52 protein-coding genes and 2 tRNA genes (2 of these 54 only partly in view) are annotated in these 55,490 nt (G+C 69.8%); 30 read left to right on the forward strand and 24 right to left on the reverse strand.

The annotated features are described in order from the left end of the window. Positions 1-1,474, forward strand: the 3' portion of a protein-coding gene (locus tag MFF01_RS14205; protein ID WP_373319762.1) for a TonB-dependent siderophore receptor. It extends 608 nt beyond the left edge of the window; 1,474 of the gene's 2,082 nt are visible here — the last part of the coding sequence; the start codon falls outside the window, past its left edge; it ends in the stop codon at positions 1,472-1,474. Between the two features lie 54 nt (positions 1,475-1,528). Here MFF01_RS14205 and ubiB read toward each other — a convergent pair whose 3' ends face one another. Continuing rightward, a complete protein-coding gene (ubiB, locus tag MFF01_RS14210) occupies positions 1,529-3,076 on the reverse strand; it encodes a 2-polyprenylphenol 6-hydroxylase (RefSeq protein WP_238226402.1) in 1,548 nt (515 codons plus the stop codon). A gap of 16 nt (positions 3,077-3,092) precedes the next feature. Next, positions 3,093-3,866, reverse strand: a complete 774-nt coding sequence (ubiE, locus tag MFF01_RS14215; protein ID WP_238226404.1) for a bifunctional demethylmenaquinone methyltransferase/2-methoxy-6-polyprenyl-1,4-benzoquinol methylase UbiE — start codon at positions 3,864-3,866, stop codon at positions 3,093-3,095. 103 nt (positions 3,867-3,969) lie between these two features. On the opposite strand from ubiE, the gene mutM reads away from it, so the two are divergent. Together mutM and MFF01_RS14225 are read left to right on the forward strand one after the other, a co-directional pair. Beyond that, positions 3,970-4,878: a bifunctional DNA-formamidopyrimidine glycosylase/DNA-(apurinic or apyrimidinic site) lyase gene (gene mutM / locus MFF01_RS14220; RefSeq protein ID WP_238226406.1), complete on the forward strand. Its 909-nt coding sequence runs from the start codon at positions 3,970-3,972 to the stop codon at positions 4,876-4,878. Between the two features lie 200 nt (positions 4,879-5,078). After that, positions 5,079-6,500 carry a sensor domain-containing diguanylate cyclase gene (locus MFF01_RS14225; protein ID WP_238226408.1) on the forward strand — a complete coding sequence of 474 codons (1,422 nt, stop codon included), beginning with the start codon at positions 5,079-5,081 and terminating at the stop codon, positions 6,498-6,500. Between the two features lie 34 nt (positions 6,501-6,534). On the opposite strand, the gene MFF01_RS14230 is transcribed toward MFF01_RS14225, so the two are convergent. The 3 genes from MFF01_RS14230 to uvrB all read right to left on the reverse strand — a co-directional run bounded on the left by MFF01_RS14230 (position 6,535) and on the right by uvrB (position 10,469). Further along, the gene (locus MFF01_RS14230) at positions 6,535-7,212 is read right to left on the reverse strand and encodes a YidB family protein (RefSeq protein ID WP_238226410.1); all 678 of its coding nucleotides are present in this window, start codon (positions 7,210-7,212) and stop codon (positions 6,535-6,537) included. A gap of 54 nt (positions 7,213-7,266) precedes the next feature. Further along, on the reverse strand, positions 7,267-7,623 hold the full coding sequence (locus MFF01_RS14235; RefSeq protein ID WP_238226412.1) for a hypothetical protein: 357 nt from the start codon (positions 7,621-7,623) through the stop codon (positions 7,267-7,269). Positions 7,624-7,712: 89 nt separating this feature from the next. Further along, positions 7,713-10,469: an excinuclease ABC subunit UvrB gene (gene uvrB, locus MFF01_RS14240; RefSeq protein ID WP_238226413.1), complete on the reverse strand. Its 2,757-nt coding sequence runs from the start codon at positions 10,467-10,469 to the stop codon at positions 7,713-7,715. A 189-nt stretch (positions 10,470-10,658) separates the two neighbouring features. Between uvrB and MFF01_RS14245 the strand changes: the two genes are divergently transcribed. From MFF01_RS14245 to MFF01_RS14260, 4 genes are all read left to right on the forward strand, one after another. Then, positions 10,659-11,717 carry an SDR family oxidoreductase gene (locus MFF01_RS14245; RefSeq protein WP_238226415.1) on the forward strand — a complete coding sequence of 353 codons (1,059 nt, stop codon included), beginning with the start codon at positions 10,659-10,661 and terminating at the stop codon, positions 11,715-11,717. A gap of 82 nt (positions 11,718-11,799) precedes the next feature. Next, positions 11,800-12,333 carry an ankyrin repeat domain-containing protein gene (locus MFF01_RS14250; RefSeq protein WP_238226416.1) on the forward strand — a complete coding sequence of 178 codons (534 nt, stop codon included), beginning with the start codon at positions 11,800-11,802 and terminating at the stop codon, positions 12,331-12,333. Positions 12,334-12,410: 77 nt separating this feature from the next. Beyond that, entirely contained in the window at positions 12,411-13,673 is a 1,263-nt protein-coding gene (coaBC, locus tag MFF01_RS14255; RefSeq protein WP_238226418.1) for a bifunctional phosphopantothenoylcysteine decarboxylase/phosphopantothenate--cysteine ligase CoaBC, read from the forward strand. Positions 13,674-13,937: 264 nt separating this feature from the next. Further along, positions 13,938-14,252: a hypothetical protein gene (locus tag MFF01_RS14260; RefSeq protein ID WP_238226419.1), complete on the forward strand. Its 315-nt coding sequence runs from the start codon at positions 13,938-13,940 to the stop codon at positions 14,250-14,252. A gap of 23 nt (positions 14,253-14,275) precedes the next feature. Here the strand turns inward: MFF01_RS14260 and MFF01_RS14265 are convergent, their stop codons facing one another. Then, positions 14,276-14,932 carry a glutathione S-transferase family protein gene (locus tag MFF01_RS14265; RefSeq protein WP_238226421.1) on the reverse strand — a complete coding sequence of 219 codons (657 nt, stop codon included), beginning with the start codon at positions 14,930-14,932 and terminating at the stop codon, positions 14,276-14,278. Then, complete coding sequence (gene speB, locus MFF01_RS14270; RefSeq protein ID WP_238226422.1) at positions 14,929-15,975, reverse strand: agmatinase; 1,047 nt, start codon at positions 15,973-15,975, stop codon at positions 14,929-14,931. The genes MFF01_RS14265 and speB overlap by 4 nt, the downstream gene beginning before the upstream one ends. A gap of 259 nt (positions 15,976-16,234) precedes the next feature. Between speB and rpsT the strand changes: the two genes are divergently transcribed. The 5 genes from rpsT (at position 16,235) to MFF01_RS14295 (ending at position 21,699) form a co-directional block, all read left to right on the forward strand. Continuing rightward, on the forward strand, positions 16,235-16,501 hold the full coding sequence (gene rpsT / locus MFF01_RS14275) for a 30S ribosomal protein S20 (protein WP_238226424.1): 267 nt from the start codon (positions 16,235-16,237) through the stop codon (positions 16,499-16,501). Positions 16,502-17,063: 562 nt separating this feature from the next. After that, positions 17,064-18,575: a chromosomal replication initiator protein DnaA gene (gene dnaA / locus MFF01_RS14280; protein ID WP_238226501.1), complete on the forward strand. Its 1,512-nt coding sequence runs from the start codon at positions 17,064-17,066 to the stop codon at positions 18,573-18,575. Positions 18,576-18,759: 184 nt separating this feature from the next. Next, positions 18,760-19,881, forward strand: coding sequence for a DNA polymerase III subunit beta (gene dnaN / locus MFF01_RS14285; RefSeq protein ID WP_238226426.1), 1,122 nt, complete (start codon positions 18,760-18,762; stop codon positions 19,879-19,881). A 29-nt stretch (positions 19,882-19,910) separates the two neighbouring features. Then, complete coding sequence (gene recF, locus MFF01_RS14290; RefSeq protein ID WP_238226503.1) at positions 19,911-21,071, forward strand: DNA replication/repair protein RecF; 1,161 nt, start codon at positions 19,911-19,913, stop codon at positions 21,069-21,071. A gap of 16 nt (positions 21,072-21,087) precedes the next feature. Continuing rightward, positions 21,088-21,699, forward strand: coding sequence for a LysE family translocator (locus MFF01_RS14295; RefSeq protein WP_238226428.1), 612 nt, complete (start codon positions 21,088-21,090; stop codon positions 21,697-21,699). 3 nt (positions 21,700-21,702) lie between these two features. Here the strand turns inward: MFF01_RS14295 and MFF01_RS14300 are convergent, their stop codons facing one another. After that, a complete protein-coding gene (locus MFF01_RS14300) occupies positions 21,703-22,107 on the reverse strand; it encodes a type II toxin-antitoxin system VapC family toxin (RefSeq protein ID WP_238226430.1) in 405 nt (134 codons plus the stop codon). After that, positions 22,107-22,346: a type II toxin-antitoxin system VapB family antitoxin gene (locus MFF01_RS14305; RefSeq protein ID WP_238226432.1), complete on the reverse strand. Its 240-nt coding sequence runs from the start codon at positions 22,344-22,346 to the stop codon at positions 22,107-22,109. Before MFF01_RS14305 ends, MFF01_RS14300 begins: the two co-directional genes overlap by 1 nt. Before the next feature lie 105 nt (positions 22,347-22,451). On the opposite strand from MFF01_RS14305, the gene recQ reads away from it, so the two are divergent. The 8 genes from recQ (at position 22,452) to MFF01_RS14345 (ending at position 30,811) form a co-directional block, all read left to right on the forward strand. Beyond that, positions 22,452-24,305 carry a DNA helicase RecQ gene (gene recQ, locus MFF01_RS14310; RefSeq protein ID WP_238226434.1) on the forward strand — a complete coding sequence of 618 codons (1,854 nt, stop codon included), beginning with the start codon at positions 22,452-22,454 and terminating at the stop codon, positions 24,303-24,305. A gap of 158 nt (positions 24,306-24,463) precedes the next feature. After that, on the forward strand, positions 24,464-25,639 hold the full coding sequence (locus tag MFF01_RS14315) for a hydrolase (protein WP_238226436.1): 1,176 nt from the start codon (positions 24,464-24,466) through the stop codon (positions 25,637-25,639). A gap of 126 nt (positions 25,640-25,765) precedes the next feature. Next, positions 25,766-27,991, forward strand: a complete 2,226-nt coding sequence (gene purL, locus MFF01_RS14320; protein WP_238226438.1) for a phosphoribosylformylglycinamidine synthase subunit PurL — start codon at positions 25,766-25,768, stop codon at positions 27,989-27,991. A 42-nt stretch (positions 27,992-28,033) separates the two neighbouring features. Next, on the forward strand, positions 28,034-28,270 hold the full coding sequence (locus MFF01_RS14325) for a BolA family protein (protein WP_056095688.1): 237 nt from the start codon (positions 28,034-28,036) through the stop codon (positions 28,268-28,270). Positions 28,271-28,292: 22 nt separating this feature from the next. Beyond that, positions 28,293-28,799: a DUF29 domain-containing protein gene (locus tag MFF01_RS14330; protein WP_238226440.1), complete on the forward strand. Its 507-nt coding sequence runs from the start codon at positions 28,293-28,295 to the stop codon at positions 28,797-28,799. A 30-nt stretch (positions 28,800-28,829) separates the two neighbouring features. Further along, on the forward strand, positions 28,830-29,174 hold the full coding sequence (gene grxD, locus MFF01_RS14335) for a Grx4 family monothiol glutaredoxin (protein WP_238226442.1): 345 nt from the start codon (positions 28,830-28,832) through the stop codon (positions 29,172-29,174). A gap of 114 nt (positions 29,175-29,288) precedes the next feature. Further along, positions 29,289-30,188: an NAD(P)/FAD-dependent oxidoreductase gene (locus tag MFF01_RS14340; protein WP_238226444.1), complete on the forward strand. Its 900-nt coding sequence runs from the start codon at positions 29,289-29,291 to the stop codon at positions 30,186-30,188. A gap of 326 nt (positions 30,189-30,514) precedes the next feature. Then, positions 30,515-30,811 (forward strand): hypothetical protein, encoded by a 297-nt coding sequence (locus tag MFF01_RS14345; RefSeq protein ID WP_238226446.1) that lies wholly within the window; start codon positions 30,515-30,517, stop codon positions 30,809-30,811. A gap of 39 nt (positions 30,812-30,850) precedes the next feature. Here the strand turns inward: MFF01_RS14345 and MFF01_RS14350 are convergent, their stop codons facing one another. Beyond that, a complete protein-coding gene (locus MFF01_RS14350) occupies positions 30,851-31,666 on the reverse strand; it encodes a hypothetical protein (protein ID WP_238226447.1) in 816 nt (271 codons plus the stop codon). A gap of 69 nt (positions 31,667-31,735) precedes the next feature. After that, complete coding sequence (locus MFF01_RS14355; protein WP_238226449.1) at positions 31,736-33,805, reverse strand: M3 family metallopeptidase; 2,070 nt, start codon at positions 33,803-33,805, stop codon at positions 31,736-31,738. 188 nt (positions 33,806-33,993) lie between these two features. Between MFF01_RS14355 and MFF01_RS14360 the strand changes: the two genes are divergently transcribed. Together MFF01_RS14360 and MFF01_RS14365 are read left to right on the forward strand one after the other, a co-directional pair. After that, on the forward strand, positions 33,994-34,950 hold the full coding sequence (locus MFF01_RS14360; protein ID WP_238226450.1) for an extensin-like domain-containing protein: 957 nt from the start codon (positions 33,994-33,996) through the stop codon (positions 34,948-34,950). 88 nt (positions 34,951-35,038) lie between these two features. Then, positions 35,039-36,208 carry a L,D-transpeptidase family protein gene (locus tag MFF01_RS14365; protein WP_238226452.1) on the forward strand — a complete coding sequence of 390 codons (1,170 nt, stop codon included), beginning with the start codon at positions 35,039-35,041 and terminating at the stop codon, positions 36,206-36,208. On the opposite strand, the gene MFF01_RS14370 is transcribed toward MFF01_RS14365, so the two are convergent. The 3 genes from MFF01_RS14370 to MFF01_RS14380 all read right to left on the reverse strand — a co-directional run bounded on the left by MFF01_RS14370 (position 36,195) and on the right by MFF01_RS14380 (position 39,030). Continuing rightward, positions 36,195-36,923 carry an ABC transporter permease gene (locus MFF01_RS14370; protein ID WP_238226454.1) on the reverse strand — a complete coding sequence of 243 codons (729 nt, stop codon included), beginning with the start codon at positions 36,921-36,923 and terminating at the stop codon, positions 36,195-36,197. The genes MFF01_RS14365 and MFF01_RS14370 overlap by 14 nt on opposite strands. Beyond that, on the reverse strand, positions 36,920-38,056 hold the full coding sequence (locus MFF01_RS14375) for an ABC transporter permease subunit (RefSeq protein ID WP_238226456.1): 1,137 nt from the start codon (positions 38,054-38,056) through the stop codon (positions 36,920-36,922). Before MFF01_RS14375 ends, MFF01_RS14370 begins: the two co-directional genes overlap by 4 nt. 62 nt (positions 38,057-38,118) lie before the next feature. Next, positions 38,119-39,030 carry a glycine betaine ABC transporter substrate-binding protein gene (locus MFF01_RS14380; RefSeq protein WP_238226458.1) on the reverse strand — a complete coding sequence of 304 codons (912 nt, stop codon included), beginning with the start codon at positions 39,028-39,030 and terminating at the stop codon, positions 38,119-38,121. Positions 39,031-39,460: 430 nt separating this feature from the next. Here MFF01_RS14380 and MFF01_RS14385 point away from each other — a divergent pair, with 430 nt between their 5' ends. Next, the gene (locus MFF01_RS14385; protein WP_091971228.1) at positions 39,461-39,850 is read left to right on the forward strand and encodes a response regulator; all 390 of its coding nucleotides are present in this window, start codon (positions 39,461-39,463) and stop codon (positions 39,848-39,850) included. A gap of 4 nt (positions 39,851-39,854) precedes the next feature. On the opposite strand, the gene MFF01_RS14390 is transcribed toward MFF01_RS14385, so the two are convergent. Together MFF01_RS14390 and rsmI are read right to left on the reverse strand one after the other, a co-directional pair. After that, positions 39,855-40,250 carry a YraN family protein gene (locus MFF01_RS14390; protein ID WP_238226460.1) on the reverse strand — a complete coding sequence of 132 codons (396 nt, stop codon included), beginning with the start codon at positions 40,248-40,250 and terminating at the stop codon, positions 39,855-39,857. After that, on the reverse strand, positions 40,237-41,202 hold the full coding sequence (gene rsmI, locus MFF01_RS14395) for a 16S rRNA (cytidine(1402)-2'-O)-methyltransferase (protein WP_238226462.1): 966 nt from the start codon (positions 41,200-41,202) through the stop codon (positions 40,237-40,239). The genes MFF01_RS14390 and rsmI overlap by 14 nt, the downstream gene beginning before the upstream one ends. Positions 41,203-41,321: 119 nt before the next feature. On the opposite strand from rsmI, the gene MFF01_RS14400 reads away from it, so the two are divergent. After that, on the forward strand, positions 41,322-42,569 hold the full coding sequence (locus tag MFF01_RS14400) for a penicillin-binding protein activator (RefSeq protein ID WP_238226464.1): 1,248 nt from the start codon (positions 41,322-41,324) through the stop codon (positions 42,567-42,569). A 3-nt stretch (positions 42,570-42,572) separates the two neighbouring features. Here the strand turns inward: MFF01_RS14400 and hemW are convergent, their stop codons facing one another. Next, positions 42,573-43,751 carry a radical SAM family heme chaperone HemW gene (gene hemW / locus MFF01_RS14405; protein ID WP_238226465.1) on the reverse strand — a complete coding sequence of 393 codons (1,179 nt, stop codon included), beginning with the start codon at positions 43,749-43,751 and terminating at the stop codon, positions 42,573-42,575. A 295-nt stretch (positions 43,752-44,046) separates the two neighbouring features. Between hemW and MFF01_RS14410 the strand changes: the two genes are divergently transcribed. After that, complete coding sequence (locus MFF01_RS14410) at positions 44,047-45,147, forward strand: DUF2778 domain-containing protein (protein WP_238226467.1); 1,101 nt, start codon at positions 44,047-44,049, stop codon at positions 45,145-45,147. A 1-nt stretch (position 45,148) separates the two neighbouring features. Here the strand turns inward: MFF01_RS14410 and rdgB are convergent, their stop codons facing one another. From rdgB to MFF01_RS14425, 3 genes are all read right to left on the reverse strand, one after another. Continuing rightward, on the reverse strand, positions 45,149-45,784 hold the full coding sequence (rdgB, locus tag MFF01_RS14415) for an RdgB/HAM1 family non-canonical purine NTP pyrophosphatase (RefSeq protein WP_238226469.1): 636 nt from the start codon (positions 45,782-45,784) through the stop codon (positions 45,149-45,151). Then, positions 45,781-46,524: a ribonuclease PH gene (gene rph / locus MFF01_RS14420; RefSeq protein ID WP_238226471.1), complete on the reverse strand. Its 744-nt coding sequence runs from the start codon at positions 46,522-46,524 to the stop codon at positions 45,781-45,783. Before rph ends, rdgB begins: the two co-directional genes overlap by 4 nt. Positions 46,525-46,629: 105 nt before the next feature. Then, entirely contained in the window at positions 46,630-46,953 is a 324-nt protein-coding gene (locus MFF01_RS14425; RefSeq protein ID WP_238226473.1) for a hypothetical protein, read from the reverse strand. 267 nt (positions 46,954-47,220) lie between these two features. On the opposite strand from MFF01_RS14425, the gene hrcA reads away from it, so the two are divergent. After that, complete coding sequence (hrcA, locus tag MFF01_RS14430) at positions 47,221-48,279, forward strand: heat-inducible transcriptional repressor HrcA (RefSeq protein WP_238226505.1); 1,059 nt, start codon at positions 47,221-47,223, stop codon at positions 48,277-48,279. A gap of 49 nt (positions 48,280-48,328) precedes the next feature. On the opposite strand, the gene MFF01_RS14435 is transcribed toward hrcA, so the two are convergent. Then, the gene (locus MFF01_RS14435) at positions 48,329-49,213 is read right to left on the reverse strand and encodes a DUF1236 domain-containing protein (protein ID WP_238226475.1); all 885 of its coding nucleotides are present in this window, start codon (positions 49,211-49,213) and stop codon (positions 48,329-48,331) included. 340 nt (positions 49,214-49,553) lie between these two features. Between MFF01_RS14435 and MFF01_RS14440 the strand changes: the two genes are divergently transcribed. Next, positions 49,554-50,912, forward strand: a complete 1,359-nt coding sequence (locus MFF01_RS14440; RefSeq protein ID WP_238226477.1) for an MFS family transporter — start codon at positions 49,554-49,556, stop codon at positions 50,910-50,912. 17 nt (positions 50,913-50,929) lie between these two features. Here MFF01_RS14440 and MFF01_RS14445 read toward each other — a convergent pair whose 3' ends face one another. Continuing rightward, entirely contained in the window at positions 50,930-51,754 is an 825-nt protein-coding gene (locus MFF01_RS14445) for a 3-oxoadipate:acetyl-CoA acetyltransferase (protein ID WP_238226479.1), read from the reverse strand. A 93-nt stretch (positions 51,755-51,847) separates the two neighbouring features. Next, entirely contained in the window at positions 51,848-53,668 is a 1,821-nt protein-coding gene (locus MFF01_RS14450) for a chloride channel protein (RefSeq protein ID WP_238226481.1), read from the reverse strand. 141 nt (positions 53,669-53,809) lie between these two features. On the opposite strand from MFF01_RS14450, the gene MFF01_RS14455 reads away from it, so the two are divergent. Next, positions 53,810-53,886, forward strand: a tRNA-His gene (locus tag MFF01_RS14455). Between the two features lie 212 nt (positions 53,887-54,098). Continuing rightward, positions 54,099-54,482 carry a hypothetical protein gene (locus MFF01_RS14460; protein WP_238226483.1) on the forward strand — a complete coding sequence of 128 codons (384 nt, stop codon included), beginning with the start codon at positions 54,099-54,101 and terminating at the stop codon, positions 54,480-54,482. Between the two features lie 93 nt (positions 54,483-54,575). Here MFF01_RS14460 and MFF01_RS14465 read toward each other — a convergent pair. Continuing rightward, positions 54,576-54,650 (reverse strand) — tRNA-Val (locus tag MFF01_RS14465). Between the two features lie 241 nt (positions 54,651-54,891). Here MFF01_RS14465 and MFF01_RS14470 point away from each other — a divergent pair. Then, positions 54,892-55,490: the 5' portion of a hypothetical protein gene (locus MFF01_RS14470; RefSeq protein ID WP_238226485.1), read on the forward strand. Its footprint extends 448 nt past the window's final position; the window shows 599 of its 1,047 coding nt (coding positions 1-599); it begins with the start codon at positions 54,892-54,894; its stop codon lies off the right edge, out of view.

Genomic DNA, 55,490 nt, shown 5'->3' on the forward strand with positions numbered 1-55,490 from the left:
GGAGGACAACGGCAGTTTTCGCGATTTCGTGCGCAGCGACCGCTACTACCTCGCCCCGGTCATCGCCTGGAAGCCGAGCGCGGACACGACGATCACCCTGGAAGGCGAATTCATCAGCGCCGACCAGACCCTCGACCGCGGCATCGTGCCGGTTCGGGGCGACGTCCGCGCTGTATCGCGCACCCGCTTCATCGGCGAACCCGCCATCCCGCCGATGCGCAACGACAACGCCCTCGGGCAATTGCGCATCGAGCACCGGCTCGATCCCGATTGGGTGGTGACGGCGGGCGCACAGGTGCTCGGTGGCAATCTCGCGGGCAATGGCGTCGGGGCGCTGGGTGTCCTGGCGGATGGCCGCACCCTGCGGCGGACCTACGAGTTTCGTGATCTGAATTGGTCGGACCTCGACCTTCAGCTCAACCTCGCGGGCAAGTTCGACACCGGCCCGTTCCGCCACACCCTGCTGACGGGGCTCGAATATGACAGCTATCGCTACCGCGAGGTGTTCAGCCGCTCAAATGCCACGACTAACCCGTTCTTCCTCGATCTCCTGAGCCCGCGATACGGCCAGGCCCTGCCGCCGATCACCGCTTCCGTCACCAATTTCCTCCAGAACACGCAGAGCTACGCCGGCTACGTGCAGGATCAGATCGACCTGACGCCACGCCTCCATGCCCTGGTCGGAGTGCGGGTCGAGGATCTGGGGCTCGTCACGACGAACCATCTCAATGGCGCCACCACGAGCCTTCAGGGTACGGCGGCGACGCCCCGGTTCGGCCTCGTCTACGATCTCCTCGACACCGTGTCGGTCTACGGCAACTACGCCCGCTCGTTCCGTCCCAACACCGGCACGGGCCGGACGGGCCAGCCCTTCGCCTTCGAGGAGGGCGAGGGCTACGAGGTTGGCGCCAAGTTCAGCTTGCTCGACGACCGCCTGAGCGCCACCGCCGCCCTGTTCGACATCCGCCGCAGCAACGTCCTGACCGTCGATCCCGTCGATTCGAACTTCAACGTCGCGGCGGGCGAGGTGCGCAGCCGTGGCTTCGATCTCAGCGTCGCGGGGTATCTGGCCCCCGGCTGGCGGGCGATCGGCAGTTATGCCTATGTCGATGCGGCGGTAGTCCGGGACAACACGATTCCGGTGGGATCCCGGATCGCGAACATTCCGCGCAACAGCTTCGCGGTTCAGAGCGTCTACGAGTTCCAGGGCGGCGACCTGCGCGGTCTCGGCCTCGGGGCGGGCGTCACCTATGTCGATCAGCGCGTGGCCGGAACCGCCGTCTCGACCTTCAGGCTCCCCGAATATACGCTCTTCAACCTGATCTCGTACTACCAGATCACCCCGGAAGTGCGGATCTATCTCAACGTCGACAATGTGTTCGACACGACCTACTACGACCGTGCTTGGCAGAACCGCTACGCCACTCCGGGCCTGCCGCGTACGATCACAGGCGGCGTTGCGGCCCGGTTCTGAGCGTTTCCCGTGATCCTAGGATCACGGTAAGCCTACGGGCGGAACGGATCGGGCCTATCGGAACGCCATCACCAGGGCGCCGACGGCGATCGTCCACAGGGCCAGGGTTGACCATATGGCGCGCCGTCGGGTGGCGCGGGCGAAGGCATCGAGGCGGTCGGCATTGCCGGTGCCGGCCTCGTCGAGGCGGACGAGGATGCGGCGCAGGCGCTGCGCGAGGTCGGGGAGGTCCGAGACCACGTCGGTGATGGTCAGGGCCGCGCGGCCCACGCCCTCGATCCGGCCGAGGGGCCCGAGGTTGCGGGCGATCCAGCTGCGCACCACGGGCTCGGCCCCGGTCCACATGTCGAGCTGCGGGTCGAGGGACCGGGCGACGCCTTCCACCACCACCATGGTCTTCTGCAGCATCACCAGCTCCGTGCGCGTGCGCATGTCGAACAGGGCGGTGATGTCGAACAGCAGGGTCAGCACCTTGGCCATGGAGATCTCGTCGGCCTTGCGCTGGTGGATCGGCTCGCCGATGGCGCGGATGGCCTGGGCGAAATCGTCCACGGAATGGTGCGCGGGCACGTAGCCGGCCTCGAAATGCACCTGCGCCACGCGCTTGTAGTCGCGCAGGATGAAGCCGAGCAGGATCTCGGCGAGGAAGCGCCGTTCGTTGTGCCCGAGCCGGCCCATGATGCCGAAATCCACGGCCACGAGGGTGCCGGTCGGATCGACGAACAGGTTTCCGGGATGCATGTCGGCGTGGAAGAACCCGTCCCGGATGGCGTGGCGCAGGAACGACTGGATCACCGCGCGCCCGAGTGCCCGCGAATCGTGTCCGGCCGCCTCGATGGCGGCCCGGTCGTTGAGGGGGATGCCCTCGATCCACTCGCTCGACAGGACGTCGCGGGCGGTGTGCTCCCAATCGGGCCGGGGCACGCGGAAGTCGGTGTCGTCCTTCGTGTTCTGGGCGAGTTCCGACATGGCCGCCGCCTCGAGGCGGAAATCCATCTCCATGGTGACGGAGCGGGCGAGGATCTCCACCACCTCGCGTGGGCGCAGGCGTTCGGCCTCCGGCGACAGGGCGTGGACGATGCGGGCGATGAACCGCATGACCCGCAGGTCGCGCTGGAAACGCTCGCGCACCCCCGGCCGCATCACCTTCACGGCGAGCACCCGCTCGGTCCCGTCGGGATCGAGGATGTGGGCCTTGTGGACCTGGGCGATGGAGGCCGCCGCGATGGGCTGGCTGAACGAGACGAAGAGGCTCTGCACCGGCTTGCCGAGCGCCGCCTCGATCACCCGCAGGGCCACGTCCTGGGGGAAGGGCGGCACCCGGTCCTGAAGGGTCTCGAGATCGCGCGCCGCCTCGAGCCCGACGATGTCGGGCCGGGTCGCGAGGAACTGCCCGAACTTGACGTAGGACGGCCCGAGGCGGGTGAGCGCCCGCTGGAGGGGGCCGGCCCCGGTGCCGAGCCCCCGCCGTTCCAGCAGCCGTCCGGCCCTGAGGGCGAGGCGCAAGTGGGGCGGCAGGTCGCCGGCCTCGATGAGGGAGAGGCCGCCCTCGCGGGCGAGGACGAAGCCGACATGGGCGCCGCGGAGCAGGGAGGCGAGCATCAGGCGAAAGGCCCGCTCACGAGACCTTCCAGCCCGAATGGATCGCCACGATGCCGCCCGACAGGGGCCGGTGGCTCACGTGGCGGAAACCGGCAGCTTCGATCATCCCGGCGAACCGGCCCGGGCTCGGGAACTTGCGGATGGATTCCACGAGGTAGCGGTAGGATTCCGCGTCGCCCGCGACTTTCGAGCCGAGGCGCGGGATCACGTGGAACGAGTAGGCGTCGTAGATCCGATCGAGGACCGGCAGATCGACCTTCGAGAATTCGAGGCAGAGGAAGCGCCCGCCCGGCTTCAGCACGCGGTGCGCTTCGGCGAGCGCCCGGTCGATGCGCGGCACGTTCCGGATGCCGAACGCGATGGTGTAGGCGTCAAAGCTCTCGGAGGGCAGCGGCAGGGCCTCGGCGTTGGCCGTGACGAAGTCGATGCGTCCAGAAAAGCGGGTCCCGGCCCGTTCGGCGCCGACCCGCAGCATCGCCTCGTTGATGTCGAGGACGGTGACGTGCGTCGCCGGGCCGCCGGCCTCCAGGGACCGGAACGCGATGTCGGCAGTGCCGCCGGCGACGTCGAGGTGGCGGAACGGGCGGTTCTGCGGCGGCCGCAGCATGGAGATGAGTTGCTGCTTCCAGGCCCGGTGCAGGCCGCCCGACATGAGATCGTTCATGAGGTCGTAGCGCTTGGCGACCGAGCGGAACACGTCGTCGACGCGCGCCTGCTTCTCGGCCAGTGCCACCTGCTCGAAACCGAAATGCGTGCGCTCGTCCGGGGGGGACCGCTCGGGCTGATTCATGTACCTCACCTCTTCGGCTGAGCGTCATAGCGAAAGGCGGGGCGAACCGCCATGTTCGCCAGCACCGCATCCGATCGCGCCAGGCGACCTGCCCCGGAGAGCCATGCCCGAACTGCCCGAAGTCGAGACCGTCCGCCGGGGGCTCGAGCCCGCCATGGTCGGCGCCCGGATCGCCCGCGTCACCCTGCGCCGGCCCAACCTCCGGTTCCCGTTCCCCGAGGGCTTCGTCGAACGCCTTGAGGGCAGCACGGTCCTGGCCCTCGCCCGGCGGGCCAAATATCTTGTGGCGCCCCTGGATTCGGGCGAGGCGCTCATCATGCATCTCGGCATGAGCGGACGCTTCGACGTCGCCATGCCGGACGGCCGCAACCTCTCGCCGGGGGATTTCTATCTCGAAGGTGCGCTTGGCACCCCGAAGCACGACCATGTGGTGATGGCCCTCTCGAACGGCGCCACCGTGACCTACAACGACGCGCGCCGCTTCGGCTTCATGGACCTCGTGCCCACGGCCGACCTCGCGACGTGCCGACATTTCGCCGCCATGGGGATCGAGCCCCTGAGCGAGGCCCTCGACGGGGAGGCGATCGCGCGGCTGTTCCGCCACAAGATCACGCCCCTGAAGGCCGCCCTCCTCGACCAGCGCCTCATCGCCGGCCTCGGCAACATCTACGTCTGCGAAGCCCTGCATCGGGCGGGCCTCCATCCCGAGATGCGGGCCGGGCGCCTCGCCGCCCCGGACGGCGCCCCCACTCCGCAGGCCCGCCGCCTGGCAGAGGTGATTCCGCAGGTCCTGGCGGAGGCGGTAGCTGCGGGGGGCTCGACCCTGCGCGACTACGCTCATACGGATGGCAGCGCCGGAGCCTTCCAGCACGCGTTCCGGGTCTACGACCGTTCGGGCGAACCGTGCCGGACCCGGGGCTGCACCGGACACATCGCCCGCATCACCCAGGCTGGGCGTTCGACCTTCTACTGCGCGACCTGCCAGGTCGACCCGCCCGTATCATCCCGCTAAACCTCGCGTATCATTCGATAGATTTCACTTGCGGCCTGCGGTGGCCGACCCGGACGATCACAGATTTCGTCCCATCCGTCCGGGCGGTTCATGGCCGGGTCGCTGTCTTGCGTTAACACGGCCTTTGCTTTCGGGGCGGATAGATTGGCATTGCAGCACTCGCCGTCTCGTGTCCGTCGTCGGAGTTCTTCGAAGCGCACATGCCTGTCCTCCCCGCCAACGAAGCCGAGCGGCTCCACGCCCTGCGCGATCTTGCTGTTCTCGACACACCGTCGGACATGCAGTTCGACGCCCTGTGTCGCACGGCCTGCGCTCTCTTTCACGTGCCGATGGCGACCGTGACCCTGGTCGACGCGGACAGGCAGTGGTTCAAAGCCAAATGCGGTTTCGACGCAGCCGAGACTCCGCGCATGGGGTCGTTCTGCACCTATGCCATCCTGACCGACGACGTTCTCGTGGTGGAGGATGCGCGGCTCGATCCCCGCTTCGCGACGAGCCCCATCGTCACCGGGGAGCCATATATCCGGTTCTACGCCGGCGCGCCGATCGTCCTGGCCCCGGGGATTCGGATTGGGACCGTCTGTGTCCAGGGTACCGAACCCCGCGGATTCTCTGCCCTGGAGCGGGCACAGCTCGCCGATCTGGCGACCTTGGTGGCGGCGCAGCTCACCCTGCGCCGGACCGAAGCACGCCTCCGGGACAGCGAGGCGCATTACCGCCTGCTCGCCGACAACACCTCCGACATGATCGTTCGTTCGGGCCTCGACACTCGGCGCCAGTATGTTTCCCCGGCATCGCGGACGCTCCTCGGCTACGACCCCGAGGAGCTCGTCGGCTCGCTTCCCATGGACCATATCCACCCCGACGACAGGGACTCCTTCGCGCGCGTCCTCGCCGACCTCGGCGAGGGACGCATGGCCCAGGCGGTCACCCGGCAACGCTATCGCCGCAAGGACGGCTCCTGGGTCTGGGTCGAGGTGACGTTCAACCTCACCCGTGACCCTGTGGATGGGCGTCCGACGGGGTACGTCGCTGCCGTTCGCGACGTGTCGGAGCGCGAAGAGGCCGTTCGCCGCGTCAGCCACATGGCCCGGCACGATGCCCTCACGGATCTGGCCAACCGCACCCTGTTCCACGAGCGCCTGACGCAACGCCTGGCCGCGGCACGAAGAGGCGGCGAAGGCTTTTCCGTGTTGTGCCTCGACCTCGACCGGTTCAAGGCGGTCAACGATGGCCTGGGGCACCAGGCGGGCGACGCGCTCCTGTGTCGGGTCGCCAAACGTCTGAAGGCGCTCGTCGGGGATGCGGACACCGTGGCGCGGGTCGGTGGCGACGAGTTCATCATCATTCACGCGATCGACCGGACCGAGGCCGGAGAGTCCCTGGCGCGGCGTCTCATCGGGGCGATCCGCGAGCCGATTGATCTCGACGGCGAACCGGTGGTCATCGGCGTCAGCATCGGGATCGCCCGCGCACCGCACGACGCTGCGGATGCCGATTCCCTCTGCCGTTACGCGGACCTCGCCCTGCATCAGGCCAAGGGCGCTGGACGGAACACCTTCCGGTTCTACGAACCCGGCATGTCGTTCGGCCGCGCGGTGCGGTCACGCGTCGCCCTCTAGGGGCGATCCCGAACTCCGCGTGTGGGCTCCGGCCCTACCAGCCGCGTGTCTCCTCGCCCGTGGGGCGTCGTCCCTGCGGCGTCAGGCGGTCGATCACCTGCGGCAGGGCTTCGGCCAGCTGCGACAGGAGGTCTTCCCGCGGCAGCCCCGTGCGTTGCGCCAGGGCGTCCACGGTGTCGGAGCCGAGGGCGTCGGAGAGTTGGCGGGGCTGGACCGGACGGTTCTCCCCATGGCCGACCCACGATTCCATCAGATCGCCGAGGCCGCCGCGCTGAAACCGGTCGATGAGTCCGTCGAGGCCGCTCTGTCCGTCCCCTGCCTCGTGGTCGAGGCGGGCGTAGGGTCCCGCCCCCGGCCCGCGCCCGTCGTTGCGGTCGCCCGGCCCGTCGAGCATTCCGGCGAGGTCGCTGAAATCGCCCTCGCGGCGGTTGCGGGACCCGCCGCCCTCATCCTGGGCGAAGCCGCCCTCGTCGCCGTCGTACTCGCCCCCGGCCGGCGGTGCCTCGCGATGGGGCCTCGGTCCGCCTCCGCCCAGGAGGTCTCCGAGCCCGCCCGCCCCCTTCGACATGAGGAGCATGAGAAGCGCCTGGACGATGGGCGAGAGCTGTCCCATCCCCCCACCGGGTCCACCGCCCTCGCCGCTCCGTTCGTGGCGGCCGCCGCCCAGAACCTGCCCGAGTACGCCGCCGATGACCTGATCGAGGAGGCCCATGGTCGTCTCTCCCATCCTGCGTTGAAGACGCGGTCCGATGCCGTGCCGGATGTCCTACGGTTGCCGGCTGCCGCCGGTTGCGGCCCGGTCCTGCGGGGGAAGGTGATCGAGGGGATTGGTGGTGGACTGTCCGGTCGAACCGGTTACAGCCGTCGAATGACCGATGGCCTTGGGCGGCGAGACCTGACCCGTGGGTCGGTCGGCCGCGGCCCCCCGCGACGGCAGGGTGGCGGGCGTCGGCTGATCGTTGGGATTGGCCACCGACTGGGCCACGGCCGGTCGGGTTCCGAGAGGCGTGACGATCATGCCGAACGCGGCCGAGACGGCAAGACCGGCGACGAACAGGCCCGTGGCTGCGGTTCCGGCGCGGGGCCGCAGGGCATGGCGCCTGCGTGCGGAGGCGGTGGTCATGATCAAGGCGATCTCCGGCGAGGCATGGGGGTGGCACCCCTGGGGTACCCGATGCCGGATCAAGCGCGGGCGGGGGCGCCCGGTTCCCCTCAACCCTTCTTGCGTCCGCCCCCACCCTTGTATTTCGGCTTCTGGCCGCCGAGACCCTGCGTCGAACGCGCTTTCGGCCGTTCCGCCCAGGCGGGCGCGGCGTGCCCCACGGGCATTTCACGGTCGGTGCCCGGCCCCATATTGTCGAGGGTCGGCTTCGAGATGCGGCTCTGCTTCGCTCCGTAGCGCCCGGCCTCGCGCTCGATGTCGCCCTGGCGCGCCATGGGATCGTCTGAGACGAGGAGTTCCGTGGCCTGGAGGCGCTTGAGCTCGTCGCGCAAGCGCGCGGCCTCCTCGAAGTCGAGGTCGGCGGCGGCCGTGCGCATCCGCTTCTCGAGGTCGGCCATCACCGCCTTGAAGTTGTGGCCGATGGTGACGGCGTTCTTGGCGAGCCCCGTATCGACCTGGACGTGATCGCCCTCGAACACGCTCGACAGGATGTCGCCGATACCGCGCTTCACGCTCTGCGGAGTGATGCCGTGCTCGGCGTTGTAGGCGAGCTGCTTCGTGCGGCGGCGTTCGGTTTCCGCCATCGCCCGCTCCATGGAGCCGGTGATGTGGTCGGCGTACAGGATGCAGCGCGCGTCGGCGTTGCGGGCCGCGCGGCCGATGGTCTGAACCAGCGAGGTCTCGGAGCGCAGGAACCCCTCCTTGTCGGCGTCGAGGATCGCCACCAGGGCGCATTCCGGGATGTCCAAGCCTTCGCGAAGGAGATTGATCCCGATCAGGACGTCGAAGGCGCCCAGCCGCAGATCGCGGATGATCTCGATCCGCTCCAGGGTGTCGATGTCCGAGTGCATGTAGCGCACGCGCACGGAGTTCTCGTGCAGGTACTCGGTGAGGTCCTCAGCCATGCGCTTGGTCAGGGTGGTCACGAGGGTGCGGTAGCCGGCCTGGGCGACTTCGCGGACCTCGCCCAGCAGATCGTCCACCTGGGAGCGCGCGGGGCGGATCTCGATGACCGGATCGACGAGGCCGGTGGGGCGGATCACCTGCTCGGCGAAGACGCCGCCGGTCTGCTCCATCTCCCACTTGGCGGGCGTCGCCGAGACGTGGATCGATTGCGGCCGCATGGCGTCCCATTCCTCGAACCGGAGCGGCCGGTTGTCGAGGCAGGACGGCAGGCGGAAGCCGTATTCGGCGAGCGTCGCCTTGCGGCGGAAATCGCCCTTGTACATGCCGCCGATCTGCGGAACCGTGACGTGGCTCTCGTCGGTGAACACGAGGGCGTTGTCGGGCAGGTACTCGAACAGAGTCGGGGGCGGCTCGCCGGGCTTTCGCCCGGTCAGGTAGCGCGAATAGTTCTCGATGCCGTTGCAGGCGCCCGTGGCCTCGATCATCTCGATGTCGAAGGTGCAGCGCTGCTCGATGCGCTGCGCCTCGATCAGGCGGCCCATCTTCGTGAGTTCGTCCACCCGCAGCTTCAGCTCGGTCTTGATGCCCTTGACCGCCTGCTGGAGGGTGGGGCGCGGCGTGACGTAGTGCGAGTTGGCGTAGACCTTCACGAACTTCAGGTCGTTGATCTTCTTGCCCGTCAGCGGATCGAATTCGGTGATGGATTCGATCTCGTCGCCGAACAGGCCGATGCGCCAGCCGCGGTCGTCGAGGTGGGCGGGCCAGAGTTCGATGACGTCGCCGCGCACCCGGAAGGTGCCGCGGGCGAAATCCGACTGGATGCGCTTGTACTGCAGCGCCACGAGGTCGGCGATGAGTTGGCGCTGCTCGATCTTCTCCTCGAGCGACACCGTGAACGACATGGCGGTGTAGGTCTCCACCGAGCCGATGCCGTAGATGCACGAGACGGAGGCGACGAGGATCACGTCGTCGCGTTCGAGCAGGGCGCGGGTGGCGGCGTGGCGCATGCGGTCGATCTGCTCGTTGATCGAGCTCTCCTTCTCGATGAAGGTGTCCGAGCGCGGCACGTAGGCTTCGGGCTGGTAGTAATCGTAATACGAGACGAAATACTCTACCGCGTTGTCGGGAAAAAAGCTCTTGAACTCGCCGTAGAGCTGCGCCGCCAGGGTTTTGTTCGGTGCGAGGATCAGGGCCGGGCGTTGGGTCTCCTCGATGACCTTGGCCATGGTGAAGGTCTTGCCCGAGCCGGTGACGCCGAGCAGCACCTGATCGCGCTCGGATTTCTTCACCCCGTCCACGAGTTCGGCGATGGCGCGGGGCTGGTCGCCCGCCGGTTCGAACTCGGATTGCAGGCGGAACGGCTTGCCGCCCTCGGACTTCTTCGGCCGCTCCGGGCGGTGCGGCGTCCAGTTCTTCCCGTCCTTGAACAGGGGATTGCCCTCGGTGAGCAGCCGCGACAGAGCGTCCACCGTGGCCGACACCCCATCGGTGGCGAGCGACGTGTTGCCATCCTCCGCGAGTCCCTCCGGAACCAGTCCCTCCGGGAGCGGACCGTCCTCGGGCGGGGTGAGGCCGAGGGCCTGGGCAAGGCGCGGGTCGACCTCGGCCGCGTCGTGGCTGAACGCCGCCTGCGGCGCCTCGCCGAAGCCCTTGGCCGACTCCTTTTCGCGTTTCGAAGCCGCTTTCTTCGGGCGTCCGGGCCGCTCCGGCGCGGCCGGCGGAGTGTTCTCCACCACCGGCAGACGGTTCCGGTTCAGCGCCGGGCTGAGTAGGGCGGCGAGATGTTCGTCGAGGGGCTGAAGCTCGGGTTTCGATGCCCGGGGTGCTCCCCTGGACTTCGAACCCGCGGCGGTCGAAACCTCCGTGACGGTCGAGGAGCGCGGTTTTTTCGGGGCGGCCATACGGGTAGATATGGGCCTTTCCCACTGAGGCGGGAAGGGTCTCGTCGCTCCCGATCCGCACGAACGCCCTCCCCGCCGCAGTGCCCTCGTCCCTGCGCTCTACGCATGGCTCGAACGCGCGAGCGAACGGCCCGCCGTCGAGGCCGTTAAGTCCTCGCGCCGCCTTCGCGGCGACGGAGTTCTGAATTCATGACGGGAACGGCCCTCATCGCCGGTGCTAGCGGCATCGTCGGCAACAACCTCGCCCGCCACCTCGTGGAGACGGGTTGGCAGGTCCACGGCCTCGCCCGCCGGCCCGTGGACATCGCAGGCGTCACTCCCGTGGTCGCCGATCTCACCGATCCGGCCTCCCTCGCGACGGCCCTGACGGACCTGCAGCCGACCCACGTGTTCATCACCACCTGGATGCGTCAGGCGACGGAGGCGGAGAATTGCCGCGTGAACGGCGCCATGGTCCGTAACCTCCTCGGCGCCCTGGACCACGCGCCCCTGACGCACGTCGCCCTGGTGACGGGGCTGAAGCACTATCTCGGGCCCTTCGAGGCCTACGGCAAAGGCACCCTGCCCCAGACCCCGTTCCGCGAGGACCAGGACCGCCTGCCGGTCGAGAACTTCTACTACGTGCAGGAGGACGAGGTGTTCGCGGCGGCGGCCCGACGCGGCTTCTCCTGGAGCGTGCACCGGCCCCACACCATCGTGGGCTATGCCCTCGGCAACGCCATGAACATGGGCGTGACCCTGGCCGCCTACGCCACCCTGTGCCGCGAGACCGGGCGGCCGTTCGCGTTTCCAGGCTCGCCCCAGCAATGGAACGGCCTCACCGACGTCACCGACGCCCGGCTGCTCGCCCGCCACCTCGCCTGGGCCTCCACCACGAAGGCCGCCGCCGACCGCGCGTTCAACGTCGTGAACGGCGACGTCTTCCGGTGGTCGTGGATGTGGGGCCGTATCGCGGAGTGGTTCGGGGTCTCGCCCGCGCCCTATTCGGGGGAGGCGATGCCTCTCGAGCAGCAGATGACGGGGGCCGCTCCCCTCTGGCGCGAACTCGCCGGCCGGCACGGCCTCGTGGAGCCGGACCTCGACCGCCTCGCCTCGGCTTGGCACACGGATGCGGATCTCGGCCGGCCCATCGAGGTCGTCACCGACATGAGCCGCAGCCGCCGCCTCGGCTTCCTCGACTACCAGCCGAGCGACGACGCCTTCTTCGACCTGTTTTCGCGGTTGCGGGCCGAGCGGGTGATCCCGTAGGCGGCTCGCGATCGCCCCCCGGCTGGACAGGCCGGGGGGCAAAGCCCAGATGACGTCCGGATCACCGACCGGACGGACCCCGATGCAGCCGCAAAACCCCGAAAAGCCCGAACTCGACGACGCGACCCTCGCCTTCGCCGGGAAAGTCTTCCAGTTCGCCCGCCTCGGGCACACGCAGGAACTCGCCGACCTGTTCGGCCAGGGTTTGCCGGCCAATCTGCGCAACGACAAGGGCGACAGCCTGCTCATGCTCGCCGCCTACAATGGGCAGGCCGAGACCGCGCGGGCGATCCTCGAACACGGCGGCGATCCCGAACTCGCCAATGACCGGGGCCAGACGCCGCTGGCCGGCGCCGCGTTCAAGGGTGACCGCGCCATGGCCGAACTGCTGCTCGCCCACGGCGCCCTCGTGGACGGCACCGGCGACGGCTCCCGCACGGCCCTCATGACGGCGGCGATGTTCGACCGGATCGAGATGATCGATCTGCTGCTGGCCCACGGCGCCGATCCGGACCGGCGCGACGGCGCCGGTTTGACCGCCGCCGAGATGGCTCAGTCCATGGGGGCCGTCCACGCTCCGGCCCGCCTCGCTCAAGCCCCGCGTCCGCCGGCCTGACGCGGCCTGCATCAGGGGCGGTTCGGGTGTATGGAGCGGGTCGGGCCTTGGGGCCCGTCAGGCCCGATGAGTGCTCCATGACCCGTCCGCTCCAGAACCGCCGTATCCTCCTCGTGATCGGCGGCGGCATCGCGGCCTACAAGGCCCTCGACCTCATCCGCCGCCTGCGCGAGCGCGGGGCCCAGGTGCGCCCGCTCCTGACGAAGGGGGCCCAGGAATTCGTGACGCCCCTCGCCGCCGCGGCTCTCGCCGGCGAGCGCGCCCATACGGACCTGTTCGACCGGGCGGAGGAGGCCGATATCGGCCACATCAAGCTCGCCCGCGACGCCGACGCCATCGTGGTGGCGCCCGCCACCGCGAGCCTGATGGCCCGGATGGCCACGGGCGAGGCCTCGGATCTCGCCGCCACGGTGCTCCTCGCCACCACCCTGCCGATCCTCATCGCCCCGGCCATGAACGTGCGGATGTGGCAGCACCCGGCGACCCGGCGCAACCTCGCGACTCTGAAGGGGGATGGCGTCCACGTCGTCGGCCCCAACGATGGAGCCATGGCTGAGGCCGAGTTCGGCCCCGGGCGCCTCGCCGAACCCGCCGAGATCGCCGACGCCGTGGAGGCGATGCTGGCGGGGGACGACGCGGGCTCTGGCTTCGGCTTCCTTGCCGGGCGGCCGCAGAACCCTGCTAGGCCCCTCGCGGGGCGCCGTGTCCTCGTCACCTCCGGTCCGACCCACGAGCCCATCGACCCCGTGCGCTACCTCGCCAACCGTTCTTCGGGCCGCCAGGGGCACGCCATCGCGGCGGCGGCGGCGGCGGCGGGAGCCGAGGTCACCCTGGTGTCCGGTCCCGTTCAGATCCCGGACCCGGCCGGGGTGCGGGTGATCGCCGTCGAGACCGCCCGCGCCATGCTGGCGGCGGTGGAGACGGCCCTGCCGGCGGACATCGCCGTGTTCACCGCCGCCGTCGGCGACTGGCGCCCCGCTTCCGTCGGCGCCAACAAGATCAAGAAGGACGGCGGCGATCCGGCACCCCTGGTCCTCGTCGAGAACCCCGACATCCTCGCCACCATCGCGGCCCGGTCGAGCGACCGCCCGACCCTCGTAGTGGGCTTCGCCGCCGAGACCGACGACGTGCTGGCCAATGCCCGCCGGAAGATCGCCCGCAAGGGATGCGATCTCCTCGTCGCCAACGACGTCTCGGCCTCCGGCGGGGTGATGGGGGGCTTGACGAACACCGTTCATCTCGTCGGGCGCGACGGCTCCGTCGAGACCTGGCCGACCCTCGACAAGGACGAGGTCGGGCGCCGCCTCGTCGCGCGGTTCGCCGCGTTGCTGCCCGCGTGACGCAGTGCGGTAAATACCTGCGGACCCAATGTCCCGCGCCGCGCGTTAAGGCTTGACTAACCCGTCCCCCGGCATCATTTCGGCGTCGCCCACGACTCCGCTCCGCGCCGGTCGTGCGGCTCCATAGGACCTGACTGACCCAATGCCCAGCGACAGTAGTCGATGGACCGTGCCGTCTTCGGCCGTCCGCGTGCGCCAGGCCTGATCTCTGGATCGGGTTCGCCCGCGATCGGCCCCCGGTGGCCGGTCGAACGAGGTGAGCCCATGACCGTCTTGAAGCTTTCGTCCTTCCCGGCCGTTTTTCGCCCGGTCGGTTTCCGCACGAACATCCGTCTTCCGACTGAGTTTCGTCTGCCCGCCGCCCGGCGCCTGGCCACTGCAAAATCGTCCGGCAAGCCCGTCCGCGCCAAGGCGGCGCGCGACGCCAACGTCGCCCTGATCATGGCGGTGATGATGAGCCTCGTCTTCGCGCCCGTGGTCGGCATGCATCTCTTCGCCACCTTCGGCGCCGTCGAGAAGGCCCCGAAGCCCGCCGCCGAGGTGGTGTCCCAGGCCGTTCCCGCCCTGCCCCCGGGCTGATCGCGCGTTGGGGCGGGAAACGATCAGGTCTGCGCCTGGGCTGCCGCGTGCGCATCCGATAGGGCGGCGTCTTCCGCGGCGATCCGAGTAGCGGCGGGCCGACTGTTGACGCGGGCGATGTAGTCCCGGATCGTCGGATGCTCGGGCACGAGCTTGAAGCTCGTGGTCCAGCCGAGGGCCGTGCCCCAGAGGATATCGGCGGCGCTGAAGCGATCCCCGAGGAGATACGGTCCCTTCGCCAGCGCCCCCAGCAACGTCGCCATCACCGTGTCGAAGTCGCCGTAGGCCGACATGGCGCGCGGGCCCGCCTCGCGCTGGAGCGCCCGATCGATGACCGCCGGCTCGAAGCTCGACCCGTAATAGACCATCCAGCGCAGATACGGCCCGCGCAGCGCATCGTCGATGGCGGGGGCGAGGTTGGCGCCCGGAAACAGGTCCGCGAGGTAGAGGTAGATCGCCGCCTGCTCGGTCACGACGGCGTCGCCCCGGGTGAGGGCCGGCACCTTCCCCATGGAATTGACGGCGAGGAAGGCCGGCTCGCGGTGCTCGCCGGCCTTCATATTCAGAACGTGCAGCCGGTGCGGCGCGTCGAGTTCCGCCAGGAGAATGCGCACCCCCGTCGAGCGGGTATTGGGCGCATGGTAGAGCGTGATCTCGGAATCCAAGCCGTTGCCTTTCACGAATCGTCCGCCGCAGGGTCTGCGCCGGATGCGTCGGCGTCAACCGCGGCGGCTTGGGCGCGGCGGTCCGCGACGGCGCGGGCGAGGAGGCACAGGATCTCGAAGGTCAGGGTGGCGCCGGCGAGCGCCGTGAGACCGGAGGGATCGAGGGGGGGGGCGACCTCGACGAGATCGGCTCCCACGAGGTCGAGGCCGCTCAAGGCCCGCACGAGGAACAGCGCTTCCCGGCTCGTGAATCCGCCCATCTCCGGGGTGCCGGTGCCGGGGGCGTAGGCCGGATCGAGGGCGTCGATGTCGAAGCTGAGATAGGCCGGCCCCCCGCCGACGACGGCGAGCGCCTCGGCCGCGACTTCCGGCAGGCCGCGCGCCATCACCGCCTCCATGGGGACGATCCGCACGCCCCTCTCCCGGGCCCAGTCGAGTTCGTCGGCGGCGTCGATGCTGCCGCGCAGGCCGATCTGGATCATCCGCGTCGGATCGAGGACACCGTCCTCTATGGCCCGGCGGAACGGCGTTCCGTGCGTCATCCGGCTGCCGTCGTACTGTCCGTCGTCGGTGTCGCTGTGAGCGTCGATATGGACGAGCCCCACGGGCCTGTGGCGGCCGAGCGCCCGCAGGACCGGGTAGGTCACGAAATGGTCGCCGCCCACCGACAGGGGTACGATGCCGGCGGCAGCCAGCGGGGTATAGAAGTCCTCGATCCGCCGGGCCGTCGCGGCAACGTCGATGGGGTTGACGCAGACGTCGCCGAGGTCGGCGCAGGCCGCGAGGTCGTAGGGAGCCACCCCCGTCGCCGCGTTGAGCGCCCGCGTGCCGGTCGAGGCTTCGCGCACGCCGCGCGGCCCGAGGCGCGCTCCGGGGCGGTTGGTGGTGGCCCCGTCGAATGGAATCCCGACGAGGCCGATGTCGATCCGGCCCGGAGCCTCGGCGGGGTCGAGGACGGGCAGCCGCATGAAGCTCGCGATGCCGGAGAAGCGTGGGCTCGCCATGCCGGAAGGCGGGCGATGACGTGCGATCCGCTCGCCGTGTGAGTCCCGCGTCATCGTTCCTCCCGCGCGTGATCCGGACCGGATCATCTCGCGCGGCGCGCGCGCCGATCAAGCGGAAGACGGCCCCATGACGCTTGCCCGCGACCGTTGCGTTGACGGATCGGCGACGCGTGGCTATAGAGCGCGGATTGCCGACGGTCGCGGTCAGTTCTGCCCGTCGGCTTCGCCATTGCCCGAACAACCTGCGCGCGATCATACGACACTCTGGCCTGCGGGCTCGTCGGGATCGCCTCAAACGTGATGAGGATGCCCCATGGCCAACACCGTGTCGGCCAAGAAAATGACCCGCAAGATCGCGAAGCGGACCGCCGTCAACCGCTCGCGTCGCAGCCGCATGCGCACCTTCGTCCGCAAGGTCGAGGAAGCCATCGCCGGTGGCGACCAGTCCACGGCGCTGACCGCCCTGCGCGAAGCCGAGCCCGAGATCATGCGGGCCGCCCAGCACGGCATCGTGCACAAGAACAACGCGTCCCGGAAGGTCTCGCGCCTCGCGGCTCGGGTCAAGGCGCTCGCCGCCTAACACCTTCGTCCTCAGGACCCATTGCGAAGAAAGCCCGGCAGCGATGCCGGGCTTTCTTCGTTTTCGGCCGTCCGATCGCCCGGCGTCCGCAGGTCCCGCCGCGGGGCGCCGTTCGGCTGCGCTCGGGCCCCGGCCCGGCCTGTCCCGGTGTGGTGCGGTCGCCCGTCATCCGCCGCAGTGTTGCGTTAACGATGATCCGGAATCTGCCGTGTTGTCGAGTCTTAACGCCAAGTGTAACTTAACGATCGCTTGAGAAAACCCGACAAACACCGCGCATGTACGAGTCGAGCGTGAATCGTGCACAAGCTCGGCTCCCTCGTTCGACTCGGTTGCCCAAACCCAGGTCGCGATAGGTGCTTATTTCGCTATCCCCGTTAGTCCCGTTGTTAGGAGAACCGTAGCTTATTGTTGATAGGCTGGTTTCATCGACACGAAGCGCCGCAAGTCAGTTGACTTCGGCGTGAACATCTGGGTCCCGCGAATGGCTCGCGGGGCGCGACGTCAGTCAAGTGTGCGTACGTTCCGATGGCGGCTTTCCGCTCTCGGCGCGAGGAGAATGATGATGCATGTCGAGGGTAGCGCGTCCGGCGGCGCCGAGGCGGCCATGAGCGGCGTGAGTGGCACCGATCCGGTCGCCGCCTGGGCACGGGTAAAGCGCCGCCTGCGGGCGGAACTGGGCGAGGACGTGTTCGCGAGCTGGTTCGCGCGGCTCGAGTTGCTGGAGGTGTCCGGCGGGACGGCGCGCCTCACGGTGCCCACGCGCTTCCTCAAGAGCTGGATCGAGTCCCACTACCTCGACCGGGTGCTGAACACCTTCCGCAGCGAAGTCGAGGAGGTCACGCGCATCGACGTGTCGGTGCGTGGCCCCGCCGCGGCCCGTCCGGCCGCCGCCGCTGCCGGCGCCGCGCCGAAACCCATGGCATCGCCGAGCCCCCTCGCCCGGCTCCAGGCCGCCGGGGCCGGGATGCAGGCTCCGAACGAGAGCGAATCCGACGCCCCCGCCCCGGCCCGGACGGAGAGCGCCCCCGGCGACCTCAACGGCGCACCCCTCGACAACCGCCTCACCTTCGCGAGCTTCGTGGTCGGTCGCTCCAACGCCCTGGCTCATGCGGCCGGTGAGCGCGTGGCCCGCCACGACGGCCAGGGCGCACTCTACAATCCGCTCTATCTCCATGCCGGGGTGGGCCTCGGCAAGACCCACCTCCTCCACGCCATCGGCCATGCCGCGCGCGATTCCGGCCGTCGGGTGATCTACCTCACCGCCGATCGTTTCATGTACGGCTTCGTCAACGCCCTGAAGACCCAGAACGCCCTCGCCTTCAAGGAGCGCCTGCGGGCCATCGATCTTCTCATCCTCGACGACGTGCAGTTCATCCAGGGCAAGTCGATCCAGGCCGAGTTCGGCCACACTCTCAATGCCCTGATCGATGCCGGCCGCCAGGTCGTCGTTGCCTCCGACCGGCCGCCGGCGGAACTCGAGGCCTTGGAAGAGCGGGTGCGCTCGCGTCTCGCCGGCGGCCTCGTCGTCGAAATCGGCACCCTCGACGAGCAGCTGCGTACCTCGATCCTCTCGGCCCGCCTGGCCGCCGTGCAGGTCTCGCATCCGAGCTTCGAGGTCTCGCCCACGGTGGCGACCTACGTCGCCCGATCGATCACGGCCAACGGCCGCGACCTCGAAGGCGCCGTGAACCGCCTGCTGGCGCATGCGACCCTCACGGGAGCCGTCGTCACCATGGAGACGGCGGAGGCCGCGATCCGCGACCTCGTGAAGAACCGCGAGCCCAAGCGCATCAAGATCGAGGACATCCAGAAGCTCGTCGCGTCGCGCTACAACGTCTCGCGCTCGGACATCCTGTCGGAGCGGCGCACGGCCGCCGTGGTCAAGCCGCGTCAGATCGCCATGTACCTGTCGAAGGTCCTCACCCTGCGCTCGCTTCCTGAGATCGGCCGACGCTTCGGCGGGCGCGACCACACCACGGTGCTCCACGCCGTGCGCAAGATCGACAAGCTCATCGGCGAGGACAACGTCCTCAATGACGAAGTCGAGCTCCTGAAGCGGATGCTGCAGGATTGATCGCGCCCCGCCCCGTGGATCGCCATCCACGGGGCGACGTCATCCCCGAATCACCGCGATCTCGCACTTGCGTTCGGTGAAGCCCTTCGCCAAGTTGCTCGGCCACTGAGCCGCTCGGCTCCTGAGCCCGTCCTCGTGCGGCGCCGGCTCAGGCGACATTCTCCTGCGACCACGAGTTTTTGCCATGAGAGTCACTGTCGAGCGCGCGGCCCTCCTTCGTTCGCTCGGCCACGTGCACCGCGTGGTCGAACGTCGCAACACGATTCCGATCCTGTCCAACGTGCTCCTGCGCGGCGGTCCGTCGGGCCTGGAACTGCGCGCCACCGACCTCGACATCGAGGTGACGGAGACGATCCCCGCCGATGTCGCGGATGCCGGCGCCACCACGGTCCCGGCGCACGTGATCTACGACATCGTGCGCAAATTGCCCGACGGTGCCCAGGTCTCCCTGGAGACCAGTGGCGAGAGCGGGCAGATGACGATCCGCTCGGGGCGCTCGCGCTTCTCCCTCGGGGCCCTGCCGGAGGGGGATTTTCCCGATCTCGCCGCCGGCGAGCTGCCGAACCGCTTCACCCTCGCGGCGGCCGACCTCAAGCGCCTCATCGAGAAGACGCAGTTCGCCATCTCCACGGAGGAGACGCGCTATTATCTCAACGGCATCTACCTCCACACCATCGAGTCCGAGGGCTCCTTGAAGATGCGGGCCGTGGCCACCGACGGCCACCGCCTCGCCCGCGTCGAGATCGAGGCGCCGGACGGCAGCCGCGACATGCCGGGCGTCATCGTGCCGCGCAAGGCAGTGGCCGAGATCATCAAGCTCGTGGAGGATGGCGGCGAGGGCGTCGAGATCGACCTGTCGGCGGCCAAGATCCGCTTCCGCTTCGCCAGCGGCGTGGTGCTGATCTCCAAGCTCATCGACGGCACCTTCCCGGATTACCAGCGGGTGATCCCGGCCGGGAACGACAAGTTCCTCACCGTGGAGCGCGATCAGTTCGCCCGCGCCGTGGATCGCGTCTCGACCATCTCGTCCGAGCGCGGCCGCGCGGTGAAGCTCGCCGTGCAGGAGGGGCGCCTCGCCCTCTCCGTCAACAACCCGGATTCCGGCAGCGCCACGGAGGAGCTCGACGTCGATTACGACGCGCCCGCCCTCGATATCGGCTTCAACGCCCGCTATCTCCTCGACATCACCGGCCAGCTTGAGGGCGACACTGCCCTGTTCAAGCTCGCCGATCCGGGTTCGCCGACCCTGATCCAGGACCGCGAGGGCGCGCCCGCGCTCTACGTTCTGATGCCGATGCGGGTGTGATCGCGACCGTTTCGTCCCTTCCCACCGAGATGACGCCCGAAGACGGGTCGGCGGAGCGAGGCCTTCGCCTCACTCGCCTGATCTGTCGCGACTTCCGCAACCACGCCGACCTCGACCTCGTCGTGGGCCGCCGCTTCGTGGCCCTCGTCGGCGAGAACGGCGCCGGCAAGACCAATCTGCTCGAGGCCGTCTCCCTGTTCTCGCCGGGGCGGGGCCTGCGCCGGGCCGATCTCGCCGGCATGGCCCGCATCGGGGGCGCGGGTGGCTTTGCCGTGTCCATGACCCTGGCGGCGGGCGTGGGCGAGCATCGGGTCGGCACCGGCTACGAACCGCCGGGCCTCGACGGACGCGCCGCGCGCCTGTGCCGGATCGACGGGGCCACGGCGCCCTCTCCCGTGGCGTTCTCCGAGTTCCTGCGGGTGGTGTGGCTGACCCCCGACTTCGACGGCCTGTTCCGGGGGCCGGCCGGCGACCGCCGCCGCTTCCTCGACCGTCTGGTCCTCGCCGTGGACGCGGCCCACGGCGCACGGGTCAACGCCCTGGAGCGGGCCCTGCGCTCGCGCAACCGCCTCCTGGAGGAACGGCCGAGCGACGGGCAATGGCTCGACGCAATCGAGCGCGAGGTGGCCGAACTCGGGGTCGCCGTGGCCCTGGCCCGGCGCGAGACCACCGAACGCCTCGATCGGCTGATCGCGGAGAGCCGCGACGACGCCCAGCCGTTCCCATGGGCGGCCCTGCGGCTCGAAGGTGATCTCGACGACCTCGTGGCCGTCTGGCCGGCCCTGGAGGCCGAGGACCGCTTCCGCCTGGCCCTGCGCCACGGCCGCGCCCGCGACCGCGCCGCCGGGCGCACCCTCAGCGGCCCGCAGACCAGCGACCTCGTGGTGCGCCACGGCCCCAAGGACGTGCCCGCCGCCACCGCCTCCACGGGCGAGCAGAAGGCGCTCCTCATCGGCCTGGTGCTGGCCCATGCCCGTCTCGTCCAGGCCATGTGCGGGATCGCGCCCCTCGTCCTCCTCGACGAGGTCGCCGCACACCTCGATCCGCGCCGCCGGGCCGGTCTGTTCGATGCCCTCGACGCCCTCTCGGGTCAGGTCTGGATGACGGGGGCCGATCCGGCTCTCTTCTCGGAACTCGAAGGGCGCGCCGACATGGTCAGGATCGTCGATGGGCGCGTCGCCGCGCCCTGAACCGCCGGGACGAGCCATGTCGATCGCGAATCTCCTCCTGTTTGCCGGCCTCTACGCCGTGGCGGTGGCCTCGCCCGGTCCCGGCATCGCCGCCCTCGTGGCGCGGGTGCTGGCGCGCGGGACGGGCGGCATCGCGGCCTTCATCGCCGGTTTCGTCGTGGGCGACCTCGTTTGGTTCGGCGTGGCGGCGGCCGGCATGGCCTTCGTCGCCCAGTCCCTGGCCGCCGCGTTCGTGGTCCTGAAATACGCTGGTGCCGCGTATCTCGCGGTTCTCGCCTGGAAAGCCTGGACCGCGCCCGTGGCGCCCATCGAGACCAGGCCCATGGACGACGAGGGCCGGATGCGCCTGTTCGTCGGCGGTCTCGTCCTCACCCTCGGCAACCCGAAGGTGATCCTGTTCTTCCTTGCTCTCCTGCCGGGTGTGATCGATCTCGATCGCTTGAGCGCGTCCGGCTTCGCCGCGATGGGCGCGACCATCATCGTCGTCCTGAGCAGCATCCTCTCCGCCTATGCCGGGGCTGCGGCCCGTGCCCGACGGGTCTTCACTTCGCAGCGCGCGCGGCGGGCGATCAATCGCGGCGCCGGGACGGTGATGGCGGGTGCGGCGGTCGCCATCGCGACGCGGTGACGCTCAGGCGAGGGCGGACGGAATGTCGGTTCGGGAAAAGTCGTTGCCGACGAACAGCAACGGGACGCGCTTCGTTCGGGCGCAGGCGTAGGAGAAGCAATCGCCGAGATTGAGTTGGGCCGGATGACCCTGCCCCTTGCCGTATCGGGCATAGGCCGAAACAGCCTCGTGCGTTTCCGGCTCGGCCACGGGAACGAGACTGACGGAGGCTTGCGCGAGGAAGGTCTCGACCGCTTCCTGTGCGACCGGGATCGGGGCCCCCTTGATCCGATGGAGGGCGAGCACGGCTTCGAGCACGGAGAGACCGGACGTCCACAACGGCGACGCGGCCTCGACCCGCTCGATCAGCCGTTCGAAACCCGATTCGCGCGCCAGGATCGCCACGATGGCGGAGGCGTCGAGGAACATCAGGAATCCTCGTACAAGCTGTCGTAGAAAGCCTTGTCCGCAGCAAGATCGGTTTTGGGATAGGGCTCCAACGCGTCCTGGATCGGTCGCATCCGTTCCAGCAGGGACGGTTTTGCCTCCAACCGCTCCACTTCCCGCACCAGGGCGATCCGCACCGCTTCGGTCTTGCTGACCCGGGCCAGGGCCGCCACTTTCTCCGCGAGGCGATTCACCTCCTCGCTTCGGATGTTGAGAGGCATTAGGATCGCTCCCGTGTAGACGGGACGATGCTAGTGTCTACACATCGCCCGATCAAGACGCCGGCCCCTCGAGCCGTCCCCCGGAATTCCCACCCAAGGTTCGCGATGACAAGCCGTCTCGACGAGGCCCGCGCCGCGTTGAAAAAGACCTTCGGCTACGACGATTTCCGCCCCGGCCAGGACGAGGTCATCGGCTCGGTTCTCGACGGCACCGACGTGTTCGCCGTGATGCCCACGGGCTCGGGCAAGTCGATGACCTACCAGTTGCCCGCCCTCGTCGAATCCTCCCTCACCGTGGTGGTCTCGCCCCTCATCGCCCTGATGCACGACCAGGTGCAGCAGATGCTCGGCTTCGGCGTCGCGGCGGCGACCCTCAACTCCTCCGTGCCCGAGGCGACGGCGCGCGAGACCTGGCGCCAGATCCGCGCCGGCGACCTCAGGCTCCTGTTCGTCTCGCCCGAGCGGCTGATGATGGAAGGGCTGATGGATGCCCTGCGGGGCGCAGGCGTCCGGCGCCTCGCCGTGGACGAGGCCCACTGCGTCTCGCAATGGGGTCACGATTTCCGGCCCGAATACCGCGACCTCGCCCGCGCCCGCGAGGCGCTGGGCAACGTCCAGACCGTGGCGCTGACGGCGACCGCCGACAAGGCGACGCGGGCCGACATCACCGAGCGGCTATTTCCGGCGGGCCGCGAGCTCAAGGCGTTCGTCCATTCCTTCGACCGGCCGAACATCCGCCTGACCTTCGTGCCGAAGGACAATCCCACCCGGCAGATCGAGCGCTTCCTCAAGCACCGGCGCTCGGAGAGCGGGATCATCTACTGTTCCTCGCGTAAGCGCACGGAGCAACTCGCCGAGAGCCTCGCCAAGGACGGCTTCAACGCCCTGCCCTACCATGCCGGCCTCGACCAGGGCACGCGCATGAAGAACCAGGACACGTTCCTGCAGGAGGACGGGGTGGTGATGACCGCCACCGTCGCCTTCGGCATGGGCATCAACAAGCCCGACGTGCGCTTCGTCTGCCACGCCGACATGCCGTCCAACGTCGAGGGATATTATCAGGAGATCGGCCGCGCCGGGCGCGACGGCCTGCCCGCCGACACGCTCACCATCTACGGCCTCGACGACATGTCGCTGCGCCGTCGCCAGATCGACGAGAAGGAGGTGCCGGACGAGCGCCGCCGCGTCGAGCGGCGCAAGCTCGAGGCGATGATCGCCCTGTGCGAGGGCGCCACCTGCCGTCGCCAGTCCCTCCTGAGTTACTTCGGCGAGGCGAGCGAGCCCTGCGGGCGGTGCGATCTCTGCCGCTCGGGCATCTCCCTCGTCGATGCCACGGTTCCGGCCCAGAAGCTGCTCTCGGCCATCGTCCGCACCGGCCAGCGTTTCGGAGCGGCCTATGTCTGCGACGTGGTCCACGGCAAGGAGTCCGATCCGATCCGCCGCAACGGCCACACGGCCTTGAAGACCTTCGGCGTCGGGGCCGACAAGCCCGTGGCGGCGTGGCGTGCCATGTTGCGCCAGCTCTTCGCGGCGGGCGCCGTATCCGAAAACGGCGACGGTTTCGGCGGTCTCTCGCTCACCGACAAGGGCGAGGCGATCCTGTTCGGCCGCGAGACCATTCAGATGCGCCCCGACCCCGAGCCCAAGGTGGCCGAGCCGCGCGACCGCAAGCGCGCCGCCGCCCGCGACGAGGCGAGCCTCGATCTCGATCCGGCCACGGAGGCGCTGTTCCAGCATCTGCGGGGCCTGCGCGCGACCATCGCCCGGGCGGAGGGCATCGCGGCCTTCATGGTGTTTCCCGACCGCACCCTCATCGAGATGGCGCGCTCCAAACCCGTCGATCTCTACGCCCTGCGCACGGTCCACGGGGTCGGCGAGCGCAAGCGCGAGGCCTACGGAGCGCGCTTCGTCGAGACCATCGCCGAGTTCCTCTCGCACGCCCCCGCCGGATCGGCCTGATGCGGTTTGGCACTCGTCGGATCTGATCCGGATCGTGTAGGGACGGAGGCGGTCGCCGTCGCGACCGTCGCACAGCGTCCCCGACGCATCACCGGACGGACCGCCCCATCTCAGACGAAACGCCCTCAGCCGAGACCCGGCCGCGTCAGGTCTTCTACATGCCGGGTTTCGACCCGCGCCCGCCCGAGACGTACTGGGGGCTGTTTCGCCGCGAGAGCCGCCTCACCGCCACCCGGCGCGGCATGGCGATCACCGTCGGCGATTCCGCGCGGTCGCCCGACGGCCTGCGCCTCGACTGGCGCGTCTCGGCCGACGGCGCCGAGATCCGCTATACCCTGCTGCGCTGGGACGACATCGTCGCCGCCCGGTTTCCCCGCGGCAATGCGCGCCGGCTCCTCGCCGTGCCGGTCCTGTGGTGGCGTCTCTGGCGTTCGGGCTACCTTCGGCGCTTCCGTCAGGAGGCCCGGCGGTTCGCCCGGGTGATCGTCGGCGTCCACCTCATCTATCTCGCCCTCGTCGCCCTCAGCCTCGGCGCCGCCTTCGGGCTCGCCGGTCTGCTGCCCTTGCCGGCCGGCCCCTGGGCCAGCCTCGGCCGTGGCCTCGCGGTGCCGGTCCTCGCCTACGCGATCTTGGCCGGGCTCATGGCGGTGACGCGGGGCAGACCGTTCTATGTCGCCCATCTCGTCGACGACACCGCCTTCACGCACGACCACGCCAGTGGCGTCGAGACGCGGATGAGCCGGCGCCTCGACGCCTTCGCCGACGTGATCCGGGCTGCGGAGGGCGGGGCGAGCGAGATCGTGGTCATCGGCCATTCGTCGTCAAGCTTTCTCGGGCTCGAGGCCCTCGACCGGGTGCTCGCCCGCGATCCCGAGTTCGGCCGACGCGGGACGCCGATCTCGTTCGTCAGCATCGGCAGCGTGATTCCGTGGATCACCCTCGATCCCCGCGCCGCCGCCGTGCGGGCGTCGCTCGCCCGCGTCGCCGCCTGCGAGGCCATCGGCTGGCTCGACGTACGCGCGAAATGGGATTGGCTGTCCATCCATAAGCGCAACCCCTTGAGCGCATCGCGCCTCCCCGCCCCGGCCGCGCACAGGCCCGTGGAGATCCACGTCCGCATCGAGGACCTCATCGAGAAACGCATCCTCAAGCGGCGCAAGTGGAACCTGTTCCGCATGCATTTCCAGCTTCTGATGTCGAGCCGCGACAGCCAAGCCTTCGACTACGTCGCCTTCGTGGCCGGCCCCGAGCCGGTCCACGCCGCCCTCCGGCGCTGGCGCAGCACGGCCGCGCATCCCAAGGCGCGCGTCCTCGATGAATACCCCGTCGCGTGAGTGCCCCGCACCGGCGCGATGCGGGTTCGGGTTGCCAGGGCGCGCCCTAACCCTCTAGAGCCGTCACGACCGAGACGGACGCGCGGGCCGGATGGCCTTGCGAGGAATCGTGTCGAGAGGGTTCGCATGTTCCGTAACGATGTTCCGATCACCCCCGAACTCGTGCGTCAGCACGGCCTGACGCCCGACGAGTACGAGCGCTTCCGCGGCCTCATCGGGCGCGACCCGACGCTGACCGAGCTCGGCATCGTCTCGGCCATGTGGAACGAGCACTGCTCGTACAAGTCCTCGCGCAAACACCTGCGCGGCCTGCCGACCAAGGCGCCCTGGGTGATCCAGGGGCCGGGCGAGAACGCGGGCGTCATCGACATCGGCGACGGGCTCGCCTGCGTGTTCAAGATGGAGAGCCACAACCACCCGAGCTTCATCGAGCCCTACCAGGGCGCGACGACCGGCGTCGGCGGCATTCTTCGCGATGTGTTCACGATGGGCGCGCGACCGATCGCGGCCCTCAACGCCCTGCGGTTCGGCTCGCCCGATCATCCGCGCACCCGCCACCTCGTCTCGGGCGTGGTGGCCGGCATCGGCGGCTACGGCAACTCCTTCGGCGTGCCGACGGTGGGCGGCCTCATGGGCTTCCATCCGCGCTACGACGGCAACATCCTCGTCAACGCCATGGCGGTGGGCCTCGCCCGCACCGACGCGATCTTCTACGCGGCGGCCACGGGCGTCGGAAACCCCATCGTCTATCTTGGCTCGAAGACCGGCCGCGACGGCATCCACGGTGCCACCATGGCCTCGGCCGAGTTCGACGATGCGTCCGAGTCGAAGCGCCCCACCGTGCAGGTCGGCGATCCCTTCGCGGAGAAGCTGCTCCTCGAAGCCTGCCTCGAGCTCATGGCCTCGGGCGCCGTCATCGCCATCCAGGACATGGGGGCGGCGGGCCTCACCTGCTCGGCCGTCGAGATGGGCGCCAAGGGCGACCTCGGCGTCGAACTTCACATCGAGAAGGTGCCGGCCCGCGAGGCCGGCATGACCGCCTACGAGATGATGCTGTCGGAGAGCCAAGAGCGCATGCTCATGGTTCTCAAGCCCGGCATGGAGGCGGAGGCGGAAGCCATCTTCGTGAAGTGGGGGCTCGACTTCGCGATCATCGGCCACACCACCGATACGCTTCGCTTCGTGGTCAAGCACGACGGCGTCGTCATGGCCGATCTGCCGATCAAGGAACTCGGCGACGAGGCCCCCCTCTACGATCGGCCGCACATCGCCAACACCCACCAGCCCGTGGTCCTGGCCTCGGACGTGCCCGAGACGGTCGGCAGCGCCGAGGCCCTGAAGCGCCTCATCGGCTCGCCGGACCTGTCCTCGAAGCGCTGGGTCTACGAGCAGTACGACCACTTCATCGGCGGCAACACCGTGCAGAAGCCCGGCGGGGACGCCGCCATCGTCCGCGTCGAGGACGGCCCCAAGGGCCTCGCCATGACCGCCGACGTGACGCCGCGCTACTGCGAGGCCGACCCCGTCGAGGGCGGCCGGCAGGCCGTGGCGGAAGCCTGGCGTAACCTCACGGCGGTGGGCGCGACGCCGCTCGCCATCACCGACAACCTGAACTTCGGCAACCCCGAGAAGCCCGAGGTCATGGGCCAGCTCGTCGGCTGCCTCAAGGGCATCGGCGAGGCGTGCCTCGCCCTCGACTTCCCCGTCGTGTCCGGCAACGTCTCGCTCTACAACGAGACCAACGGGGTGGGCATCCTGCCGACCCCGACCATCGGCGGTGTCGGCGTGCTGGCCGACGTGACCCGCCACGCCACGCTCGGCCTCAAGCGCGAGGGCGATCTGCTGGTTTTGATCGGCGACACTGCCGGTTGGCTCGGTCAGTCCGCCTACCTCGCCGTCATCGCTGGCCGTGAGGAGGGGGCGCCGCCGCCCGTGGATCTGGCGACGGAGCGCCGCAACGGCGATTTCGTGCGCGAACTCATCGTCTCGGGACAGGTCGACACCGTTCACGACCTGTCGGATGGCGGCCTTGCCGTGGCTCTGGCCGAGATGGCCATGGCGGGCGGCGTCGGCGCGGCGCTGCCCGAGGTGCCGGCGGGCCTCGCGACGCACGCCTACCTCTTCGGCGAGGACCAGGCCCGCTACCTCCTCGCCGTCGATGCCGAGACCGCGCCCGATCTTCTCTACAGCGCCTCGGCGCAGGGCATCGACGCCCTGGTGATCGGGGTGACGGGCGGCGACACGCTGACCTTGCCCGGCGGCCAGACCATCGCGGTCGCCGAACTGCGCGAGGCCCACGAGGGCTGGCTGCCTGCCTACATGGCGAGCCAGCCGGCCGGCGTTCCCGCCTGACGCAGCGTCACCGTCGCAAGCCGTTTCACAGGAGTTGACCCCATGCCCATGGATGCGCGCGAGATCGAGGCGATGATCCGGGAAGCCCTGCCCGACGCCCGGATCGAGATCAAGGATCTGGCCGGGGACGGCGACCATTATGCCGCCACCGTCCTCTCCGCCGCCTTCAAGGGCAAGACCCGGGTGGCCCAGCACCAGATGGTCTACGGCGCGCTCCAGGGGCGCATGGGGGGCGTGCTGCACGCCCTTGCGCTCACCACGGGCGTCCCGCAGGATTAGACGCACAAACTCGGGTGGCCGCATGGATCAACCCAGCCTCTACGACGACGACATCGTGACCTGGGCCGAGCAGCAGGCTGCTGCGGTGCGTGCCCTTGCGTCGCGGCCCGATCTGTCGAACGCCCTCGACTGGGAGAATATCGCCGAGGAGATCGAGAGCGTGGGGCGGTCTCAGATCAGCGCGGTCGAGCAGAAGCTCCTGCAGATGCTCATTCACGTGCTGAAGTACATGTCCGCGCCGAGCGCCCAGTCGACTCGATCCTGGCGATCCGAGGTGATCGCTTTCCATGCGGCGGCCTGCCGGGCCTACTCCCCCGGCATGCGGCAGCGGATCGACTGGTCATGGCTGTGGAAGACGGCACGGCTCCAGGCGGAGGCCTCCCTCCGGATGTTCGACGATCGTCTCGTCGTCGGCCTGCCCAATGCGATGCCGTTCACACCCGAAGAACTCGTTTCCGAGACCTTCACCATGGATTGGGCCCTGGAGCGCCTCGCCTCGGCCTTGAACAGGCCGGCCGACCATCACTAGATCACTGCGATACCTGAGAGGATCGACACCATGACCGACGCCAACACCACCATCAAGGCCGAGATCGAGTCCCAGGACGTGGTCGTGTTCATGAAGGGCACGCCGCAGTTCCCCATGTGCGGTTTCTCGGGCCAGGTGGTTCAGATCCTCAATTACCTCGAAGTGCCGTTCAAGGGCGTGAACGTCCTCGACGACATGGCGATCCGGGATGGCATCAAGGCTTTCTCGAACTGGCCGACGATTCCGCAGATCTACGTGAAGGGCGAGTTCGTCGGCGGCTGCGACATCACCCGCGAGATGTTCCAGTCGGGCGAGCTGCAGCAGTTCCTGGCCGAGAAGGGCATCCCGGTGAAGGCCGCTCCCACGGCCGCCTGATCCGGCGCAACGGGTTCGAGACGGAAAGGGCGCCGACAGGGCGCCCTTTTTGGTTTGAACGGGCTCCCGCTTCGGCCGTTGCTCCATCAGGGACTGCGAGATGGGAGGGGCGCGATGTATGACGTCGTCATCGTCGGCGGTGGACCCGCCGGCCTCAGCGCGGCGCTTATCCTCGGGCGCTGCCGCCGCTCGGTGCTCCTCCTCGACGCCGGAACCCCGCGCAACGCGGCGAGCCCGCGAACCTGGGGGCTGTACACCCGGGACGGCACGGCGCCCGGCGCCCTGCGTGAGCAGGCCCGCGCCGACCTCGAACGTTATCCAAGCGTCGCGTGCCGGACCACCGATGTCTGGCGGGCACGCCGCATGGGCGATGGCTTCGCCGTCGAGTGTGACGACGGCCGCATCGAGCAGGCGCGCCGGCTGATCCTCGCCACAGGGCTGCGCCAGGACCTGCCCGACATCGAGGGGTTCGACACCTACTGGGGACGCGGTGTCCATACCTGTCCGTATTGCGACGGATACGAGAACCGCGATCATCCCCTCGTCGCCTACGGCTCGGGGCAGGCCGGCCTCGGCCTCGCCCTCGAACTCATCGTCTGGAGCCGGGATGTCACCCTCTGCACCGACGGACGCGCGGACGGCCTGTCGGCGCCCGACCGCGACCGCCTCGCCCGCAACGGCATCGCGGTGGCGGAGGGTGGGGTCGCCCGCCTGACGGGGGATGGGATCCGGGCGGAGGGACTCGTCTTCGGCGACGGCACCAGTCGGCCCTGCCGCGCCGTCTTCCTCACGCCAGGGGGGAACCATCCGTCGCCCCTCATCGCGCAGCTCGGCTGCGACCTCTCCGCGAAGGGCACCGTGCCGACGGGCGCGTACGAGAGCACCAACGTGCCCGGCCTCTACGTCGCGGGCGACGCCTCGCGACGGGTCCAGTTCGCTGTGGTCGCGGCGGCCGAGGGCGCGATGGCGGCCTTCGCGATCAACACCGAGCTCTTGAAGGCCGAGGCCGCGTAGCGACGACCGGAGGCCGTCGTCCCTGCGCGACCGATGGGTTCGGTTTTGCCCGCAACCCACAGACGCCGGCACGTCGGCCACCTGTTGCGCCCGTCGCACGACCGCCGAGCCGAATCGGTGATTCGGGAGGCGAATCGCTCCGATGGAATGGGGCGTCTTTTGGGCGAGAGGGAGGCGGCATTGTCCGCACCGTTTGCAGGGAGTCGGCCGGGAAATCGCGCTTTTTCTGTGGTCCTAGGTATTCGCGTGCGATGTCGCACGGAGAAAGTGGTCTGAAATACGCAATCGTAAATTAATCATCAATGACCGCGTGCATTCGGAACTCGTTGGCGTTATCCACGGTTTCTGTCAGTGACCGGGTCGCGGCTCCCTCTGGAGTCTTCAACGGCACCGGGTCGGTGAACGCAATGCCAGTGTTCGAAGCCAAAAATCTCGATTCGGAGTTCGAGGGCCACGGATTCCTCGCAGCGATCCTCCATCCGTCCCAGGAAGCCCAAACGCGGGCTTTGACGCATGGGCGCAACCGCGCTGCCCGCGCTTCGATGATGGCCGACCCGATGACCGTCGAGCCGCGCTATCCCCTCTGCTCGCGTGACGCTGAGATCGAAGTTCAGGCGACCTGAATCTCGTGAGGTCGGTTGCACCTTGGCGCGTCTGACGGCCTACCAAGTCTGGGCGGTGATGACGCCCTGACGGGTGACGACGGCCCAAGTCCGGCCACGCCGCTCGATGGTGTCGACGCGACCGATGCCCGGAATCGTGTCTCCGATCCCGACCTCGACCAGTCGACGCTTGCGATCCTCCAGAACCGCGACACCGTCATAGACTTCGCGCACGGCCCAGTTGTCGGTGGCGGGCTTCGGAGCGACATGGGCTATGGCGCCGGTCTCCGTCGGTTCCGGTGCCGCTTTGGCTGCCACGGGCGCGGGTGCCGGCGGTGTAAGGCGCTTGTCGATCTGCGCCGTGAGGGCCGCGACGCGTCCCGCCTGATCCTTTTCCATCTGCTCGAACCGCTCGCTCAGGGCGCCGACCTTCACGGCCAGCGCCTGTTCGGCGCGCGCGATGCGTTCGAGCGTGGCGGCGTTGCGGGTGCGCGCCTCGACGCGGCTCGCATCGACGCTCTCCTGGGCGTGGGCCAGCTTCTTGCCGATCTCGCCGAGGGCCAGGTTCAGATGCTCCGTCTCGGCCTGCGCCGAGCCGAGCCGCTGCTGAATTTCCGCGAGGGCCGTGGCGCCCCGCGCGTCGTCCGTCGCACCGAGGCGGGTCGCCCCGGCGCCGATCAGACCGCCGAGCACCAGGGCCGCGCCCGCGACACCGGCGAGGCGCGGATCGAGCCGCCGCATCCAAGGGGTCGCCGCCACGGCGGGACCGGGCGTGGCGGCGGTCGTCGCGTCCACCTTGGTGCGAGCGCCCATCACGGCTTGCTTCAGCAGTGCTTCCGGTGAGGTGTCCGACGTCGTGCCGACCGTGTCCGTCATGACCCATGCTTCCCGAGGAACCCCGGAAGCATGGGTTAACGACGCTTGTTTACTGAAGCGTTACCATATTCACGCGGCCAGACCCCGCTTGCGCAGGAGCGGATCGATACTCGGAAGCCGTCCGCGAAACGCCGTGTAGGCCTCGCCCGGATCCTGCAGATTGCCCGCGCCGTAGACGAATTTTCGCAACCGCGCCGCCGTCTCAGGGTGGAAGATGTCCCCGGCCTCGCGGAACGCGTCGAACGCATCGGCATCGAGCACCTCCGACCACAGATAGCTGTAGTAGCCCGCGGCATAGCCGTCGCCGGAGAAGATATGGGCGAAATGCGGCGCGCGGTGCCGCATGGAGATTTCCGCCGGCATGGCGATGCGCTTCAGGGCCTCGGCCTCGAAGGCGAGTACGTCGAGGCCGTCCTCGCCCGCGCTCGACAGGTGCAGCGTCATGTCGACGATGGCCGACGACGTGTACTCGACGGTGGCAAAGCCCTGGTTGAAGGTGCGGGCCGCGAGCAGGCGCTTCAGCAGATCTTCCGGCATCGGTTCGCCGGTCCGGTAATGGCGGGCGTGCCGGCGCAGGACCTCGGGCTGTTCGAGCCAGTGCTCGTAGAGTTGCGACGGCAGTTCGACGAAGTCCCCCGCCACCGCCGTGCCGGCGAGCAGCGGATAGGTCACGTCGGACAGGAGGCCGTGCAGGGCATGACCGAACTCGTGGAACAGGGTCCGGGCATCGTCGAAGGACAGCAGCGTCGCCTCCCCCTCCGGGGCGCGGGCGAAGTTCATGACGTTGACGATGATCGGACGTACGACGCCGTTGAGGCGTTCCTGCGAGCGGAAGGCGCTCATCCAGGCGCCGGAGCGCTTCGAGGCACGGGCGAAATAGTCGCCGAGGAAGACGCCCACCTCAGAGCCGTCGGCGTCGCGCACGGCCCAGGCGCGCACGTCCGGGTGGTAGCGCGGTACGTCGGTCAGCTCCTCGAAGCGCAGGCCGAACAGGCGCGAGGCTGTGTCGAAGGCGGCTTCGATCATGCCGTCCAGAGGCAGGTATGGCTTGATCTCACCCTCGTCGAGATCGTGCTCGGCCCGGCGCAGCTTCTCCGCGTAATGGCGCCAATCGTGACGGGCGAGGCTGAAATTGCCGCCCTCCGCCTGGATCAGCCCCTGGAGCCGGTCGCGCTCGGCCGCCGCCTGGTGATGGGCGGGCGTCCAGACATTGCGCAGCAGGTCCATGGCGGCGTCGGGGTGGCCCGCCATGGTGTCGTCGAGCTTGAAATGGGCGAAGCTCTCGAACCCGAGGAGTCGCGCCCGCTCGGCGCGCAGGGCGACGATCTCCGCGATGAGACCGCGATTGTCGGTGTCGCCCCCGTTCTCGCCGCGCTTCGACCAGGCCTCGTAGGCCCGCTCGCGCAGATCCCGGCGGGTGGAGAACACGAGGAACGGCTCGATGAGGGAGCGCGACAGGGTGATGACGTGGCCGTGCTGGCCCCCGCGCTCCCGGGCGGCGGAGGCGGCGGCATCGCGCAGGAAGTCGGGCAGGCCGGCGAGATCGTCCGGTCCGTCGAGGGGCAGGGCGAAGGCGCCCTCGTCGGCGAGCAGATTCTGGCTGAAGCGAGTGCCGAGTTCGGCCATGCGGCCGGCGATCTCGGCCATGCGGGCCTTCGCGTCGGGGGCGAGGTCCGCGCCCGAGCGCCGGAAGCGCATACGGTAGCGGTCGAGGACGCGACGCTCCTCCGGCCCGAGAGCCTCGGCCTCGGCATCGACGGCCGAGATTCGAGCCCAGAGTTCGGGATTGAGGTAGATGGCGCTGCCGTGGCGGGCGAGGCGCGGCGTGATGGCGCGTTCCACCGCCTGGAGTTCCGGGTTTGTGTGGCTGCCGCTGAGGTTGAAGAACACGCCCGCGACCCGGTCGAGGTCGAGGCCGGCCCGTTCCAGGGCGCCCACGGTGTTGTCGAAGGTCGGCGCCTCGGACGCCCCCGCGATGGCCGCGATCTCGGCGTTGTGGGCGTCGAGGGCGGCCTCGAAGGCCGGAAGGTAATGGGCAGGCGTGATGCGCTCGAACGGCGGCAGGCCGAAGGGGGTCGTCCAGGTGCGTTCCGCGAATGGTCCGGTGGCGGCGTCGGTGGTTGGGGAGGCGGTCGTCATGGTGGTCCTGGCGTTCGATGTCCGGAATGCTGTCTCGGCTGGACGTTAAGCGTCGCGTCGTCCGGGCGCAAAGGCCGGGGCGGCATGTTGCGCCGGCCCTGTTGCCCGCATGCTCTTGCTCCGCCCGCACGATCCCCCGATCGTGACGGGTCCGGCGGGTTGAAGCGGCCGGACAGGATAGGATCCGGATGTTCTCGCGTTCGCTCGCCTCTGTTCCGGCCCTGATCCGTTGCGGGGTCGTGACAGTCGCCCTCTGCGCCCCGGGCGCCCGCGCGCAGCAGGAGACGGCGATCCCGGTCCCGCCGCCGGTACCACCGGCCCGCCCGGCGGATCTGACGCAGCCCACGGCCCCCGTCATCGACGCGCCGCGCCCGCCCGAACTCTCGACTCCGGCGGCCAAACCCGAACCGGCCAAGCCCGATGCGGCCAAATCCGAACCGGCCAAGTCCGAAGCCGCCAAACCTGATGTGGCCAAGTCCGAGGCGGCCAAGCCCGACGAGGCGAAACCCGGTGACGGAAAGGCCGAGGACAAGCCGCCGCCCCTCCCCCCGGCCCGTCCACCCGAACTCTCCGGCGAGGCGGCGCTCGCCCTGACGGTGGCGGCGGTCGACGACACGGCGTGCCGTCAGCGCCTGGAGCGCCTCGGCGCCCGCTTCGAACCCCTGCCCGCCCTCTCGGATGGGCAGTGCGGCGCGGCGCGCCCCCTGAAGGTGACGGCGCTGGCCGGCGACCTCGCCCTTACGCCGCCCGCGACCCTCGTCTGCGGCGCCGCCGAAGCCCTGGCGCGCTGGGCCACGGAGGCGCAGCTTCTGGCGGAGCGCGACCTGTCGCAGCCCCTCAAGGGCCTGAGCCTCGGCACCACCTATGTCTGCCGTGGCCAGAATCATGACCCCGAGGCGAAGCTCAGCGAGCATGCCTTCGCCAACGGCATCGACGTGATGGCCTTCACCTTCGCCGGGCGGCCCGCTCTCGCGGTGGCGCCCCTCCCCGAGGGAACGCCGGACGCGGCCTTCCTCGCCCATGCCCGTGCCAAGGCGTGCGGTTTCTTCCGCACGGTCCTGGGGCCCGGCACCGATGCGGCCCACGCCAACCATCTCCACCTCGACGAACGCGAGCGCACTGCCGGCCATCGCCTGTGCCAATGAGCGGTGCCGGTGGAACGCCTTCGGGTCCGCCGAGCTTGACCTGCCGACGCGGGCGGTGGCGCTGCGGCGAGGATACGGGGTGGGGACTATGCGGGGATTTTCGAGGATCGGCGGCGTATCCCTGATGGCCTTGGCCTGCTTCGCCAGCGGCGCCCTGGCGGCGCCGAGCAAGGAGAGCCCGGCCAAAGAGACCCCCGCCAAGGAGGCCGCCACCAAGGCGGAGCCGGCCGGAACCGACGCGCCCACCCTCACCCGCGAGGCGATCGATACCGCCGTGTTCACGGGGGATGCCGGCCCCCAGAAAGCCGGCAAGGAGGCGGGCAAGACGGGGAATGACTGGCAGGAGTCGGCGGGCCAGACCGGCGACAAGCGGCCCGACCCGCTTCTGGTGAAGGTTCAGGTTCTGCTCGACCGGGGGCATTTCTCGCCCGGCGCCATCGATGGGCGCGACGGTGAGAACTTGCGGGGCGCTCTCTCGGCCTTCGCCGTCGCCAACGGCTTGCCGGCTGCGACCGAGTTGAATGCGGCCCTCTTCGATAAGCTCAGAGCCACGAGCACCGAGCCTGTGGTGGCCGACTATACCCTGACCGAGGCCGACGTCTCCGGCCCCTACGTGTCCAAGATTCCGCCCAAGATGGAGGATCAGGCCGATCTCGAGGCCGTGGGCTACACCGACGCCCGCGAGATGCTGGCCGAGCGCTTCCACATGGCGCCCGCCCTCCTCACGGCCCTCAATCCCGACAAGCCCCTCGACAAGGCCGGCACGGTGATCACCGTCGCGGCGGTGCCGCCCCTGGAAACGGGCAAGCCGTCGGCCGAGGACAGGAAGGCCATGCAGAAGGATGTCGCACGCGTCACCGTCGACAAGGAGACGCGCCATCTGCGTGCCTTCGACAAGGCGGGCAAGCTCGTGGCCTTCTATCCCGCCTCCATCGGCAGCGAGGAGAAACCGGCCCCCTCGGGGCAGACCACGGTGAAGGGCGTCGCGTTCGCGCCGACCTACACCTACAACCCCAAATACGCGTTCAAGGGCGTGAAGACGAAGGAGAGCTTCACGATTCGCCCCGGCCCGAACAACCCCGTGGGCGTGGTGTGGATCGACCTGTCGATCCCCTCCTACGGCATCCACGGGACGCCGGAGCCCGAGAAGGTCGGCAAGACCGAATCGCACGGCTGCATCCGCCTCACCAACTGGGACGTGCGCGACCTCGCGAGCCGGATCGAGTCCGGCGCCAAGGTCACCTTCACGGACGATTGATCCGCAACGCGGCCGCCAGCCCCAGCAGGGCGGCATCGCCGAGGAAGGCCAGGGCGGCGGTTGCCGCCGCGCCCTGGAGCATCGGCACGGTGTTCTGGTTCTGCAGCCCCGCGACGATGGGAGTGCCGAATGTCGAGGCGCCCGCGAGCGCCCCCACGGCGGCCGTGGCCACGGCGAGCACCAGGGCCGTGCGGAGGCCCTCGACGATCTCCGGCGCCGCCAGGGGTAGTTCGACGCCGATCAGGATCTGCAGGCGGGTCATGCCCATGGCTTCGGCGGCCGCCCTCGCCTCCGGCGAGACCGCCTCCAGGGCGCCCGCCGTTCCGCGCAAGGTCGGCATCACCCCGTAGCCCACCAGAGCCAGCAGGGTCGGCGGACCGCCGAATCCGAGGATCGGCAGGGCAAGGGCTACCGTCACCACGGGCGGCACCGCCTGCGCACCCGCCGCGAGGGCGTCGATGGCCGGCCGCAGGCGCGCGCCGGTCCTCCGGGTCGCCAGGATACCGAGACCAAGCCCAAGGATCGCCACGAGGGCGAAGCCCGTTCCAGCGAGCGCGATGTGCTGCATGGCGAGCGCGAGGAGGCGATCCACGTCCAGGGCCCGGCGCGGCGCATCGCCGAGTGCGCTGGCGATCCGGGTCGCCACGGCGGGGTGGCTCATGGCCGCCAGGACGAGGCCGGTGACGGCGACGGGCACCAGCGTTCGGGCGCTCATGCCGGGCGCCTCGCGCGCAGCGATCCCTCCAGGGCGCTCAGACCGCGTTCCGCCATGAGCGACACGGCGACGATGGGGATCGCCCCGAGGAGGATGAGATCGGGCGCGAACTGGGCCATCCCGTCGAAGACGATCCGCCCGAGGCCGCCCGCCCCAATGAGGGCGCCGAGGGTGGCGAGCCCGAGGGCCTGCACCGTCGCGACCCGCAGGGCGCCGACGAGTTGGGGCGCCCCGAGGGGCAGGCGCAGGCGCAGGAGGATCTGCGCCCGCGTCAGGCCGAGGGCCTTGGCCGCGTCGAGGCTTGCAGAGTCGGGCGCCCGCAGGGCCGCCGCGAGCCCACGCCAGAGGGGCAGGAGCAGATAGGCGGCGATGCCCACGATGGCGGGGGCCGGTCCGAGGGCGGAGACGCCGAGGTCGCGCAGGGCCGGCACGGCGCGCAGGAGGCCGCCCGTAAACGCCACGAGGGCGCCGAGCAGCGCCACCGCCGGGACGACCTGCACCCCGCCGATGACGATCCCCACGAGATCCTGCCCACGCCGCCACAGGGATAGGACGGCCACGGCCGGGATCGCCAGCCCCAGGCCGCCACCCGCGAGGGCGAGGTGCTCCCATAGGGCGGCCTGCACGGTCTCGCGCCGGGCCGCGTACTCGACGGCCAGTGACAGGGCGTCGAAGGCCCCGGCCCGGCCGGCCAACACGAGGGCGAGGACGAGGAGGCCGGCGACGCCCGCGCCGAGGCCGGCGAGGCGGATGCGTCGCGTCGCGAGCCCGAGGGCGGTGGCGAACCACAGGGCCGCGAGCCAGACCCCCGCCCCGAGACCCGCCCGCGCGGCCGGGGGGCGCCCCTCCATCCGCACGGCGGCGCCGTGACCGAGTCCCCAGGCGAAGAGACCGGCGGCGGCGAGGATCAGAAACAGGGCGACGGCACCCGCCCGGCGTCCGGGCGAGCCGGCGAAGAGAGCGCACGCGAAGGCCGCGCAGGCGAGGATCGCGACCAAAGCGGGGCCGAGGGTGGCCCAGCCGGTCACCGGGACGCCGGGCACGAGGCGGTTCGCCGCGATGACGAGGAGCGGCGTCCAGACGAGGGCCGCCGCCAGGGCCGCCACACCGGCAACGGCCGTGATCGCAGGCATGAGAGCCGGCAAGAGACGCGGGAAGCTCGGCTGCCCCGCCGTTGCATACGGAAGGCGGTTCGTCACAGGAGGCCGTTCTGGGTGAGGTAAGCGCGCGCCACGGCTTCGGCCACGGCGCCGTCCACGGTGACGCGGGCGTTGAGGCTGCGCAGGATCGGAGCGTTGAGGCCGCTGAAGATGCGGGCGAGGACGGGCCGGATCTCCGAATGGCGGGCAAGGGCCTCGGCCCGGATCACCGGGGCGACCTCGTAGACGATCTGCGCGCCCTTCGGATCGGCCATCACCACGAGGTCGAGGGCGTCGAGGGCCCCGTCGGTGCCGTAGACCATGCCGGCGTTGACGCCGCTGATGCCCTGCGCGGCCGCCCGCGCCGTCACGGCCGTATCGCCGCCCGGCAGGCTGATGATGTGGTCGAGGGGCAGGCGGAAGCCGTAAGCGGCTTCGAAGGATGGCAGGGCGGCGGGACTCTCGACGAATTCCGTCGAGGCCGCGAGACGGATGAGGCCGGCCGCCACGGCCCGGGCGAAGTCCGCCATGGTGGCGAGCCCTTCGCGACGGGCGAGATCCCCATTCACGGCGATGAGCCAGGTGTTGTTGGCCGGAGCCCGCGCGAGCCAGACGAGGCCAAGCGCCGCGTCCGCCCGGCGGATGGTCTCGAAGGCGCCCTCCGGGGTCTTCCAGGCGGGGTCCGACACCGTATCGGTGAAGAAGGCACCGTTACCGGTGTATTCCGGCGCGAGATCGACCTCGCCCGACAGCAGGGCGTTGCGTACGATGAGGGTCGGCCCGAGGCCGAGCTTGCGCACCACCGTCAGCCCGAGGGATTCGAGCGCCAGGGCGATCATGGCGCCCGTCAGCGCCCCCTCGGTATCGCTCTTCGAGGCTACGACGAGGGGCGCCGCAGCCCTCGCGGGGCCCGATGCGGCGAGGGGGGCGCTCAGGAATCCGCCGAGCACCACCCGTCGGGAGGGCATTCGCAACCGGGCTTGCGCGGGAGGTGAAGACCGTTCCGGCATGAGACCTTTCGCTGGCCGTTTCGCGGATGGTGGGGTGCCTCTCACGAAACGCCCGCTGCGCCGCCGTGCGCAGCACGACAGCCGACCACGACCGGGCGTTTCATGAGGCACTTTGAGACGCAAATGTATCACTTCTTAACATCCGGGCCCGACTGCGGGCTTCGGGACGGGTGAAGTGCTTGACACGCCCGGCGGAACGGGCGACGGCTCGCTGTGTCCCGGAGGGCCCTCCACCGTCCGGGATTCTCGGCTACGTTGTCGCGCTCACGACCCATGGTGAGGTCCATCCTCGCCGGGGTCGATTTCGAGACTCCGTCTTTGTAGCAAGACTCCTCTCTGCATACGACGTTCCGGAACATGGAACGGATCGAAGGGAAGAATCCCCGGCGTGAGTGCTCAAGTGAACGAAGACCTTCTGAATGGGGCTCGCGTGCTTGTCGTCGAGGACGAGGCCGCGATCTCGATGCTCCTCGAGGATATGCTCCTCGATTTCGGCTGCACGGTGGTCGGCCCGGCCGCGCGCCTGTCCACGGCCCTCGAAATGGCCGCCTCCGAGACGTTCGAGGTGGCGATCCTCGACGTGAACGTGGCGGGCGAGCCGATCTATCCGGTGGCCGAGGCCATCGTGAAACGCAATCTTCCCATCGTGTTCTCCACGGGCTACGGCGGTGCCGGCATCCGCGAGCCGTTCCGCGACCGCCCGGTGGTGCAGAAGCCGTTCAGTCAGGCCGATCTCAAGCGCACCTTGCTCGCCGCCGTCGCCGCCGCGCGGGGCTGACGCCTCAGCGTTCCTCCAGGGGGAACGCGTCGGCGAGGTGGGTCGGCCAGCGCCGCGGTGCGACCAGGACCGCATCCGCCCGCAAGGTCAGCCCGATGCACTCCGGATGCGCCGCGACCCAGGCCCGGACCGCCCGCGAGAACCGCGCGCGCTTGCGCCCGTCGATGGCCGCAAGCGCGGTCCCCAGGGTCGCGCGTGCCTTGACCTCGATGAAGGCGATGGTGCGCCCGCGCCGCATCACGAGGTCGATCTCGCCGCCCGCCGCGCCGTAGCGCCGGGCGAGCGGCCAGTATCCCTTCAGCATGAGCGCCAGCAGCGCCCGACCCTCCCCCGAAAGGCCGCGCCCATGGGTGGCGAGCCGCCGGGCCGTGTCCTTTTCGCGCCGCTCAGGCGTCGTCATCGGAGCGTCGCGACAGGGCCAGGGCTCGGGTATAGACCACCCGGCGCGGCTGGCCGGTCTCGTCGGCCACCAGGGCAGCGGCGTCCTTGATGGAGTGCCGGGCGAGGGCGGCATTGAGCGCCGCGTCGAGGCCCGCATCGGTCTCGGCCTCGTTGGGCTCGTCCGTGCCGGTCCCGATGATCACCACGATCTCACCGCGCGGCGCCCCCTCCTCCGCGAAGGTCTCGGCGAGTTGGCCGAGGGTGCCACGCCGGATGGTCTCGTAGAGCTTGGTCAGCTCCCGGGCCACGGCCGCCGGGCGGCCGGCGCCGAGGATTTCGGCGGCGTCGACGAGCATTTCCGGCAGGCGATGGGGCGATTCGAACAGCACCAGGGTGCCGGGGACCTGTGCCAGGGCTTCGAGACGGTTGCGGCGCGCACCCGATTTCTGCGGCAGGAAGCCCTCGAAGAAGAACCGGTCGGTGGGTAGGCCCGCCGCCACGATGGCGGTCATCACCGCCGAGGGACCGGGGATCGGCGTGATCCGGATGCCGGCCTCGATGGCCGCCTGGACGAGCTTGTAACCGGGGTCCGACACCAGGGGCGTGCCGGCGTCGGAGACCAGGGCCAGGGCCTCGCCGGCCTGCATCCGGGCGATCATCCGCTCGCGCACGGCGGCGTTGGAATGCTCGTGATAGGCCACGAGCGGCGTGGTAATGCCGTAATGCATGAGGAGAGTGCGGGTCACGCGCGTGTCCTCGGCCAGCACCGTGTCGGCCGCCGCCAGGGTGGCCAGCGTCCGGAACGAGACGTCCCTGAGGTTGCCGATGGGGGTCGCGACCACGTGCAGGCCGGGGTCGAGGGGCTCGGCCTCCGCCGCAAGGCCGAAGGCCGTGAAGGTCGAGGCGGGTTTGAGACCGTTGGCCGGGGTGTCCCGGCGTGGTCGGCCGGGTTTGTCGCTTCGCTGTGTCATGGAGCGGACCATGCCATGCCGGCCCCCTCGGGCGGAATGCGCGCAGCCTCCGGCACGCACATTTACTTTTTCCGCCTACACTTCCAACCTGGACGGACGGCGGGCGACAGGGGGCCGCGATGGCACGCGCGAAATGGCGACTCTCGGGTCTCGTGAGCGGCGGTGCCCTCGTGCTGGCGACCCTGGCGGGGTGCATCGGCGGCCCGGACGGCGGTCCGCGCTCCGGCCGCCGGCCGCCGCCGGCCCTTGCTGAAACGTCCCCCGCCGATTGCCTGCCGCCGGCGGAAACGGGCCTTCCGGGGGCGACCTCCCCCGGCACCCGGATCGGGACCGGGTCGGTCAAGGTCGCCCTCGTGGTGCCGCTGACCGGGCCCGGGGCGACGGTGGGCGCGGCCCTGCGCAACGCCGCCGAACTCGCCATCGAGGATTTCCAGAAGCCAGACCTCCAGATCCTGGTGAAGGACGACCGCGGCACGGCGGAGGGCGCCCGCGAGGCGGCGCAGGCGGCCCTCGCCGATGGGGCCGAACTCGTTCTCGGCCCGCTCTTCGCCGCCAACGTCCAGGCCGCCGCCGGTGCCGCCCGCACGGCCGGCAAGCCGATCATCGCCTTCTCGACGGATGCCGCCGTGGCGGCGCGCGGCGTCTACCTCCTCAGCTTCCTGCCGCAGGCGGAGGTGGACCGCATCGTCGAGGAGGCCGTCGCGAAGGGACGGCGCTCTTTCGCGGCCCTGATTCCGCAGAACAGCTACGGCAACGCCGTCGAGGCGCAGTTCCGCGAGGCGGTGGCGCGCAAGGGCGCGCGCCTCGTGGGCATCGAGCGCTACGTTCCCGGCAGCCCCGGCCCGGCGGTGGCCCGGCTCTCCAGCCTGATCGCCGGCGGCGGCGCCCAGGCCGACGCCCTGTTCCTGCCCGACACGCCGGACGGGCTCGCGAGCCTCGATCCGGTGCTGGCGAAGGCCGGGTTCTCGCCGACCCGGGTCAGACCCCTCGGCACGGCCGTGTGGAACGATGCCCGGGCCTTCGCCCTGCCCTCCCTCCAGGGGGGCTGGTTCGCGGCCCCCGACGCGGCGGGGTTCTCGACTTTCTCGCAGCGCTATCAGGCCCGCTTCGGCACGGTCCCGCCGCGCGTGGCGACGCTCGCCTACGATGCCGTATCGCTCACGGCAGCGCTGAGCCGGCAGTTCGGCTCGCAGCGTTTCGCCGACGCGACGCTCACCAACCCGGCGGGCTTCTCGGGGATCGACGGCACCTTCCGGTTCAGGCCCGACGGCCCGAGCGATCGGACCCTCGCCGTCTACGAGATCCGCAGCGGCGCCCCGGCGGTGATCAGTCCGGCCCCCCGGGTGCTCGGGCGCTCCGGAACCTGAGCCTCACGCGGCGAGGGCAGCCACGAGGGCGTTCAGCACCGGCGCGCCGCGCGCCGTCGCGGCGATGCGGCCATCGGCGCGGCGCACCGCGAGCCCCTGCGAGACGAGGCCGTCGATCCGCGCGGCGTCGAGGGGACGACCCTTCAGCGCCGCGTAGCGCGCCGGGTCGATGCCCTCGGAGAGGCGCAGGCCCATCATCAGGAATTCATCGCCCTGGTCGTCCGCCGACAGGGTTTCGGTCTCGACGATCCCGTGGCCGTCGCCCTCGACCCGAGCGAGCCAGGCTTCCGGCGCCCGCTCGGTGACCGTGCCGAGGCGGCCTTGCGGACCGACGAGGCGGCCGTGGGCGCCGGGACCGATGCCCGCATACTCGCCGTAGCGCCAGTACAGCAGGTTGTGGCGCGACTGTGCGCCGGGGCGGGCGTGGTTGGAGATCTCGTAGGCCGGCAACCCCGCCGCGTCGCAGACCTCCTGGGTCATGTCGTAGAGGGCGCGGGCGTGGTCGTCGTCGGGCGGGACGAGGCGCCCGGCGGCGGCGAGGCCGAAGAATGGCGTGCCGGGTTCGATGGTGAGCTGATAGAGCGACAGGTGTTCGGCCGCCCGCGCGATGGCCTCGCGGAGTTCGGCGCGCCAGGCCGCAACGCTCTGGTCGGGTCGGGCATAGATGAGGTCGAAGGAATAGCGCTCGAAATGCGTAGCCGCGACCGCGACCGCCGCCATGGCTTCCTGCGCGGTGTGGAGCCGGCCGAGCCCCTTGAGGGCGGCGTCGTCCATGGCCTGGACACCCAGCGACACCCGGTTGACGCCGGCCGTCCGGTAGCCGCGGAACCGTTCGGCCTCCACGCTCGTCGGATTGGCCTCGAGGGTGATCTCGACGTCCGGAGCGGTCGCCCAGGCCCCCGCGATGGCATCGAGCATTCCCGCCACGGTGGCGGGTCGCATCAGCGAGGGTGTGCCGCCGCCCAGGAAGACGCTGGAGACCGTGCGGTCTGGTGTGCGCGCCGCCATGTGGGCGATCTCGGCCCGGAACGCCGCGAGGTAGCGCGCCTCGTCCACAGGCGCATGGCGCACGTGGCTGTTGAAGTCGCAATACGGGCACTTCGCGGCGCAGAAGGGCCAATGGACGTAGACCCCGAAGCCCGCGTCGCGGGTCGGATGGTCCGGGCCTGTCGGTTCGGTCATGGGGGCGATGTGCGCGTGCGGGCGGCGTTTGGCAATCCCGGCCGCCGTCGGAGCCGCCACCCCGAGGGGCCGCGAATGTGCCGAACTGAGCCATGACGGCAGTTTTTTCTGCGCAAAGTCGAGGCTGCGCTTCAGCCAAGATTAACCAAGGCAAGGCTTACTCGAACACACTTACGGTAAATCGTTCCCGCCACGGTGATCTTCGATCCGTTGTCAGACCCGCCCGGTGCGTCCGTGCGGACAGGACTCGGTCAGGGCTGCCCGAATGGGACCTGCGTAACGAGTTCGAGTTCCCATGACCTATGTCGCGCTCCGCTCGCGCCGCTCCCCTCGACAGGATCGCCGCCGCCGCCGTAACCGCGCGTGGCTCGCCGTCTCGGTGGGGGCGCTCGGCCTCGTCGGCGCCCGGCTCGCGGGTTGGGACGAGGCCCCGCCGCCGGTGAGCGTCGCGGTCGCGCCCGAGACGGTACCCGACCGGCCCCTCCCCGCCGATTACGCCTGGATGCTCGATCCGACGCCCGCCTTAGGCGTTTCCGGCGCTGCTCGTCCGGCCCCCCTGGCATCGGAGTTTCAGCGGTTCGCCGCCGTGGTGCCGGCGGAACCCCTTCTCGCCGCCGTCGAGCCGCCGGCCGAGCCCGTGCCCGCGCCCGTCCGAACCGCCGCCGTTCCGGCGCCCAAGCTCGAACGCATCGCCCTCGCGACGCCGCTGCCGGTTCCGCGACCGTCCGAATTCCGGCGCGGGCCCGTGGCCGTCATCGCGCGCCTCACCCGGCGCCCGGACTTGCCCTCGACCCAGAGCGTGTTCCGCGCGGCCGGCGTCGAGGAGCCGTCCCTGTTCGACCGCCTCTTCGGCGACGCGCCCGCCCCCACGGCCCTCGGCTATGCCGCCGTGGATTCAGGGTCGGGGGCGATCCCCTCGCGCCAGCGTCTCGTCCCGGCCCCCGCCATGGGCAGCGGCGTCGCGGTCTACGACATCACCGCCGGCCGGGTGACGCTGCCCAACGGGGAGGTGCTGGAGGCGCATTCGGGCCTGGGGCCCGCCCAAGACAATCCGCGCCACGTGCATCTCACCATGCGCGGGGCGACGCCGCCCGGCACCTACGATCTGCGCGAGCGCGAGGCCCTGTTCCACGGGGTGCGGGCGATCCGTCTCAACCCCGTCGGCGGCCCCGGCGCCATCCATGGCCGCGTCGGCCTGCTGGCGCACACCTACATGCTCGGCCCGAGCGGCGCCTCGAACGGCTGCGTCGTGTTCCGCGATTACAACCGATTCCTGCAGGCATTCCTGCGCGGCGAGGTCCAGCGCCTCGTCGTGGTGGCCGGAAACGGCCAGGACGGGCCGCCCGCGAGCGGCCGCCGCTACGGCATGGCGGACCGCTCGCAGAACGGCGGCTGACTCAGGCCGGTCGCCGCAGGCACGCCTGCGCCAGGAGTACGAAGGCGCGGGCCCGGTGCGAGAGGGCATCGCCCGTCTGCCAATCGACGCCGTGTTTCTCCTCCGACGAGATCTCACCGAAGGTGCGGTCGTGCCCGTCGGGCAGGAACATCGGATCGTAGCCGAACCCCTTGGCGCCGCGCGGGGGCACGATCTGGCCGAACACCCGGCCCTCGAAGGTTTCCGTGTGGCCGTCCGGCCAGGCGATGACGAGGGCCGAGACGAAGTGCGCCCGGCGCGTGGTGTCGCCGCGCTTCTCGATCTCGGCCGCGACCCGGGCCATGGCTCCGCCGAAATCCTTGGACTCCCCGGCCCAGCGTGCCGAGAACAGACCTGGCGCCCCGTCGAGGGCGTTCACGCAGAGGCCCGAATCGTCGGCGAAGGCGGGAAGGCCCGACGCCTGCGCGGCGGCATTCGCCTTGATGGCGGCATTCTCCGAAAACATCGTGCCGGTCTCGTCGGGCTCGGGCAGGCCGAGTTCCCCGGCCGAGACCGCCTCGACCCCGAAGGGCGCCAGGAGTTCTCGCATCTCCACGAGCTTGCCGGCGTTGTGGGTCGCGATGACGACCCGGCCGGAGAGGATGCGGTGCTGGCTCATGCGGTGGCCTTCTTGTCGGGCGCGGCTTGCGCGAGGGCCTGCTTCTGGAGGGCGACGAGGCGCTCGGTGCCGCCCTTGGCCAAGCGCAGGAGGGCGAGGAGTTCCTCCTCGGAGAACGGCTTGCCCTCGGCGGTGCCCTGAACCTCGACGAGGCCGCCCGACCCGGTGATGACGAAGTTGGCGTCGGTCTCGGCGCCCGAATCCTCGGCGTAGTCGAGGTCGAGCACGGGCACGCCCTTGACGATGCCGCACGAGACCGCCGCCACGTGGTCGCGCAGGGGATCGACGGAGATGATGGAGCGGGCCCGCATCCACGAGAAGCAATCGTGCAGCGCCACCCAGGCGCCCGTGATCGCCGCCGTGCGGGTGCCGCCATCGGCCTGGATCACGTCGCAATCGACGGTGATCTGGCGCTCGCCCATGGCCGGCAGATTGGTGACGGCGCGCAGGGAGCGGCCGATGAGGCGCTGGATCTCCTGCGTGCGGCCGGACGGCTTGCCGGAATTGACCTCGCGCCGGGTGCGCTCGTGGGTCGCGCGCGGCAGCATGGAATACTCGGCGGTGATCCAGCCCTTGCCCGAGCCGCGCAGCCACGGCGGCCCGCGCTCTTCCAGGGAGGCGGTGCAGAGCACGCGCGTCTCGCCGAACGTCACGAGGCAGGAGCCTTCGGCGTAGCGGGCGACGGCGCGCTCGAGGGTGACGGTGCGCAGATCGTCGTTGGCGCGCTTCGAGGACCGCATGCCGCTCTCCCGGTTGAGGTGTCAGGACGCGGCTCTTAGGCGCCGGGGCCGGCCCCGGCAACGTCCTCGAACGAAAAGGGGCGCCCCGTGGGCGCCCCTTCGGTCTCAGTAGAAGTGGCGGCGGCCGTAGCCGTAGCCATGGTGGTGGTGGCGATGATGGCCGAAGTGACGGCCGAAATGGTGACGGCGGTGGCCGTAGTGATGACCGAAGTGCCGGCGATGGCCGAAATGACGGTGGTGATGGCCGTGGTGATGACGCCAGCCGCCGTACTGGACTTGTGTGAGGGCGTCGGCCGGGCCGGCGACCTGCGTCGAGACCATGGCGGGCGCCGCCTGGGCACCCTGCGGGGCGGCGACGAACATCGCACCGATCATCGCGAGCACGATGGCGAGGGACCGGACGAGGCCTGAACGGGGTGTGGTGCGCATGGGGACTCCCTTGGGATGCGACGCGGAACCAGCACCCATCGGACCGGGTGCGAGCGAGTTGGAACGCACGATCCGCCGGGATAGTCTCAACGAACGGACGTTTTTTAATGTCGTGCGTTTTCGTGCGGCGAAGGATTAAAACCCAGAGCGCCCGCCCGGGCCGATCTCCGGAGCACAGCTTGTGCAAGGGGCACCGACCGGACACAATCGGAAGCTCAGGAAAGCCCCGTGACCGAGTCCGCCCGCCCCTTCTCCTCTCCCCAGCAGATGCAGGTTCTTGCCGCGCTCAACGAGCGTGCCCGCGAGATCTTTCGGCAGATCGTGGAGAGCTATCTTACCAACGGCGAGCCCGTGGGGTCGCGCAATCTTGCCCGCATCCTGCCCATGGCCCTGTCGCCGGCCTCCATCCGCAACGTGATGGCGGACCTGGAGCATTCCGGGCTCATCTACGCGCCCCATGCCTCGGCCGGCCGGCTGCCGACGGAGCAGGGCCTGCGCTTCTTCGTTGATGCCATGCTCGAACTCGGTGATGTCGGCCGTGACGAGCAGGCCCGCATCGAGGCGCAGATGCGGGCGGCGGCCTCCGGCCACACCTTCGACAGCGCCCTCGCGGAAGCCTCGACCCTGCTGTCGGGGATCTCGCGCGGAGCCGGCGTGGTGTTGACCACGAAGACCAACGTGCATCTTAAGCACATCGAGTTCGTGCGCCTCGACCCCGCCCGCGCCCTCGTTGTCCTCGTCTCCGACGACGGGTCCGTGGAGAATCGCCTCCTCGACCTGCCGCCCGGCCTGCCGGCGAGCGCCCTGCAGGAGGCCTCGAACTACCTCAACGCCCGGCTCCAGGGCCGCACCCTCGGGACCCTGCGGGCCGAGATCGAATCCGGGCGCCAGGCGATGAAGCGCGAGCTCGACGTCATCACCGAGCGTCTCGTCGATGCGGGGCTCGCCGTCTCCGTCGGACCGTCGGACGCGCGTCAGCTCATCGTCCGGGGCCAGGCCAACCTGCTCGACGACCTGCGGGCCGCCGAGGATCTCGAACGCATCCGCCTGCTGTTCAACGACCTCGAGACCCAGAAGGACGTCATCGAGCTTCTGTCCCGTGCCGAGGGCGGCGAGGGCGTGCGGATCTTCATCGGTTCGGAAAATAAGCTGTTCTCGCTGTCCGGCTCCTCGATGATCGCCGCGCCGTTTCGCGATGGCGCGCAGAAGATCGTCGGCGTCGTCGGCGTGATCGGGCCGACGCGGCTGAACTACGCGCGCATCGTTCCGATGGTCGACTACACCGCCCGGGTGGTCTCGGGCCTCCTCGACCGATCCAAGCGGTGATGAGAAGGAGGGCGCGTTCGTGCCCTCCCCCGGTCTTGTCCGGTGGCGATCAGCCCCGGATCACGTCTACGATCTCGTAGGTATCGGGATCGACGATGACGATGTCGTCGTCGACGAGCACGTAGCGGTAATCCTCGTATTCCGGCGCGATGCGGATGATGTCCGGCGGCAGATCGTAGAGAGTGTAGCTGCGAGCGATGGCCGTGCCGACGGTGAGGGCGAAGGCGCCCGCTGCCAGACGCGGGATGCCGCGGCGAAACACACTCTGGCGGAACTCCGTCCGCTGGGGCGCGCCGAGGCGGCCGTAGGCGCCCCGCACCGAACCCCGGTCACCGCGGTCCCGGCCACCGCGACCGTCCCGCTCGCCCCGTGCCCCACGACCCTCGCGGTCATTGCCGTCGCGGTCGGCCTTGCCGTCGCGGTCCCCGCGCGCGCCCTTGCCATCCCGCTCCGCGCCCCGGTCCATCTTGCCATCCCGGTCGCCGCGCCCGGCCTTGCCGTCGCGATCCGCCGGTCCGTCCCGGTCCGTGCGCCCCCCACCGGCCCGGCCTTCGCCGGCTTGATCCGGACGGGTTTCGCCGCCGCGCTCCGAACGGCCCTCGGCGCCGCCACGGCCTGGACCACCGGCGGCCCCGCCCTCCGGAGCGCCGCGCTCGGCCCCACCGGCGCCGCGCTCCGCTCCGGCTGGGCCGCCACGCTCGGCACCGCCCGCCGCACCGCCGCGCATGCCCCCAGCGCCGCCACCGCCTGCACCGCCGCCGGCCGCGCCGCCGCCACCGGCCGGCCCGCCACTCGCACCCGGACCGCCGCCGCCGCCCGCTGCGCCGCCGCCACCGCCACCGGGGCCGCCGCCGGGAGCTCCCTGGGAGAAGGCCGTCGTCGCGCCAAAGACCAGGGCCGCCGCCGCGACCGTAGTGCGAAAGAGTTTACTCATGAGTTCGTTTCCCATCCCGTCGACCAATGGCGTTCCGAGACGCCCAGACGCAGCCGCAACGAGGAGACCTCGAAGACCGTTCCGGATTTCTTGCCGAGACCTTCGTCGATGACGTTCGGGTTTGGCGAGACGCGCACGAAAACTTGCATTGGCGTCGTCCACAACCGGGATGCAAAGCGAACACGAGGCGGGCATCGCCGCGCCGCCGCAAGCCTTGTGATTTTCGCCTCGGTGCTTAACGTCGCCCCGCGTCTGCCCGATGGGACATCCCGTCGGAGGCAGGCCCGAGAAGACGTTTCCGGACCAACAAGAAGACGTCGTCGGACAAGGGGAGAAGCGGATGTCGAACGGTGCGGAAGTGGTGACGCCGAGGCTGGACGAGGCGGCGGACAACCGTCGGCGGATCAAGGCCATCGTCGCCTCGTCGTCGGGCAACCTCGTCGAGTGGTTCGACTTCTACTGTTACGCGTTCTTCGCCCTCTACTTCGCACCGGTGTTCTTCCCCGAGGGCGACGACACGAGCCAGCTCTTGAAATCGGCGGCCGTCTTCGCGGTCGGGTTTTTCATGCGGCCCATCGGCGGCTGGCTGTTCGGGCGTCTCGCCGATCGTCTCGGTCGCAAGACCTCGATGATGATCTCGGTGCTGATGATGTGTGCCGGCTCGCTCATGATCGCCGTGTTGCCGACCTACGCCAGCGTTGGGCACCTCGCCCCGGCCCTCCTGCTCCTCGCGCGGATGATCCAGGGCCTGTCGGTGGGCGGCGAGTACGGCACCAGTGCCACCTACATGAGCGAGATCGCCATCAAGGGCCGGCGCGGGTTCTTCGCCTCGTTCCAGTACGTCACCCTCATCGGCGGCCAGCTTCTCGCCTCCCTCGTCCTCATCATCCTGCAGAGCTTCCTCACGGCCCAGCAGCTCACGGCCTGGGGCTGGCGCATTCCCTTCGTCCTCGGGGCCGTGGCCGCCGTCGTCGCCCTCTACCTGCGCTCGTCGCTCACCGAGACCGCCACCAAGGCAGACATGCAATCCAAGGAATCGGGCACCTTCTCAGCCCTGTTCAAGCATTGGCGGGCGTTCTGCGTAGTGCTCGCCTACACGGCCGGTGGTTCCTTGAGCTTCTACACCTTCACCACCTATATGCCGAAATATCTCTTCAACACGGCGCATATCGACAAGGTCACCGCCTCGCAGATCTCAACGGCGGCGCTCTTGGTCTACATGATCATCCAGCCATTCTTCGGCTGGCTGTCGGATAGGATCGGCCGCAAGGCCAACATGCTGCTCTACAGCGGGCTCGGCACCCTCATGGTGGTGCCGCTGATGACCGCCATCGGCGGCACCACCAACCCCTTCCTGTCCTTCGCCCTCATCATGATCGGCCTCACGGTGATCAGCTTCTACACGGGCATCTCGGGCATCGTGAAGGCGGAGCTGTTCCCGACCCAGGTGCGAGCGCTGGGCGTCGGCCTGTCCTACGCGGTCGCCAACTCCCTGTTCGGCGGCACCGCCGAAATGGTGGCCCTGTGGCTGAAGCAGATCGGTTCCGAAAGCACCTTCTTCTGGTACGTCACCGTGATGCTCGGGATCGCCTTCGTGGGCTCGCTGATCATGCCGAACCCCAAGCGCCACGGTTATCTCGACGGTGACGGTACCGTCGAGGAGGCCCTGGGCGCGAAGGCGCGCGTCGTCCACGCCTGACGCGCGGCGGGCGGTGTTCAGGCCAGACCGAGCATCGCCCGCGCCTCGGCCGGTGTGGCCGGCCGCGCTCCGTGCCGAGCGCACAGATCGACGGCGATCCGCACGAGCTCGGCGTTGCCGTCGGCGAGCCGGGTCTTCGACACCCGGATGTTGTCCTCGAGGCCCGTGCGGATGCCGTCGGCGCGGCGCGCCAGGGCCCACCCCATGACCTCGCTCTGATGCCGGCCGATCCCGGCCGCCGTCCAGGTGGCGCGGGGCAGGACGTGGCGCAATTCGGCGAGCAGGAGGTCGAGGAGCCGTTCCTCGGCCGGCAGGGCGTTCTTCACCCCCATGACGAACTGCACGTGCGGGCGCTCGTCCATCAGGCCCGCCTCCACGAGGCGCCGCGCCCCGTGGAGGTGGGACAGATCGAAGATCTCGATCTCGGGCCGCACCGCGTGGGTCTTCATCGCGGCGGCGAGCTCGGTCACCAGGGCGGCCGGGTTCTCGTACACGATGGTGGGGAAGTTCACCGAACCCGTGGAGAGGGAGGCCATGTCGGGACGCTGCGGCAGGGACAGGCCGCGCGCGGCCGGATCGCGCCCGCGCCCGCCGGTGGAGAACTGCACGATCATCCCGGGGCATTGCGCCTCTACGCCGGCCTTCACCTGCGCGAACAGGGCCGGATCCGAGGACGGGCTCTCGTCCGGGCCGCGCACGTGGATGTGCACGAGGGACGCACCCGCCTCGTAGGCCGCACGGGTCGAGGCGATCTGCTGCTCCGGCGTCACCGGAAGGGTCGGGTTGTCCGAGGTCCGCGGAACGGAGCCGGTGATCGCGACGGCGACGACGATGGGGCGCATGGTGGAGGCTCCTGCTGGGCGGTCTTCCCGATGGCCGTTTCGAGACGGACCTTGCCTCCCCCCTCCGATGGCGGCCCCCTCCGCGTCAACGTCTCAGGCCGTCTCGCCCAGCATCGCCCGGCGCTGGCGGTCGAGTTCCTCGCTGTAGCGCTTGAGCGTGTGGCTCTCGGTGAGGAGGCCAACGACACGGCGGGTGTCGAGGCCGTCGACGACGGCCAGGGCTTCGCTCTCCGCCCGGTCGAACGCCGCCGCCGCCGTCTTGGCGTTCATGTCCGGCGTCAGCACGTCGTCGCGATGGCGCAGGAGATCCGCGAGGGCGGGGCTGGCCCCATCGGCGTCGCGGATTGCGGCATGGACCTCGGGCACGCGGACGATGCCGGCGTAGCGCCCGGCGCCGTCCACCACCACCACCCGCGAGGGCGAGCCGAGGGGGTGGTCCGCGAGGAATGTCGCCAGGGGCATAGACACCGGCACCGTCGCCACTTCGCGCCGCATCAGGGTGTCCACCGTCAGGGTCCGGATCCAGCCGACGTCGTGGGCGCTGCGGATGCTCTCCCCGCGCAGGTGGAAGCGCCAGGTGGCGAAGGAATAGCCGAACGTCTTCCGCACGGTCAGCGACGACGCGATGACCGCCACCAGCACGAGGCCGGTGATGGGAAAGCTCCCCGTGAGTTCGAGGGTCAGGAACGTCATGGTCAGGGGGCCGCCGATGACCGCGACGGCCAGCGCGCTCATGCCGATCACCGCGTAGGCGAGGGATGTCGGCGCGAAGGCGGCGAGCCCCGGCATCAGGTCCGCGAAGATGCTGCCGGCCAGGGCGCCGAGGAATAGGGAGGCGAAGAACAGGCCGCCCCGGAAGCCCGAGCCGATGGAGATGGCCGAGGCCGCGGCTTTGGCTGCGAAGAGAAGAACGAGAGCCTCGACGCCCATCCGCAGGCCGTGGTCGCCGAGATGGAGGTGGAGCGCCCCGTGGCCGCCCGACAGCACCTGTGGCGAGGCGGCGAGGGCGAGGGCACCGACGCACAGGCCCCCGAGGGCGGGGGCCGCCGGGGCGGGAAGCCGGCTCGCCCGGATGCCGGCTTCCACCAGGGTGACCCCACGCATGATCGCGACGCCGAGACCGGCGCAGACGAGGCCGAGGCCGAAGGCCGGGAGGGTGTCGGCGGCGGTGATCGCCGCGGTCGCGAGGGCATCTGATCCCTCGAGGGTCACGAGGGGGGCTTGCGCGACCAGGCCGCGCGCCACGACGCTGCCGCACAGGGCGGCCACGACCACGGGCGTCAGAGTGGCGATGGAATAGGTGCCGATGATGAGCTCGAAGGCGTAGAACGCGCCCGTGAGCGGGGCTCCGAAGGCGGCCGCGATGGCGGCGGCCGCCCCGCAGCCCACCAGGGTACGCTGATCGCTTCGGCGCAGCTCGAACGAGAGCCCGAGGCGGGCCGCGAGGGCGGCGCTGATCTGAGTGTAGCCGGCCTCGAGGCCGACGGACGCGCCGCTCCCGTTCGAGATCGTGTTCTGGAGGGCGACGAGGCCCGAGCCCCGCACCGACATCCGGCCCCCGTGCAGGGCGTTGGCTTCGATGGGATCGACGACGGCGTGGGGCCGCCGTCCGCGCCACCGGGCGAGCCCGTGGACGAGGAGACCGAGGAGCACGCCGCCCGCCGCTGGCGCGAGGAGCAAGGTCGCGGCCGACAGGTCGTGGGTGGCGCTGAGGCGAGCGCCGTGCGGCAGCCCATAGAGCCATTCGCGCAGGGTCTGCGCTGCCAGCCCCATGGCCGCCACGGCGACCCCTGCGCCGCAACCGGCCAGCGCCGCCAGGACGACGAGGCCGATCTCGCTGCCCCGCACCAGGGCCCGTACTCGGGCTGGGGCGTGGGCGAACACGCGCGCGAAGCGGGGACGGGGCGTCTTCATCGCGGACGGTGTAGGAGTGCCGCGCCGGGGCGTCGATCCGTTTTCCGCAGGAGGCGTCCCTCTTCGCCCACAGATTCTCCGGCCTTCGAGGGTCGCTAGGTGCTTGAAAAGCGCGTCGGCTCACGATACAGCCCCCTCAGTGCCGCCGTAGCTCAGTTGGTTAGAGCACCAGATTGTGGATCTGGGGGTCCCCCGTTCGAGCCGGGGCGGTGGTACCATCGAATTTTGCCATGAAACGAAGGAGTTGGGCCGATGGCCCCTCCTTCGTTTCTTGTCGTTTGGTATCCGCGCGTCCGCGTGGGATGTCACGCGTCAGGATCGTCCTCCATCTGCCGGACGATCCCTGCTTCCTGAATGCCGCCCCCAGTCAGTTCGATACCGCCCTCGTCATCAGGGTGCTCAATGCCCGTGACGCGATGGGTGGGGGACCGTGAGGAGCAAGGTCGGGCGCGGCACGACGTGCACCCTCTACCTGCCGCGCTTCGAAGGCGCCGACCGTGCGACGGACGAAGGCGAGCCGGAGCTCCCGATGGACGGGCACGGCACCTGCGTCCTCATGGTCGAGGGTGAGATCGACGTCGGCGCCTTCGCGGTTCAGATGCTGGCGGACCTCGGCTCCGGAACGGTCTGGGCAACCGACGCGGAAGAACCCCTGGCCCAACCCGCAGGGAATGCCGATCGCTTCGCCGCGGTGTTGCCGGGCAGGAATGGGATCGATGGATCCGCGCTCATCGACAGCGAACACTTCGTTCGATGGATAGGCTTGATCAAATCGAGAGAGAATTTTCGAGATACAGGTTTACCAAACCTATGAACGTACGAGAGGTGTACGATCCAGGTTCGTCGAACCCGTGGTCGTCTCGTCGTTTCCTTCCATGCCGATCCGTGGATCAGTGACATCATGGAATGGTGGGCACTACAGGGTTCGAACCTGTGACCCCTACCATGTCAAGGTAGTGCTCTACCGCTGAGCTAAGCGCCCTCACCGGCGGCGTTCCTCGCCGGTGAGGGGGCTATAGCTTCTGGTTTTCGGTGGCGCAAGCGCAAAGGCGGCTTCCGATCCCATCTTCCACACGCCCTCCCCCGCTGCCGCGGCGCACCCCATTTTCCTGCGCCGATCCTGAAAGTACGCTAAGGCCGGTGGCCGACAGCTCCAGGAGGGGGCCTCCGCGAGGGGCGCCGACGCTCACGGGGCGGCGACACCTATCGAGCAACGGTGAGGAATGCGGTTCTACGTCGATCACGACCGGGGCGATGAGATCAGGTGCTGGGTGGTCCCGGACAATCCCCTGGCGATCAGCCGCGTCTTCGTCGCCGTGGAGGGACGCCGGGTCGCCGAGATTTCCGCCTCGATCACGGATGACGGCATCCGCGCCAACGGCTGGCATTCCACCGGACAGTGCGTGTTCCGGCTCACCCCGGAGGAAGTGCCCGGCCTCGCCGAGGCCAGGCGTGTCGAGGTCTACGACACCGACACCAATGTCCTTATTTACAGGCGGATCCGTCGGGACGGGATCCGGACCGGCAAGGTGCTCTTCGTCGATACGAGCATCATCCCGGAGACCCGTATCCCCGCGGCACTCTTCGACTGGTTCCAGCAGAGCTATCTCGGCGTCGGGCGCCTGTCCGACGAAGTGCTGCGGGTCCTGTTCGAGAGCCCGTGGCTGTCCTCGTCGATCATCTCGGGCGCCATCATCGTGCCGCGCTACGAGGGGTTCTTCGCCAGCGACGACTTCCTGACCACGGCCCTCATCCACGATCCCTACACCGAGATGGCGACGCGGATGCTCTGGCTGAAGGCGCGGACCGCCGTGGCCGCCGA

It is taken from the genome of Methylobacterium adhaesivum (assembly GCF_022179065.1).
GTDB lineage: Bacteria > Pseudomonadota > Alphaproteobacteria > Rhizobiales > Beijerinckiaceae > Methylobacterium > Methylobacterium adhaesivum.

Excerpts from the sequence above, each read along its gene's own strand:
- ubiB (WP_238226402.1), bottom strand. The coding sequence starts at position 3,076 with ATGCTCGCCTCCCTGCTCCGCGGCGCCCATGTCGGCTTCGTCCTCGCC.
- ubiE (WP_238226404.1), bottom strand. The coding sequence starts at position 3,866 with ATGAATCAGCCCGAGCGGTCCCCCCCGGACGAGCGCACGCATTTCGGT.
- mutM (WP_238226406.1), top strand. The coding sequence starts at position 3,970 with ATGCCCGAACTGCCCGAAGTCGAGACCGTCCGCCGGGGGCTCGAGCCC.
- MFF01_RS14225 (WP_238226408.1), top strand. The coding sequence starts at position 5,079 with ATGCCTGTCCTCCCCGCCAACGAAGCCGAGCGGCTCCACGCCCTGCGC.
- MFF01_RS14230 (WP_238226410.1), bottom strand. The coding sequence starts at position 7,212 with ATGGGCCTCCTCGATCAGGTCATCGGCGGCGTACTCGGGCAGGTTCTG.
- MFF01_RS14235 (WP_238226412.1), bottom strand. The coding sequence starts at position 7,623 with ATGACCACCGCCTCCGCACGCAGGCGCCATGCCCTGCGGCCCCGCGCC.
- uvrB (WP_238226413.1), bottom strand. The coding sequence starts at position 10,469 with ATGGCCGCCCCGAAAAAACCGCGCTCCTCGACCGTCACGGAGGTTTCG.
- MFF01_RS14245 (WP_238226415.1), top strand. The coding sequence starts at position 10,659 with ATGACGGGAACGGCCCTCATCGCCGGTGCTAGCGGCATCGTCGGCAAC.
- MFF01_RS14250 (WP_238226416.1), top strand. The coding sequence starts at position 11,800 with ATGCAGCCGCAAAACCCCGAAAAGCCCGAACTCGACGACGCGACCCTC.
- coaBC (WP_238226418.1), top strand. The coding sequence starts at position 12,411 with ATGACCCGTCCGCTCCAGAACCGCCGTATCCTCCTCGTGATCGGCGGC.
- MFF01_RS14260 (WP_238226419.1), top strand. The coding sequence starts at position 13,938 with ATGACCGTCTTGAAGCTTTCGTCCTTCCCGGCCGTTTTTCGCCCGGTC.
- speB (WP_238226422.1), bottom strand. The coding sequence starts at position 15,975 with ATGACGCGGGACTCACACGGCGAGCGGATCGCACGTCATCGCCCGCCT.
- rpsT (WP_238226424.1), top strand. The coding sequence starts at position 16,235 with ATGGCCAACACCGTGTCGGCCAAGAAAATGACCCGCAAGATCGCGAAG.
- dnaA (WP_238226501.1), top strand. The coding sequence starts at position 17,064 with ATGCATGTCGAGGGTAGCGCGTCCGGCGGCGCCGAGGCGGCCATGAGC.
- dnaN (WP_238226426.1), top strand. The coding sequence starts at position 18,760 with ATGAGAGTCACTGTCGAGCGCGCGGCCCTCCTTCGTTCGCTCGGCCAC.
- recF (WP_238226503.1), top strand. The coding sequence starts at position 19,911 with ATGACGCCCGAAGACGGGTCGGCGGAGCGAGGCCTTCGCCTCACTCGC.
- MFF01_RS14295 (WP_238226428.1), top strand. The coding sequence starts at position 21,088 with ATGTCGATCGCGAATCTCCTCCTGTTTGCCGGCCTCTACGCCGTGGCG.
- MFF01_RS14300 (WP_238226430.1), bottom strand. The coding sequence starts at position 22,107 with ATGTTCCTCGACGCCTCCGCCATCGTGGCGATCCTGGCGCGCGAATCG.
- MFF01_RS14305 (WP_238226432.1), bottom strand. The coding sequence starts at position 22,346 with ATGCCTCTCAACATCCGAAGCGAGGAGGTGAATCGCCTCGCGGAGAAA.
- recQ (WP_238226434.1), top strand. The coding sequence starts at position 22,452 with ATGACAAGCCGTCTCGACGAGGCCCGCGCCGCGTTGAAAAAGACCTTC.
- MFF01_RS14315 (WP_238226436.1), top strand. The coding sequence starts at position 24,464 with ATGCCGGGTTTCGACCCGCGCCCGCCCGAGACGTACTGGGGGCTGTTT.
- purL (WP_238226438.1), top strand. The coding sequence starts at position 25,766 with ATGTTCCGTAACGATGTTCCGATCACCCCCGAACTCGTGCGTCAGCAC.
- MFF01_RS14325 (WP_056095688.1), top strand. The coding sequence starts at position 28,034 with ATGCCCATGGATGCGCGCGAGATCGAGGCGATGATCCGGGAAGCCCTG.
- MFF01_RS14330 (WP_238226440.1), top strand. The coding sequence starts at position 28,293 with ATGGATCAACCCAGCCTCTACGACGACGACATCGTGACCTGGGCCGAG.
- grxD (WP_238226442.1), top strand. The coding sequence starts at position 28,830 with ATGACCGACGCCAACACCACCATCAAGGCCGAGATCGAGTCCCAGGAC.
- MFF01_RS14340 (WP_238226444.1), top strand. The coding sequence starts at position 29,289 with ATGTATGACGTCGTCATCGTCGGCGGTGGACCCGCCGGCCTCAGCGCG.
- MFF01_RS14350 (WP_238226447.1), bottom strand. The coding sequence starts at position 31,666 with ATGACGGACACGGTCGGCACGACGTCGGACACCTCACCGGAAGCACTG.
- MFF01_RS14355 (WP_238226449.1), bottom strand. The coding sequence starts at position 33,805 with ATGACGACCGCCTCCCCAACCACCGACGCCGCCACCGGACCATTCGCG.
- MFF01_RS14360 (WP_238226450.1), top strand. The coding sequence starts at position 33,994 with ATGTTCTCGCGTTCGCTCGCCTCTGTTCCGGCCCTGATCCGTTGCGGG.
- MFF01_RS14365 (WP_238226452.1), top strand. The coding sequence starts at position 35,039 with ATGCGGGGATTTTCGAGGATCGGCGGCGTATCCCTGATGGCCTTGGCC.
- MFF01_RS14370 (WP_238226454.1), bottom strand. The coding sequence starts at position 36,923 with ATGAGCGCCCGAACGCTGGTGCCCGTCGCCGTCACCGGCCTCGTCCTG.
- MFF01_RS14375 (WP_238226456.1), bottom strand. The coding sequence starts at position 38,056 with ATGCCTGCGATCACGGCCGTTGCCGGTGTGGCGGCCCTGGCGGCGGCC.
- MFF01_RS14380 (WP_238226458.1), bottom strand. The coding sequence starts at position 39,030 with ATGCCCTCCCGACGGGTGGTGCTCGGCGGATTCCTGAGCGCCCCCCTC.
- MFF01_RS14390 (WP_238226460.1), bottom strand. The coding sequence starts at position 40,250 with ATGACGACGCCTGAGCGGCGCGAAAAGGACACGGCCCGGCGGCTCGCC.
- rsmI (WP_238226462.1), bottom strand. The coding sequence starts at position 41,202 with ATGACACAGCGAAGCGACAAACCCGGCCGACCACGCCGGGACACCCCG.
- MFF01_RS14400 (WP_238226464.1), top strand. The coding sequence starts at position 41,322 with ATGGCACGCGCGAAATGGCGACTCTCGGGTCTCGTGAGCGGCGGTGCC.
- hemW (WP_238226465.1), bottom strand. The coding sequence starts at position 43,751 with ATGACCGAACCGACAGGCCCGGACCATCCGACCCGCGACGCGGGCTTC.
- MFF01_RS14410 (WP_238226467.1), top strand. The coding sequence starts at position 44,047 with ATGACCTATGTCGCGCTCCGCTCGCGCCGCTCCCCTCGACAGGATCGC.
- rdgB (WP_238226469.1), bottom strand. The coding sequence starts at position 45,784 with ATGAGCCAGCACCGCATCCTCTCCGGCCGGGTCGTCATCGCGACCCAC.
- rph (WP_238226471.1), bottom strand. The coding sequence starts at position 46,524 with ATGCGGTCCTCGAAGCGCGCCAACGACGATCTGCGCACCGTCACCCTC.
- MFF01_RS14425 (WP_238226473.1), bottom strand. The coding sequence starts at position 46,953 with ATGCGCACCACACCCCGTTCAGGCCTCGTCCGGTCCCTCGCCATCGTG.
- hrcA (WP_238226505.1), top strand. The coding sequence starts at position 47,221 with ATGCAGGTTCTTGCCGCGCTCAACGAGCGTGCCCGCGAGATCTTTCGG.
- MFF01_RS14435 (WP_238226475.1), bottom strand. The coding sequence starts at position 49,213 with ATGAGTAAACTCTTTCGCACTACGGTCGCGGCGGCGGCCCTGGTCTTT.
- MFF01_RS14440 (WP_238226477.1), top strand. The coding sequence starts at position 49,554 with ATGTCGAACGGTGCGGAAGTGGTGACGCCGAGGCTGGACGAGGCGGCG.
- MFF01_RS14445 (WP_238226479.1), bottom strand. The coding sequence starts at position 51,754 with ATGCGCCCCATCGTCGTCGCCGTCGCGATCACCGGCTCCGTTCCGCGG.
- MFF01_RS14450 (WP_238226481.1), bottom strand. The coding sequence starts at position 53,668 with ATGAAGACGCCCCGTCCCCGCTTCGCGCGCGTGTTCGCCCACGCCCCA.